This window comes from Salipiger pallidus (assembly GCF_014643635.1).
In the GTDB taxonomy this organism is placed as follows: Bacteria; Pseudomonadota; Alphaproteobacteria; order Rhodobacterales; family Rhodobacteraceae; genus Salipiger; species Salipiger pallidus.
In genome coordinates, this window is the sequence record NZ_BMJV01000006.1 from 115344 (window position 1) to 171206 (window position 55863).

At 62.4% G+C, this 55863-nt stretch carries 56 protein-coding genes (1 of these 56 cut by a window edge); 31 read left to right on the plus strand and 25 right to left on the minus strand.

Going from position 1 to position 55863, the window contains the following annotated elements:
• The 5 genes from IEX41_RS14705 to IEX41_RS14725 all read right to left on the minus strand — a co-directional run.
• Positions 1 to 172: the beginning of a flagellar basal body P-ring protein FlgI gene (locus IEX41_RS14705; RefSeq protein WP_188791015.1), read on the minus strand. It extends 938 nt beyond the left edge of the window; the window shows 172 of its 1110 coding nt (coding positions 1-172); its start codon is at positions 170 to 172; its stop codon lies beyond the left edge, outside the window.
• Complete coding sequence (locus IEX41_RS14710) at positions 172 to 1173, minus strand: flagellin (RefSeq protein ID WP_188791016.1); 1002 nt, start codon at positions 1171 to 1173, stop codon at positions 172 to 174. Before IEX41_RS14710 ends, IEX41_RS14705 begins: the two co-directional genes overlap by 1 nt.
• Before the next feature lie 10 nt (positions 1174 to 1183).
• Positions 1184 to 2638: a flagellar hook-associated protein FlgK gene (flgK, locus tag IEX41_RS14715; RefSeq protein ID WP_188791017.1), complete on the minus strand. Its 1455-nt coding sequence runs from the start codon at positions 2636 to 2638 to the stop codon at positions 1184 to 1186.
• 37 nt (positions 2639 to 2675) lie between these two features.
• Positions 2676 to 3974, minus strand: a complete 1299-nt coding sequence (locus IEX41_RS14720; protein ID WP_188791018.1) for a flagellar hook protein FlgE — start codon at positions 3972 to 3974, stop codon at positions 2676 to 2678.
• Between the two features lie 104 nt (positions 3975 to 4078).
• Entirely contained in the window at positions 4079 to 4948 is an 870-nt protein-coding gene (locus IEX41_RS14725; RefSeq protein ID WP_188791019.1) for a flagellar motor protein MotB, read from the minus strand.
• 220 nt (positions 4949 to 5168) lie between these two features.
• Between IEX41_RS14725 and IEX41_RS14730 the strand changes: the two genes are divergently transcribed.
• On the plus strand, positions 5169 to 7316 hold the full coding sequence (locus IEX41_RS14730) for a YjbH domain-containing protein (RefSeq protein ID WP_188791020.1): 2148 nt from the start codon (positions 5169 to 5171) through the stop codon (positions 7314 to 7316).
• Positions 7313 to 7993, plus strand: coding sequence for a YjbF family lipoprotein (locus IEX41_RS14735; RefSeq protein WP_188791021.1), 681 nt, complete (start codon positions 7313 to 7315; stop codon positions 7991 to 7993). The genes IEX41_RS14730 and IEX41_RS14735 overlap by 4 nt, the downstream gene beginning before the upstream one ends.
• Before the next feature lie 49 nt (positions 7994 to 8042).
• Here IEX41_RS14735 and IEX41_RS14740 read toward each other — a convergent pair whose 3' ends face one another.
• On the minus strand, positions 8043 to 8654 hold the full coding sequence (locus tag IEX41_RS14740; protein WP_188791022.1) for a sugar transferase: 612 nt from the start codon (positions 8652 to 8654) through the stop codon (positions 8043 to 8045).
• A gap of 280 nt (positions 8655 to 8934) precedes the next feature.
• Here IEX41_RS14740 and IEX41_RS14745 point away from each other — a divergent pair, with 280 nt between their 5' ends.
• Positions 8935 to 9969 carry a polysaccharide biosynthesis/export family protein gene (locus IEX41_RS14745; RefSeq protein ID WP_308421510.1) on the plus strand — a complete coding sequence of 345 codons (1035 nt, stop codon included), beginning with the start codon at positions 8935 to 8937 and terminating at the stop codon, positions 9967 to 9969.
• 98 nt (positions 9970 to 10067) lie between these two features.
• On the opposite strand, the gene IEX41_RS14750 is transcribed toward IEX41_RS14745, so the two are convergent.
• Positions 10068 to 10502 (minus strand): c-type cytochrome, encoded by a 435-nt coding sequence (locus IEX41_RS14750; protein WP_188791023.1) that lies wholly within the window; start codon positions 10500 to 10502, stop codon positions 10068 to 10070.
• Positions 10503 to 10639: 137 nt separating this feature from the next.
• On the opposite strand from IEX41_RS14750, the gene idi reads away from it, so the two are divergent.
• Positions 10640 to 11161, plus strand: coding sequence for an isopentenyl-diphosphate Delta-isomerase (idi, locus tag IEX41_RS14755; RefSeq protein ID WP_188791024.1), 522 nt, complete (start codon positions 10640 to 10642; stop codon positions 11159 to 11161).
• 6 nt (positions 11162 to 11167) lie between these two features.
• On the opposite strand, the gene IEX41_RS14760 is transcribed toward idi, so the two are convergent.
• Genes IEX41_RS14760 through IEX41_RS14770 form a run of 3 tightly spaced genes read right to left on the minus strand, consistent with a single transcriptional unit; the run spans position 11168 to position 13491 of the window.
• A complete protein-coding gene (locus IEX41_RS14760) occupies positions 11168 to 11776 on the minus strand; it encodes a Smr/MutS family protein (RefSeq protein WP_188791025.1) in 609 nt (202 codons plus the stop codon).
• Positions 11773 to 12819 carry a murein transglycosylase A gene (gene mltA, locus IEX41_RS14765; RefSeq protein WP_188791276.1) on the minus strand — a complete coding sequence of 349 codons (1047 nt, stop codon included), beginning with the start codon at positions 12817 to 12819 and terminating at the stop codon, positions 11773 to 11775. Before mltA ends, IEX41_RS14760 begins: the two co-directional genes overlap by 4 nt.
• Before the next feature lie 6 nt (positions 12820 to 12825).
• Entirely contained in the window at positions 12826 to 13491 is a 666-nt protein-coding gene (locus IEX41_RS14770; protein ID WP_188791026.1) for a Tim44/TimA family putative adaptor protein, read from the minus strand.
• A gap of 103 nt (positions 13492 to 13594) precedes the next feature.
• Here IEX41_RS14770 and IEX41_RS14775 point away from each other — a divergent pair, with 103 nt between their 5' ends.
• Together IEX41_RS14775 and secB are read left to right on the plus strand one after the other, a co-directional pair.
• Positions 13595 to 14104 (plus strand): FxsA family protein, encoded by a 510-nt coding sequence (locus tag IEX41_RS14775; RefSeq protein WP_188791027.1) that lies wholly within the window; start codon positions 13595 to 13597, stop codon positions 14102 to 14104.
• 55 nt (positions 14105 to 14159) lie between these two features.
• Positions 14160 to 14672 (plus strand): protein-export chaperone SecB, encoded by a 513-nt coding sequence (gene secB / locus IEX41_RS14780; RefSeq protein WP_188791028.1) that lies wholly within the window; start codon positions 14160 to 14162, stop codon positions 14670 to 14672.
• 7 nt (positions 14673 to 14679) lie between these two features.
• On the opposite strand, the gene dnaQ is transcribed toward secB, so the two are convergent.
• Genes dnaQ through IEX41_RS14800 form a run of 4 tightly spaced genes read right to left on the minus strand, consistent with a single transcriptional unit; the run spans position 14680 to position 17423 of the window.
• Positions 14680 to 15411 (minus strand): DNA polymerase III subunit epsilon, encoded by a 732-nt coding sequence (dnaQ, locus tag IEX41_RS14785; protein ID WP_188791029.1) that lies wholly within the window; start codon positions 15409 to 15411, stop codon positions 14680 to 14682.
• Complete coding sequence (coaE, locus tag IEX41_RS14790; RefSeq protein ID WP_188791030.1) at positions 15404 to 15997, minus strand: dephospho-CoA kinase; 594 nt, start codon at positions 15995 to 15997, stop codon at positions 15404 to 15406. Before coaE ends, dnaQ begins: the two co-directional genes overlap by 8 nt.
• The gene (locus tag IEX41_RS14795; RefSeq protein WP_188791031.1) at positions 15994 to 16827 is read right to left on the minus strand and encodes a shikimate dehydrogenase; all 834 of its coding nucleotides are present in this window, start codon (positions 16825 to 16827) and stop codon (positions 15994 to 15996) included. Before IEX41_RS14795 ends, coaE begins: the two co-directional genes overlap by 4 nt.
• A complete protein-coding gene (locus tag IEX41_RS14800; RefSeq protein WP_188791032.1) occupies positions 16824 to 17423 on the minus strand; it encodes a Maf family protein in 600 nt (199 codons plus the stop codon). The genes IEX41_RS14795 and IEX41_RS14800 overlap by 4 nt, the downstream gene beginning before the upstream one ends.
• 543 nt (positions 17424 to 17966) lie before the next feature.
• Here IEX41_RS14800 and rho point away from each other — a divergent pair.
• Genes rho through IEX41_RS14830 form a run of 6 tightly spaced genes read left to right on the plus strand, consistent with a single transcriptional unit; the run spans position 17967 to position 24800 of the window.
• The gene (gene rho, locus IEX41_RS14805; protein WP_188791033.1) at positions 17967 to 19238 is read left to right on the plus strand and encodes a transcription termination factor Rho; all 1272 of its coding nucleotides are present in this window, start codon (positions 17967 to 17969) and stop codon (positions 19236 to 19238) included.
• A 20-nt stretch (positions 19239 to 19258) separates the two neighbouring features.
• On the plus strand, positions 19259 to 20542 hold the full coding sequence (gene mnmE / locus IEX41_RS14810) for a tRNA uridine-5-carboxymethylaminomethyl(34) synthesis GTPase MnmE (protein WP_188791034.1): 1284 nt from the start codon (positions 19259 to 19261) through the stop codon (positions 20540 to 20542).
• A gap of 12 nt (positions 20543 to 20554) precedes the next feature.
• Positions 20555 to 22423 carry a tRNA uridine-5-carboxymethylaminomethyl(34) synthesis enzyme MnmG gene (mnmG, locus tag IEX41_RS14815; RefSeq protein ID WP_188791035.1) on the plus strand — a complete coding sequence of 623 codons (1869 nt, stop codon included), beginning with the start codon at positions 20555 to 20557 and terminating at the stop codon, positions 22421 to 22423.
• Positions 22420 to 23043 (plus strand): 16S rRNA (guanine(527)-N(7))-methyltransferase RsmG, encoded by a 624-nt coding sequence (gene rsmG / locus IEX41_RS14820; protein WP_188791036.1) that lies wholly within the window; start codon positions 22420 to 22422, stop codon positions 23041 to 23043. Before mnmG ends, rsmG begins: the two co-directional genes overlap by 4 nt.
• Positions 23036 to 23845 (plus strand): ParA family protein, encoded by an 810-nt coding sequence (locus IEX41_RS14825; protein WP_188791037.1) that lies wholly within the window; start codon positions 23036 to 23038, stop codon positions 23843 to 23845. The genes rsmG and IEX41_RS14825 overlap by 8 nt, the downstream gene beginning before the upstream one ends.
• Before the next feature lie 37 nt (positions 23846 to 23882).
• Complete coding sequence (locus IEX41_RS14830; protein ID WP_188791038.1) at positions 23883 to 24800, plus strand: ParB/RepB/Spo0J family partition protein; 918 nt, start codon at positions 23883 to 23885, stop codon at positions 24798 to 24800.
• A 76-nt stretch (positions 24801 to 24876) separates the two neighbouring features.
• Here the strand turns inward: IEX41_RS14830 and hemW are convergent, their stop codons facing one another.
• The 3 genes from hemW to rph are packed head-to-tail and all read right to left on the minus strand — an operon-like array spanning position 24877 to position 27357.
• The gene (hemW, locus tag IEX41_RS14835) at positions 24877 to 26043 is read right to left on the minus strand and encodes a radical SAM family heme chaperone HemW (protein ID WP_188791039.1); all 1167 of its coding nucleotides are present in this window, start codon (positions 26041 to 26043) and stop codon (positions 24877 to 24879) included.
• Positions 26036 to 26647: an RdgB/HAM1 family non-canonical purine NTP pyrophosphatase gene (gene rdgB, locus IEX41_RS14840; protein ID WP_188791040.1), complete on the minus strand. Its 612-nt coding sequence runs from the start codon at positions 26645 to 26647 to the stop codon at positions 26036 to 26038. Before rdgB ends, hemW begins: the two co-directional genes overlap by 8 nt.
• Entirely contained in the window at positions 26644 to 27357 is a 714-nt protein-coding gene (gene rph / locus IEX41_RS14845) for a ribonuclease PH (protein WP_188791041.1), read from the minus strand. The genes rdgB and rph overlap by 4 nt, the downstream gene beginning before the upstream one ends.
• A 114-nt stretch (positions 27358 to 27471) precedes the next feature.
• Here rph and hrcA point away from each other — a divergent pair, with 114 nt between their 5' ends.
• Positions 27472 to 28536, plus strand: coding sequence for a heat-inducible transcriptional repressor HrcA (gene hrcA / locus IEX41_RS14850; RefSeq protein WP_188791042.1), 1065 nt, complete (start codon positions 27472 to 27474; stop codon positions 28534 to 28536).
• A 9-nt stretch (positions 28537 to 28545) separates the two neighbouring features.
• Positions 28546 to 29100 carry a nucleotide exchange factor GrpE gene (locus IEX41_RS14855; RefSeq protein ID WP_188791043.1) on the plus strand — a complete coding sequence of 185 codons (555 nt, stop codon included), beginning with the start codon at positions 28546 to 28548 and terminating at the stop codon, positions 29098 to 29100.
• A 109-nt stretch (positions 29101 to 29209) separates the two neighbouring features.
• Here IEX41_RS14855 and mutS read toward each other — a convergent pair whose 3' ends face one another.
• The gene (mutS, locus tag IEX41_RS14860; RefSeq protein WP_188791044.1) at positions 29210 to 31858 is read right to left on the minus strand and encodes a DNA mismatch repair protein MutS; all 2649 of its coding nucleotides are present in this window, start codon (positions 31856 to 31858) and stop codon (positions 29210 to 29212) included.
• A 135-nt stretch (positions 31859 to 31993) separates the two neighbouring features.
• Between mutS and IEX41_RS14865 the strand changes: the two genes are divergently transcribed.
• Together IEX41_RS14865 and IEX41_RS14870 are read left to right on the plus strand one after the other, a co-directional pair.
• Complete coding sequence (locus tag IEX41_RS14865; RefSeq protein ID WP_188791045.1) at positions 31994 to 34249, plus strand: NADP-dependent malic enzyme; 2256 nt, start codon at positions 31994 to 31996, stop codon at positions 34247 to 34249.
• Between the two features lie 33 nt (positions 34250 to 34282).
• The gene (locus IEX41_RS14870) at positions 34283 to 35158 is read left to right on the plus strand and encodes a ribokinase (protein WP_188791046.1); all 876 of its coding nucleotides are present in this window, start codon (positions 34283 to 34285) and stop codon (positions 35156 to 35158) included.
• 13 nt (positions 35159 to 35171) lie between these two features.
• On the opposite strand, the gene msrA is transcribed toward IEX41_RS14870, so the two are convergent.
• Positions 35172 to 35825 carry a peptide-methionine (S)-S-oxide reductase MsrA gene (gene msrA / locus IEX41_RS14875; RefSeq protein ID WP_188791047.1) on the minus strand — a complete coding sequence of 218 codons (654 nt, stop codon included), beginning with the start codon at positions 35823 to 35825 and terminating at the stop codon, positions 35172 to 35174.
• A gap of 151 nt (positions 35826 to 35976) precedes the next feature.
• Between msrA and IEX41_RS14880 the strand changes: the two genes are divergently transcribed.
• On the plus strand, positions 35977 to 36690 hold the full coding sequence (locus IEX41_RS14880) for a sulfotransferase-like domain-containing protein (protein ID WP_188791048.1): 714 nt from the start codon (positions 35977 to 35979) through the stop codon (positions 36688 to 36690).
• Between the two features lie 133 nt (positions 36691 to 36823).
• On the plus strand, positions 36824 to 37234 hold the full coding sequence (locus IEX41_RS14885; protein ID WP_188791049.1) for a DUF7282 domain-containing protein: 411 nt from the start codon (positions 36824 to 36826) through the stop codon (positions 37232 to 37234).
• Positions 37235 to 37464: 230 nt separating this feature from the next.
• Here IEX41_RS14885 and IEX41_RS14890 read toward each other — a convergent pair whose 3' ends face one another.
• A complete protein-coding gene (locus tag IEX41_RS14890) occupies positions 37465 to 38685 on the minus strand; it encodes an argininosuccinate synthase (protein ID WP_188791050.1) in 1221 nt (406 codons plus the stop codon).
• 150 nt (positions 38686 to 38835) lie between these two features.
• On the opposite strand from IEX41_RS14890, the gene IEX41_RS14895 reads away from it, so the two are divergent.
• Positions 38836 to 39579, plus strand: coding sequence for a hypothetical protein (locus IEX41_RS14895; protein ID WP_188791051.1), 744 nt, complete (start codon positions 38836 to 38838; stop codon positions 39577 to 39579).
• Between the two features lie 38 nt (positions 39580 to 39617).
• Positions 39618 to 40844 (plus strand): threonine ammonia-lyase IlvA, encoded by a 1227-nt coding sequence (gene ilvA, locus IEX41_RS14900; RefSeq protein ID WP_188791052.1) that lies wholly within the window; start codon positions 39618 to 39620, stop codon positions 40842 to 40844.
• Between the two features lie 12 nt (positions 40845 to 40856).
• Here the strand turns inward: ilvA and IEX41_RS14905 are convergent, their stop codons facing one another.
• The gene (locus tag IEX41_RS14905) at positions 40857 to 41192 is read right to left on the minus strand and encodes an Hpt domain-containing protein (protein ID WP_188791053.1); all 336 of its coding nucleotides are present in this window, start codon (positions 41190 to 41192) and stop codon (positions 40857 to 40859) included.
• 145 nt (positions 41193 to 41337) lie between these two features.
• Here IEX41_RS14905 and IEX41_RS14910 point away from each other — a divergent pair, with 145 nt between their 5' ends.
• Positions 41338 to 42591 carry a PP2C family protein-serine/threonine phosphatase gene (locus tag IEX41_RS14910; RefSeq protein ID WP_229673255.1) on the plus strand — a complete coding sequence of 418 codons (1254 nt, stop codon included), beginning with the start codon at positions 41338 to 41340 and terminating at the stop codon, positions 42589 to 42591.
• A gap of 9 nt (positions 42592 to 42600) precedes the next feature.
• On the opposite strand, the gene IEX41_RS14915 is transcribed toward IEX41_RS14910, so the two are convergent.
• The gene (locus tag IEX41_RS14915; RefSeq protein ID WP_188791054.1) at positions 42601 to 43038 is read right to left on the minus strand and encodes an NUDIX domain-containing protein; all 438 of its coding nucleotides are present in this window, start codon (positions 43036 to 43038) and stop codon (positions 42601 to 42603) included.
• A 78-nt stretch (positions 43039 to 43116) separates the two neighbouring features.
• On the opposite strand from IEX41_RS14915, the gene hslO reads away from it, so the two are divergent.
• The 8 genes from hslO to IEX41_RS14955 all read left to right on the plus strand — a co-directional run bounded on the left by hslO (position 43117) and on the right by IEX41_RS14955 (position 52071).
• A complete protein-coding gene (gene hslO, locus IEX41_RS14920; protein WP_188791055.1) occupies positions 43117 to 44094 on the plus strand; it encodes an Hsp33 family molecular chaperone HslO in 978 nt (325 codons plus the stop codon).
• On the plus strand, positions 44091 to 44708 hold the full coding sequence (locus IEX41_RS14925; RefSeq protein ID WP_373285642.1) for a CoA pyrophosphatase: 618 nt from the start codon (positions 44091 to 44093) through the stop codon (positions 44706 to 44708). Before hslO ends, IEX41_RS14925 begins: the two co-directional genes overlap by 4 nt.
• Entirely contained in the window at positions 44705 to 45853 is a 1149-nt protein-coding gene (locus tag IEX41_RS14930; RefSeq protein WP_188791056.1) for a CCA tRNA nucleotidyltransferase, read from the plus strand. Before IEX41_RS14925 ends, IEX41_RS14930 begins: the two co-directional genes overlap by 4 nt.
• Positions 45850 to 46434, plus strand: coding sequence for a LysE family translocator (locus IEX41_RS14935; protein ID WP_188791057.1), 585 nt, complete (start codon positions 45850 to 45852; stop codon positions 46432 to 46434). Before IEX41_RS14930 ends, IEX41_RS14935 begins: the two co-directional genes overlap by 4 nt.
• Before the next feature lie 42 nt (positions 46435 to 46476).
• Positions 46477 to 48351 carry an ABC transporter ATP-binding protein gene (locus tag IEX41_RS14940; protein WP_188791058.1) on the plus strand — a complete coding sequence of 625 codons (1875 nt, stop codon included), beginning with the start codon at positions 46477 to 46479 and terminating at the stop codon, positions 48349 to 48351.
• A complete protein-coding gene (locus IEX41_RS14945) occupies positions 48348 to 50186 on the plus strand; it encodes an ABC transporter ATP-binding protein (RefSeq protein ID WP_188791059.1) in 1839 nt (612 codons plus the stop codon). Before IEX41_RS14940 ends, IEX41_RS14945 begins: the two co-directional genes overlap by 4 nt.
• A 41-nt stretch (positions 50187 to 50227) precedes the next feature.
• On the plus strand, positions 50228 to 51454 hold the full coding sequence (locus IEX41_RS14950; protein ID WP_188791060.1) for a class I SAM-dependent RNA methyltransferase: 1227 nt from the start codon (positions 50228 to 50230) through the stop codon (positions 51452 to 51454).
• A 113-nt stretch (positions 51455 to 51567) separates the two neighbouring features.
• Positions 51568 to 52071, plus strand: a complete 504-nt coding sequence (locus IEX41_RS14955; protein ID WP_188791061.1) for a L,D-transpeptidase family protein — start codon at positions 51568 to 51570, stop codon at positions 52069 to 52071.
• Between the two features lie 74 nt (positions 52072 to 52145).
• On the opposite strand, the gene dalA is transcribed toward IEX41_RS14955, so the two are convergent.
• Positions 52146 to 52691 (minus strand): divisome-associated lipoprotein DalA, encoded by a 546-nt coding sequence (dalA, locus tag IEX41_RS14960; protein WP_188791062.1) that lies wholly within the window; start codon positions 52689 to 52691, stop codon positions 52146 to 52148.
• Between the two features lie 204 nt (positions 52692 to 52895).
• On the opposite strand from dalA, the gene IEX41_RS14965 reads away from it, so the two are divergent.
• Positions 52896 to 53480: a L,D-transpeptidase gene (locus tag IEX41_RS14965; protein ID WP_188791063.1), complete on the plus strand. Its 585-nt coding sequence runs from the start codon at positions 52896 to 52898 to the stop codon at positions 53478 to 53480.
• A gap of 145 nt (positions 53481 to 53625) precedes the next feature.
• Entirely contained in the window at positions 53626 to 53820 is a 195-nt protein-coding gene (locus tag IEX41_RS14970; protein WP_188791064.1) for a ferrochelatase, read from the plus strand.
• 103 nt (positions 53821 to 53923) lie between these two features.
• Here the strand turns inward: IEX41_RS14970 and hemH are convergent, their stop codons facing one another.
• Together hemH and IEX41_RS14980 are read right to left on the minus strand one after the other, a co-directional pair.
• Positions 53924 to 54976, minus strand: coding sequence for a ferrochelatase (gene hemH, locus IEX41_RS14975; protein WP_188791279.1), 1053 nt, complete (start codon positions 54974 to 54976; stop codon positions 53924 to 53926).
• A 54-nt stretch (positions 54977 to 55030) separates the two neighbouring features.
• Positions 55031 to 55861: a methyltransferase domain-containing protein gene (locus tag IEX41_RS14980; protein WP_188791065.1), complete on the minus strand. Its 831-nt coding sequence runs from the start codon at positions 55859 to 55861 to the stop codon at positions 55031 to 55033.
• Positions 55862 to 55863 lie beyond the last annotated feature (2 nt).

Below are 55863 nucleotides of genomic sequence, written 5' to 3' on the forward strand. Positions count from 1 at the left end.
GCAGCCCGTCCCCTGTGCCATTCAAGCCCACGACAAGCCCATACCCGACAAGATCATTCGACCGAACGCCGTCGACTTCGACTAGATCCTTGATGCGAACTGACTGGGCCTCGGCCGGGGCAAGCAGCCCAGAGAGCAGAATAAGGCAGATATTCAGCAACCACCCCCTCATTAGAGATACCCCACCAGAGACATCCTCGAAGACCGAACCGTGATCGCGTACAAACTTTCAAGCTGTGATCTAGTGTTCTCGTACCGGGTCGCCGTTTCGAACTCATCAATGCCAACAAGATCCAGACGTGCGATTGAAGTCGCCGTGCGTTCAGCAGCATTCCTTGTAGTCGCCTCTTCGATTCTCTGCTCCAGAACTCCCAGACCAGCACGGACTTCGACCATCGAGCCCTGCGCCGACTGAAGCTCAATCGCCGCGCCGAACAGCAGATTCACCTTCTCGTCAGTGGAGATTGCCAGACCTTCGTCACTTGCCAGCGACGCCTTTGCGAAAGCTTTCAGTGTATCTCTGAACACCATGTCATCTGCTCTGATGTCGATGCTCGCACGCTCGGAGGTGCTGAGTTGCATGGGCGCCAGAGAGGTGGTCGATCCATTGTAGGCAGTGGTTTCGAACCCCCCTCCCGCTGTCTCGAACCATGCATCAATCTGGGCACCAATACCCGAGGCAGTGGTCTCACCCGACACGAGGGTCCTCAGCTCGGACATCATTGTCTCCGCGTCAATTAGCGGAGGACTATTCGTGGCCGTCCCTGAGAACAGGAAACGGCCGGCGACCGAACGATTCAGGCCATTCAACGTCTGTGCGAGCGCATTCTCACTCTCTTCGGACATTGTCCGGATCATTTCATCGTTGGGGATCAGTTCGGCTGATACGAGCACACCAGAGACATGCTCCATACGATCTTGTATCTCCCCAAGCGTATTCTGCATCGTGCTGGTCAGGAAGCTTGCCTCTGAGGTATTGAGCCGAAAGGCGTCCAGCTTTGCCAAGGATCTGTCGATTGACAGCAGGCTGGTGATATCGCCGCCAAGATGCTCTGCGGAATCCCGTACAAAACCAGTCGCGATCTCGACCCCGAGTTTGTCCAGTTCGGAGTTCAGACGGGTCTGGTGAGTACGAAGGACCAGTGTCCTTGCGAGGTCTCCTACGGTATCCATGATGTCCTCCTCAGATATTCATTAGCGTTTGCATGAGCTCATCCACTGCGCTCATCACGCGCGCATTGGCAGCGTATTGCTGCTCGATGCGCAGAAGGGTCTGGAGTTCGGCATCTGTATCGACACCTTTCGAGAGCTCGAGTTCCTTCAGGGCAGTGTTCTGAGCGCTGCTAAAACTTTGCTCACCGTCAGCGCGCACCCTTGCTGCGGCGACAGCGGAAACAAAATCCGAAACATGCTCCGAGAAGCTCGTCGCGCTTGTTCCAAGATTGGCCGAGCTTGGGGGAACGAGACTTTCCAGCGCGTCCGTGTAGCCTTGCATGAGGGTGGCATCACCGACGGCCCCCTGAGAGGCCGCGCCAAGCCCGTCCCGAATGCGCCACGCCCCGGTACCGGAGGGATCGACAAGACTATTGAGCGAGATCCTGCCCGCAAGGCCGACTTCGTCAGTGGTTGCGAAAGCGGATCCGGCATCAGTGAATAGCCCTGGATCACCGGCCCCAACCGTGCTGTCTGGGCCACCGGCAGCGAAGCGCTCGAGGAAGTCCCTGGCGAGGCCATCCAGCACTGCCTGCATGTCGACTGCAGCCACGTCACGGACCTGAAGCTGCGCACCAAGAGTGCCGCCACCGAGCGGACCTTCATTGCTACTGTTGATCGGCCTGCCGTTTATGGTGAGGCCGGACAGATCACCACCAATCATGGTCAGATCTGCAGTAACGGCATTGGCGGCGGTGAAGCCAATGACCGCCGGTTCGCTGTTGATCATGGAATCCAGTAGCGGAACACCGGAGGCTGTGTGCACTGCGACTTCACCGAACTCACGTGAGATGGTCCTGACCGGTACGATTCCAGATATGCTGTCGATCACCTTCTGCCGCTCATCCATGAGTGACGAGGGGTCACCGTCGCGAACGGAGCTGTCCTTGATCGCCTCGTTGAGCTGGCGAATGCGGCCCAGCGCAGTGTTCACGGTCTCGACTTGGGACGCGATGGAACGATCCGCAGAGCCTCGTTCGGCCTGAATGTGGTCACTGACCACGTTGAGCTTGTCCGTGAAGTCCTGAGCCTTGAAGGCCACTTGCTGCAGACGCTGCATGGAGGAGGGATCTGACGCCGCTGTCAGAAGCGCATTCTCGAAGGCTGCGAAGTGGGTTGTCAGGGACCCGGGCTCTCCGCTTGCACCAAGCAGCTTTTCAACACGGCTGGAGAATGCCTGCATGTCGTTCGCGTAGCCGGTATGCGAATCTGACAGGCGACGGTCCGCAAGCACCGCCTGATCAACATTTCGGGACACACCGATCACCTGTACGCCCCCGGACCCGCCGCGGGCGCCGAGGACGAGTGACCGCTGACCGTAACCTTCGGTTGTGGCGTTCGAGATGTTGGACGCAATGAGAGCGGCGGCGCGGCTGTTTGCTGTGAGGCCGCTCAACGCGTTGGATAGTGCTCCAGACAGTGCCATTCAGCGGCCTCCTTTCAGGGCGCCGATCCTGATTGGATCAACGCTTCATATTGGTGGTTTCCTGCAGCATCTCGTCGACGGTCTGGATGACCTTCGCGTTCGACGAGTACGCTCTCTGGGTGCGGATCATGTCCGTCAGTTCCTGCGCAATATCAGTGGCGGATTCCTGGCGCGCGTAGGACTTCACGCTGCCGGTGGGACCATCCCCCGCATCCCAGAGAAAGAACGAACCGCTGTCCGGCGACGGGCGGAACGTCGAGCCGTCGACGGCGATCATACCGTTGTAGTTCGGTAGGTCGGCAAGCGGGATCTGGTAGAGAACCTGGCTCTGCCCGCTGTCATAGAGCGCGCTCACGAACCCGTTTTCATCGACTTCCACCGACACCATGTTGCCCACGGAAGAGCCATCTTTGGTGATCGAGATCGGAGCAAAGCTGTCCCCCAGCTGAGACAGGCCGCCAGTGGTACCGGCTGCTCCGAGATCGAACTCGATCGGACCACCAGCCACGTTGACCGTGAACAGCCCCGTTGCCGGGTCGTAGGCGCCTCCAGTCGCACCGACAGCGACTGAACCGATAGTACCACCGCTGCCGCTCGTTGTGTCAAAGGTGATCGTGTATTCCCCGATCGGCGTGGCCGGATCCGCCGAGTCAGTCATCACCATCGTCCATTCGTTGGACGTACCGGTGGCCGGCACCGTAGGAGTAAACGTGATGGAGATGCTCTGTGAGATCCCCACGTTGTCGAAGTACTCGATTTCGAGATACTCAGGGTCCCCGGCGCTTTCGGACTGGGTCGCGGTGGCGGGGAGATTAAGTGCCATATTGATCGACGTGGTTGGGTCACCGGTGAGGCTCAGGCTGAACTGGACCGGCTCAAGCCCGTTGATTGTGTCGCGCGGATAGTTCGGAATCGAACCGTCAAGGTTCGCAGGCCATCCCATCAGATAATAGCCGGACTCGCTGGCAAGATAGCCATTTTCGTCGATACGGAACGACCCGGTCGAGGTCAGGAGCATCTCGGGCTCGCCCGTTGCGTCGAATTGCGACGACGACACGACCGGCAGCATACCGATTCCATCGACGGCAAGGTCGGTGGCGTTGCTGGTCGATACCAGCGCACCGCCCTGATCGATCAGGCGCAGATTGTCGACCGAAGTACCGCCTGCGGTGTAGGTCTGCGCCCCGCTGGACATGACAAGTGCGGTGAAATCCGTCTCGACCCGCCGGTAGCCGTAGGTCGAGGAGTTCGCAATGTTGTCGGAAATGGCGGCAAGCCGCGTGGCATTGCCTGAAAGTCCCGATACCCCTGCGTTGAGCGATGAGGAGATGGTCATGTACGCGCCTTTCTGCTGTCACGATCTGGAATCTCATGACCAGCCTTAGGCACTCGGCCTTAACACTGCGCTAACAGGTAAAATGCGACCGATAAGGTACGTCCTCAGATGTCACGAAGGAAGACGATCTCGAGCCGCTGGTTGCGTTCATCCATGGGATTTTCGACCGATGGTTCACGGTCCGCGTGCGCGGTCACGCGGGCAATCCGCTCATCGGGCATCCCGTCCCGCAATAGCATCTGGCGAAAACCGTCAGCCATCCGGCTTGAAATGTCCCAAGAAGGATTCCGAGCCAGGACAAGTGGGTAGGCTCCGGTGTGCCCCTCGATGGCGACGGCATTCGTCACGATCGACGAGGTACGTGCAATCACCCCGGAAAGCGCCCTGAGAAGCTCGGTCGGCTGATCGTCTTCGTCGTAGAGTGGCACGTCCCGCGTGGCGAAAAGCTCGACCACGAGCCCCTCGTCGGTCACCTTGGTCACGATATGACGCATCAGCTCGTCGGCAACGTTGCTTTCGCCTCCGAGGCCCATGAGGATTTCCTCGACCTCCTTGAGCTGCTGGTCCCCTGCCCCCTCCTGTGACTGAGCGTCCAAGTTCCCGGATTGGGCGCCCGCGTCTTCGCTGCCGCGCATGGCACCCGAGGCGGCCCGCTCTGCCGTGGGCCGCAGGCTCGTGGCGCCGCGCCCCATCTTGGGAAGGGTGTTCTCAGAGAACATGCTCTCGCCGTTCAGGCTGCCATCCCCCCCACCAGAAACGCGCGAGATCGCGACCGTCGGACTGAAGTAATCCGCAAGCCCCTTGCGCTGCTTTTCGGTCGTGGCATTGAGCAGCCACATCAGAAGAAAGAACGCCATCATCGCAGTCACGAAATCGGCATAGGCTACCTTCCAGGCACCACCATGGTGACCGTCCCCGCCGGATACCTTCTTCCGCTTGATGATGATCGGCGCAACATCACTGTCGACAGCCATCTCACCCACCTTTCAATTCACCCGTCTTCGGTTTTAGGCGGTCGGCATTACCCGGCCCTTAACGTTTCAAAATGTCGACGTAGTGATCCAACCGGTCCATGACCTTTCGGAACCGTGCCTTCCCTCCCACAGGTGACGGCCTCGGAACGCAGCTACGTAGACACAAAGCCCAATTCCGACTAGCTGTTGCCAAAGCGATTTTCATGACGAGGTCGATTGCATGTCTGAGTGGGCAGTCCATCGTGCGACAAGGCGCGGTGCCATCACGGTTCTTCTGGTACTGTGCGGTACCACAGCCGGAGCCCAGTCCGTTCCGGGTACCAACAGCTATGGTCTTCCCGGCCTCATCGACATGCCGAACGCGCGGGCCATGCCGGACGGGACAATCAGCCTGACTTACGGGCGGATCGGTGAAACCGCGCGCAACACCCTGACCTTCCAGATCACACCGCGCCTCACCGGCGCCTTCCGTTACAGCGGCATCGGTGATTTCAACCACCCGGATTCGGTCGACGGTGTTTATTTTGACCGTAGTTTCGACTTGCGGTTCCTGCTTTGGGGAGAAGGCCGCATCCGCCCGGCGGTGGCGATCGGGCTTCAGGATTTCATCGGTACCGGCATCTACGCCGGTGAGTACATCGTCGCTACCAAGACCATAACCCCCGAGATTACCGTCACCGGCGGCCTTGGCTGGGGCCGTCTTGGCAGCTACAACACGCTGTCAACGATCTCCACACGCCCTTCCTTCAATCCCGACAACGACGAGGGCGGCAATCTTGGCTACGACCAGTGGTTCCGTGGCGAGGTTGCTCCCTTTGCCGGCATCTCGTGGAGACCGACCGAAAAGCTGAGCTTCTCGCTGGAATATTCCTCGGACGACTATCAGCAGGAAATCGACCGCGGCGGGTTCGAGCATAACTCACCCATCAATATCGGCGCGACCTACCGCGTGAACGATGATCTGCAGGTTTCGGCCGCCTACGTCTACGGCAGCACCTTCGGATTGACTGCCACCTACACGCTCAATCCCAAGACCATCGGGGTTCCCGGCGGCCTGGAAACCGGCGGCCTGCCCGTATCGCCGCGCGAGCCGGAGAACCTGCGGGATCTCGGCTGGGCGAACGATCTCGAAAGCGCCGAGGCAAGCGTCCGGCAGCGGCTCGTCACCAACCTCGAACGCGAGGATCTCCGGGTCGAGGGCTTCAGCCTGAGACCGCGTAGCGCCACCCTGCGCATGAGCAACCCGACCTATCCGGCGACTGCCCAGGCCCTTGGCCGCGCCGCGCGGGTCATGACCCGCGTGCTGCCGGCCTCGGTCGAGGAATTTGTCATCATCCCGACGGGCAACGGCGTGCCCATGTCCGCCGTGACCATGCGCCGATCCGATCTCGAAGCGCTCGAGAACGATGCCGCGGTCGAGATGCTGGCGCGCACCAGCATCACCGACGCTTACGGCAAGGCGCCTGCGGATGACACGGGGATCTACCCGCGGTTCATCTGGTCGCTGACCCCGTACTACGATTACTCGACCTTCGACCCCGAAAGCCCGCTGCGGCTCGATCTTGGTGGCAAGCTGGAAGGCACGCTGGAGCTTGCGTCGAACCTGTCGGTGACCGGCTCGATCAAGAAGAGGGTCATCGGCAACGTGGGCGACATCGAGCGGGTCGACCCGTCAGAGCTGCCACGCGTGCGCACCGACTTCCCGAGCTATGCCAGGGAAGGTGACCCCTCCATCGACCGGCTGACCCTTGACTACTTCGGGCGTCCGGGCACCAACCTCTACAGCCGTCTGTCGGTCGGCTATCTCGAACAGATGTACGCGGGGGCTTCGGCCGAAGTCCTGTGGAAGCCCGTCGACAGCCGCCTTGCCATCGGAGCCGAGCTGAACTTTGTCCGCCGCCGCGAATTCGACGGCCTGCTTGGCGTGACCGACAACGTCACCACCGACCCGGTAACCGGCATCGAACGGGCGTTCCCCGATTTCAACGGCCATGTGTCCGCTTATTACGACATCGGGAACGGCTTCCACGGTCAGCTGGACGTGGGCCGCTATCTTGCCGGCGACAACGGGGCAACGCTGACCGTGCACCGCGAATTCGTCAATGGCTGGCGCGTGGGCGCCTTCGCGACGATGACCGACGTGAGCAGCGAGGAATTCGGTGAAGGGTCCTTCGACAAGGGCATTATGATCACCCTGCCCCTGACCGTCGGCCTCGGGACACCGACCAAGACCACAACCACCACCATGTTGCGCCCTGTCCTTCGTGACGGCGGCGCACGCCTCAACGTGTCCAACCGTCTTTATGATGAAATCCGCGAATGGCACGAGCCCAGCGTTTCGGCGTCCTGGGGGAGATTCTGGAGATGAGCGGTCTTATGAGCACCCTGCCCCGCATCGCCGTCGCGACGGCTCTTGCCCTCGGTCTTGCAGCCTGCAGCAACGACCCGGATTTTGAAAGCCCGGTCAACATTGTCGGCAACGTCTACGACTCGCTGTTCAGCGAGGACAGCGGCCCCTCACCGGTGACCCAGGAGGCCATCGTCGCGACTCTGAGCGCGACCCCCCTGCCCGTGGTGTTCGTCAATCTCGAGGACCGCTCATCGCAGTCGCTGTTCACCCGGATCGAGAGTAACCAAGGGTATGATACCTTCGCGAGCCTGTCGCGCCAGTCCATCATCATGCGCAACGGCAAGATCACGGGCACCCGAGGCATCGGTGGTGATCTGATGTCCTCCGAGGTCGGGCCCCTGATGCAGGCGGTGACCTCTGGTGCGACCACCGAGGTCACCCTCGTACAACGGTTCCTGACGCCGGAGTTCATTACCCGGACAATCACCTACCGTTGCGGCATCGAACCCGACGGCGTGGCGCAGATCTCCATGGGTCTGCTTCGGGGCACCGGACGCGAGATGATCGCCGCCTGCGAAAGCCCGGACGGTCCGCCCTTCGTGGACTACTACGTGGTGGCAGGTGACCGTATCGTTGCTTCCCGGCAATGGGTCGGCGAAGCCAATGGTTACCTCGCAACGCATCTGCTGCGCTGAACACATACCGTTCCGAAGGGTGCCCCATGCCGTCGTGAGGGCCTAGTGATCAGTGAAGGCCGACGCGGCGCAGCACCGTTGCGGCAATCAGCCTCAGATCGTAGCAGATGGTGCGGTTGCGCGCGTAGATCAGGTCAAGCCGCGCCTTCTGGGGCACGCAGCGCCGGCAATAGATCTCTTCGGTCTCGTCGACATCCCGGCAGCGTGCCAGCAGCCGCTCCTCGGTACGATGAAAGGCCAGGGTGGCAAGGCCGGTCACCCCCGGACGCGAGGCAAGCACCCGCTCGTAAAGCGCTGGAAATTTCTTGGTGTACTGGCGCAGAGGCGGGCGCGGCCCGACAAAGCTGATGTCCCCGCGCAGGATGTTCCAAAGCTGGGGCAACTCATCGAGACGGTAGCGCCGCAGCACGGCTCCGGTCCGGGTGATCCGTGCTGACTTGTCCCCTCCGGACACGCCGCGGTCTGCCGCGTCAGGCTTCATGGTCCTGAACTTCCACAGGCAGAACCCCTCGGTCGGGGTGCGCATACGCTCGGAAAAATAACACACCGGGCGCCCGTCCAGCAGAAGAATCGCCAAGGCCACCCCGATGACAAGGGGGGACAGGACGATCAGCAGAACAAGCGCCAGAACCACATCAAGCAACCGCTTGCCCGCTGTCATGATGCCTTTTCCTTCACTTTTTCCGGTCTCATCCCCGATGCCTTAGCCGGATCCCGCCGAGAGTGCACTTTACACAACTATAAGACGGTCAAAACTTTCTTCTGAAACCGTCTCGGCCCTGTCTATCATTGGCATGTCAGGCTAAGAAGGGCGTAGTTGAGAGAACGAATTTTCCGGGGGAACCGAGTTGCTTCGACCACATTCATTTCTGAGCGCGCTTTGCGCGGCCCTGCTGCTTGCCTCCTGTACCATTCCCAGGGGAGCAGCTCTGCAATCCGAAGTGCTGGAGGAAAGCAATTCCGAGGTGCCGACCTTCCAGGTCGTTTCGGTGACCCGCGCCAACATGCCGGCAATCGCCTCATGGCCCAAGACGGGCGATCGGAACACCACCGGCTGGCCTGCCACCTCGAGCGGCTACGACAGCAACGTGATCCACACAGGTGACAAACTCAACATCACCATCTGGGACAGCGAAGAGAATTCACTGCTGACCAACACCGCCGAGAAATCGACCAACCTCAATGGTGTCGAGGTAGGTCCCAACGGATCGATCTTCGTGCCTTACATCAACATGGTGCAGGTGCGTGGCCTGACACCGCAGATGGCCCGTGGCCGTATCCAGGACCGGCTGGTGCAGATCGCGCCTTCGGCCCAGGTGCAGGTCAGCCTCGAACAGGGGCGTGGCAGCTCGGTCGATCTGGTGGGTGGCGTGTCCAGACCCGGCGCATTCACCATGCCGTCGCGCAACTACAAGGTACTGGGCCTGATCGCCGACGGTGGTGGCATCTCGCCAGCCATCCGCAACCCCCAGGTCCGCCTGATCCGCGGCGGGACGACCTACGAGACCTCTGCCTCGCTGCTTCTGCGTGATGGTCAGCGCAACGCGCTTCTGCAACCCGGCGACACGGTCATCATCGAGCAGGACGACAAGAGCTTCACCGCTATCGGCGCTTCGGGCAGCGAAGACTTGGTCTATTTCCCCAAGGACGACCTGAGCGCCATGGAAGCCATCGCTCTCATGGGCGGGCTGTCGGATGGGCGCGCCGATCCCAAGGGCGTTCTTGTGTTGCGCGAGTATCCCGTGCGTCACCTGCGTTCGGACGGCACGGCCCCTGAGATGCAGCAGGTGGTCTTCACCTTTGACCTGACCAGCGCCGACGGTCTCTTCGCCGCGCGCAATTTCCACGTGAACCCCGACGACACGGTCTATGCGACCGAAGCCTCGCTGACCCGCACGCAGGCGGTCATGGGCATCATCGGCAGCGCCTTCGGCCTTGGCCAGTCGGCCATCAGAACCACGAACGTCCTGAACTGACCGGGGCGGTCGCACGCCCTTACATCCTCATAACTTAAAAGGGCGCATCCGAGGATGCGCCCTTTTTCATATCGTGGCCCGCGATCGAACCGGGGCGGTCACCCCGCTGCGTCGGCGCTCACATCGCGCAGGTACTCGTAGACCGCAACACCGCCGTCGCGCAGCTTGAAGGTCATGCCCGACCGCGCACCGCTGTCATCGAGGTATTCCTTGAGGAACCCTGTCGGGTCCTGAACGTAGGCTACAAAGCTCTCCTCATCCCAGACGAGGCCTTGCTCGCCAGCGGCGACGATATCGTCGCGGTAGCGGTAATCCTCTTCGCTGCCGGCAGTCCGACCGATCACGCCATAGAGGTTCGGACCGGTGCGCCCCCCCTTGAACAGGACCGTGCCGTCATCCGCAGCAACCGTGTGGCAGGCCCGGCACCGCTTCTTGAAGACGTCGTAGCCTTCGGTATCGCTGAGCGGATCCTCGGCCTGCGCGGCCCCAGCAGCGGTCATCGCTGCAAGGACGAGTGCAATCTTTGCTATCATTTGGCTATCTCCCTTTGCGCGCTCCGGGGCCGACATTAACCCTTTGACGGAAATCGCAACAATAGGCCAAAGGTCACATGCGACCATATGGCATCGGGCGCTTGACGAACGGTACCAGGCCCGCGAAAGAAAGCGCCATGCATGATCTCATTCCCGCCTGGGTCGACGGCACGCTGCAGCCGGTCGACAAACTGGACACCCACCTGCGCGGCCTGCGGCACAAGGCCGTGTCGGTCTTTGTGCTGCAGGAGGACCGCATGCTGATCCAGCGCAGGGCCCTGGGCAAGTACCACACGCCCGGCCTCTGGGCGAACAGCTGCTGCACCCATCCGCATTGGGACGAGACGCCCAAGGTCTGCGCTGGCCGCCGCCTGTCCGAAGAGCTGGGGATCGAGGGGCTGCCCCTCACCCCACGAGGACAGGTCGAATACCGCGCCGAGGTGGGCGGGGGCATGGTCGAGCACGAGGTGGTCGACATCTTCACCGCCGAGGCACCAGCCGATCTTGCCGTACGCCCGAACCCCGCCGAGGTCATGGGCACCGACTGGCTCACCCGGCCCGAGCTTGAACGGCTGATCGCGGACGAGCCGCAGCGCTTCACGCCATGGATGCGCATCTACCTTGCCGAACACGCTGCTCAGATCCTGCCGGATCTTTAAGCCGCGCTAGCGCCGTTTCCGCAGATAGACGTAATAGGCACCACCGCCGCCATGGCGGTTGTGTGCCTCGGTGATCTGAAGCACCGCCTGCGCCACGCCCGGCAGGCGAAGCCATTGCGGCACCTGGGTTTTGAGGACCCCGCGCCGGCGGGGCATGGGATCATGCGGATCTTCGCGCAGGCCTTTGCCGGTGATCACCAGCACCAGCCGCATGCCGCGCATCTGCGAGGTGAGGATGAAACGCACCAGCTGCGGATGCGCCTGATCCAGCGTCATGCCGTGCAGGTCAAGCCGCGCCTCGGGGACCAGCTTGCCCCGCTTCATGCGGGTGAACGCCTTGGAATCCATCCGCACCGGTTCACGTGACAACTGGTCAGAGGTGGTGCCACGGAAATCATGATGCTCGGGGGCAGGGCGCGCGCCTGCGCCCAGATCGAAAGACGCAAGCCGGTCGGGTGGCGGCATACGCTCGGGCTGGCGACCGGATGCGCGATCCGGGGCAGGGGTCTTGGCCTTGGGCGGGGCGGGCGCATGGTGGCCGGGCAGGGGCTCTGCCGATTTCGCGACGAGGTGCCACAGCTCGATCTCATCGGGGCGCAGCCGGCGGCGGCTCATAGCACCGACTCCGGCAAAAGAGCATAGGCGCGCTGGATCGGCAGCAGCACCACGAGCCGCCCCGGATCCATGACCTTACCCGCCTCGAGCCCGGCCATGTCGCCGGTGCCGAAGAAGATGTCCGCCCGCTGCGCGCCCTTGATGGCAGATCCGGTGTCCTGCGCGATCATCAGCCGCCTTAGCGGTGCGTTGCCGTCCTTTTCAATCCAGACCGGCGCCCCCAAGGGAGTATAGGCCGGGTCCACGGCGATAGACCGCATCGAGGTGATAGAGCGGTTCATCGCCCCCAATGGGCCACGGTCGGCAGGCACTTCACTGACCTCACGGAAAAAGACATAGGACGGGTTGTGGAACAGTAGTTCCGGCCCGTCGAAGGGGTTGCCGCGCACCCAGTCCTTGATGCGCTCTGCAGACGCCTGATGCGCCTCCATCGACCCGCGGCGGATCAGCTCTTGCCCGATGGACCGGTAGGGCTGGCCATTGGCACCGCCATACCCCACGCGGATATGCCGTCCGTCCGGCAGACGGATACGACCAGACCCTTGAATTTGCAAAAAGAACAGCTCTACCGGGTCATCGACCCAGGCAATCTCGAGACCGCGCCCCTCCATCACGCCCGAGGTCAGGATCTCGCGTCGTGGCAGCCACGGGCTGACATCGCGGGCCTCGGTCGGCATGCGGTAAAGCGGGTAGCGAAAGCGCTGGGACGGGGCGAGGGAGCCTTCCAGCTCCGGCTCGAAGTAGCCGGTGAAGAGGCCGTCGCCGCCATCCGAAATGACGACAGGACGAAAGAACAGCTCGAAGAAATCGCGTGCATCGGTGGTTTCACGAGCTACCGCGCACAGACTTTTCCAGTCGGGATCGTTCAGGTCACCGCAAGTGTTCAGGAAAACGGAAAGGGCCGCGGAATGGTCATCCGCGGCCCAGCCGTCGAGGCTGTCGAAATCTAGGATCTCGTATGTGGTGTCGAGATCGTCCGCCGAACCCATGGTTCCTGCCATTGCCACTGCCGCCACGAGGGCGGCCCGGATCGCCCTCAGCATCATTGTTTACTCGTCAGTTGCCACGAGCTGCCAGTTCGGATCGTCGCTGCCCATGCGGCGGGCGTATGTCCACACGTCCTTCTGACGCTTGATCGCGGTGGGGCTGCCTTCGATCACCTCGCCGTTGGCGTTTTTCACCACCGAGGTCAGCTCGCCCACGTACTTGATCGTCACTTCACCAATGCGGGTTGCCTCGTCGAAGGTGGCATCCATAAGGCTCAGCTCGCGCACGCCGACGAACTCGGCCTCAATGGTCAGGCCCTGCTCGGCGCGCGAGCGGATGCCTTCGGCAAATGTCTCGTAAAGCTCGTCCGACAGGAACGGGCGCAGCTCGTCCATATCGCCTTTCTCGTAGCCCATGAGGATCATCTCGTAGGCGCCGCGCGCGCCACCAAGGAATTCACCCACGCTGAACGACGGCTCGGCGCGCTTCATCTGTGCCAGCGCCTCGGCGGCGGGGCTACCTTCGGGGACATGGTCGATGATGTCGTGATCGGGACCGCCTTCGATCACCTCGAAGTCGGGACGTTGCGCATCACGGGCGCTGGTGTCCTGAGCGGGAGCCTTGGGTTTCTCGAACCCGTCGCGTGTTCCAAGGACGCTGCGCAGGCGCAGGATCAGGAAAATCGCGATCCCGGCAAGGACCAGCAGCTGGATGATCGGCGTGTTCATCGGCACCTCATGCGCGCAAACGTGGAATTCTTAATGCGTCATCCCTATGTAGGTGCTGGGTCCCGGCAAGTCTACCGGCCCCCGGACGCAAGGGAGACCGCATATGTGGCTTTTTCTGGCATTTGTTGCAGTGCCACTGATCGAAATCGCGCTTTTTATCCAGGTGGGTGGGCTTATCGGCCTGTTGCCGACGCTGGCCGTCGTTTTGATAACGGCGATCATCGGCACCATGCTGGTACGCAGCCAGGGGGCTCAGGCCCTCGGGAATTTGCAGAATTCCTTTTCCCGGCTCGAAGATCCCACCGCGCCACTGGCGCATGGTGCGATGATCCTTCTGGCCGGTGCTCTGCTGCTGACGCCGGGCTTTTTCACCGATGCATTCGGCTTCGCGCTTCTGGCGCCCCCGTTCCGCGAGGCGGTGCTGCGCTACGCCTCCAAGCGGGTGACCGTCACCCGCTTCAACATGGGCGGCATGCCCCCCGATGGGGATGTCCGGCGCGAACCGCACCCGCGGGGGCCGCACGGCCGTGAAGACGTCATCGAAGGTGAATACTCGGAAGTTCAGCAGGACAAGCGCCCCAATCACCCCGGTTCCGGCTGGACGAAGCATTGAGGCGCTGCGCGCTGCCTGCTATTGCATGGCAAACCTTCAGAGGAGCAAGGCCACAATGGCAGAAGAAGCCCAGACCGGCGCCGAGAACGGCGCAGCACCCGCACCCGTAAAAATGAACGTGCTCGCGCAGTTCGTGCGCGACCTGTCGTTCGAAAACATCCTCGCCCAGAAGGGCGCGGGTGGTGACGTCCAGCCCGACGTTCAGGTTCAGGTCAACCTCGACGCCAAGAAGCGCACCGCCGAGAACCAGTACGAAGTCGTGCTGAAGCTCAAGGTGACCTCCAAGGCCAAGACCTCGGGCGAGACGCTGTTCATCATCGAGATGGACTACGTCGGCGTCTTCAACATCGAGAACGTGCCGAACGAGCAGATGCACCCGTTCCTGCTCATCGAATGCCCTCGGATGATTTTCCCGTTCGCGCGCCGGATCATTTCCGATTTGACCCGCGACGGTGGTTTCCCGCCGCTGAACCTCGAGATGATCGACTTCGTTGCGCTGTACCGCAACGAACTGGCACGCCGCGCCCAGGCGCAGGCCCCGGGCGGCGAGCAGAAACTGGACGCCTGATAAAGGCTCAGGCGCGCTTCCAAAGCGCGCCGTCTCCCATCTTATCAACGAAGGCGGCGTGAGCCGCCTTTTCCTCGTCGGTCAGACGGGGCGGCAGCGGCTCGGGACGACGGGTCGGCCGCCAGTCCTCGTCCACCTCGGCACCGCCACTGCTCTGGCGCACCGGGCTGAGGACGAGGTCGGGCTGCTTGCCGCCAATGAGCTCGAGGTAGACCTCGGCAAGGATCTCGGAGTCGAGAAGCGCCCCGTGCAGGGTCCGGCTGGAGTTGTCGATGCCGAAGCGGCGGCACAGCGCGTCGAGCGACGCGGGCGAACCGGGGAACCGCCGCCGCGCGATCTCGAGCGTGTCGATGGCGCAATCCTTTGGCAGCAGGGGTTTGCCGGCCCAGTTCAGCTCCGCGTTGAGGAATTTGACGTCAAAGGTGGCATTGTGGATCACCAGCTTCGCGTCATTTCCCACGAATTCGATGAAGTCATCGACGATCTGTGCGAACAGCGGCTTGTCCCGCAGCGTGACCTCGCCCGGTTCGGCGGGACGCGGCGGTGACAGCAGGTCAGGACCAAGCCCGTGCACCCCGAAGGCCCCCTCCGGCATCCCCCGTTCGGGGTTGATATACTGGTGATAGGTGCGCCCGGTCGGCATGTGGTTGTAAAGCTCGACCGCGCCGATTTCGACGATGCGGTCACCCTGTTCGGGCTCAAACCCCGTCGTTTCGGTGTCGAGAACGATCTCACGCATGATCCATCCGCCTTTCGATATCCTGAAGCACCCTGTGCACCTGTTCGCGCGCGTGCTCAACCGTGTCGGTGATGATCACATAGTCGGACCGCGCCACCTTTTCCGCATTCGGCATCTGCCGGGCAAGGATGCGGTCCAGATCCTCGGCACTCATGGTGCCGCGCGCCAGCACGCGGCGTCGCTGCTCATCTCGGGGGATAGACACGCAGGCGACCGCATCCATCTCGGCTTCACCGCCGGTCTCGAACAGAAGCGGGATGTCGAAGACGCAGATGCGGCCCTCGTTGGCAGCACGGAACGCCTCACGGTCGGCGCGCACCAGCGGATGCACGATGGCTTCGATGCGGGGCAGGGCAGTGGCGTCGCTTGCGATTACATCGCGCAGGGCATCGCGGGACACGGCGCCATCACGGATCGCATGGGGGAAGACATCTTCGATAGGGGCGACCGCCGAGCCTCCGGCACTATAAAGCCGGTGCACCGCCGCGTCCGCATCCCAGACTGCACAGCCCGCATCGGCGAAGAGGGCCGCCGTGGTCGACTTACCCATACCAATCGAGCCGGTGAGGCCCAGCCGGAAGCTCATCCCAAGATCGCGGCACGCGTCGCCTCGTCGACGACGGGACGCTTCCCGAACCAGCGTTCGAAGCCGGGCACGGCCTGGTGGATCAGCATGCCGAGGCCATCGACACAGGTGCATCCCACTTCGGCCGCCTCACGCAGCAGCCTCGTCTGAAGCGGCGTGTAGACGATGTCCGTCACCACCGTGCCCTTGCGCAGACCGTCCAGCGGCACGCGCAGCTCGGGCTTGCCCACCATACCCAGCGAAGTGGAGTTCACCACCAGCGCCGCGTCATCCATCATATTGCCAATCTGCACCCACTCGACGACCTTCACGCGTGTTCCGAATTCCTCGCGCAGCGCCTCGGCGCGGTTACGAGTGCGGTTCGAGATGCGCACCTCGGGCACTCCCACTTCAAGAAGCGATGCAAGAACTGCCCGCGCCGCGCCGCCAGCGCCCAGCAGGACCGCGGGGCCCGACGTCGGCTCCCACTGTGGAGCGTTTTGGCGCAGGTTCTCCATAAAGCCGTAGCCGTCAGTATTGTCGGCGTGGATCTTTCCGTCCTTGTGGAAAATTATAGTGTTCGCCGCCCCGATCAGCGTCGCGCGGTCAGAAACGAAATCCGCGATCTCCATCACCCGCTCCTTGAACGGGATGGTGACGTTGACACCGACGAACCCAAGATCCGGCAACATGCGCAGCGCCTCCGCCAACCGGTCAGACGTCACCTCCATTGGGATGTAGTGCCCGGCAAGGCCATAGGTGCGCAGCCAATGGCCATGCAGCAATGGAGAGCGGGAATGAGCGATGGGCGAGCCGATCACCCCTGCGAGCGGAATCCTACTGTCAGTCATTCTGGAATGATCCCCCGGAGCGTCAGAAACGCAAGAAGTTCAAGAAGAGGCAGGCCAAGGATGGTGAAGTGGTCGCCTTCGACGCGGGAGAAGAGGCGCACGCCCTCCTCCTCCATCTTATAGCCGCCCACGGAGGTGCGGATGCTGTCCCAGTTCCGCTCCACGTAATCATCGAGATAGGCGTCGGAGAACTTGCGCATCACCAGCCGGGCCACACCCACATGGCGCCAGATCGGTTCTCCCCCATGGTAAATCACCGCGGCCGAATAAAGGTGATGCCGTTCCCCACGCAGAAGACGCAGCTGATCGCGGGCTTCGTCAGGCGTTTCAGGTTTAGAGATTATATTTTTCCCCAGGCCAAGCACCTGATCGCAGCCCAGCGTGAAGTCATCCGGCGCTTTACGGGCGACGCTGCGCGCCTTGTACTCTGCAAGAGTGTCCGCAACGTCCCTGGGCCCGGCTTCATCCAGCGAAAGTGAGTCGCGGATGGCAGTTTCGTCAACTTTTGCGGGTTCGATTCGATGAGGAACGCCCGCATTGCGCAACATGTCGGCGCGGATCTGCGAACCGGAAGCGAGGATGAGCGCCGGATTCATGTGGAAAACTCTGTTGGACTCTTCGTGGGCCGTTCTGGGGATGGTTCTGGGGAAAAACCTGCGGACATGCAAGCAGGTGGACAACCCCGATGTTTCACGGAGCGACTCAGTGATTCCTGAGTCTGTGGGAAAGGATAACTTCCACATGTGGATGACCCCGGCCAGTGGGGAGTCTTCCCGATTTACTCCCAAGCTTTGCTTAAACCTTCAAACCCCTTATTTTTAAGGGGCATAATGCAGGTTTTGGCCGCCTTACCCTGACTCCTCCCACAATCTTATCCACAGGCTGATCCCATCGGGACAAGCGGTGCAAAAACAAATAATCCACCGGTGGACAGGGTCCCAACGAACAAAATCATCCTTAATCTTAATTCTTAAAATTGGGTTACCCGGTCCCCGAGTCCTCGGCCTCCAGCGCTCACCGGAAAAGATTGACTCACCACCCCCTGAGAAGTACCCCACTAGCCGACCCCCGTTCGGGACAGTCGTTTTCCGAAAGACACCATTTGCGAGGCCGCTTGCGCGGCCCGGAAGGACGCATGCATGAGTGAAGAAAAGCTCAATCTCGCGGATCTGAAGGCTCAGAGCCCCAAGGATCTGCTTGCCATGGCCGAAGAGCTCGAGATCGAGAACGCATCGACCATGCGCAAAGGCGAGATGATGTTCCAGATCCTGCGCGAGCGGGCTGATGAGGACTGGCAGATCTTCGGTGATGGCGTGCTTGAGGTTCTCCAGGACGGCTTTGGCTTCCTGCGCTCGCCCGAGGCGAACTATCTGCCCGGCCCCGACGACATCTATGTGTCGCCCGAGATGATCCGGAAGTATTCGCTTCGCACGGGCGACACCGTGGAAGGTGAGATCAAGGCGCCTGACAACGAAGAACGCTACTTCGCCCTTACCGATGTCTCGAAGATCAACTTCGAAGAACCGGAACGTGCGCGTCACAAGATCGCCTTCGACAACCTCACGCCGCTCTACCCGGACCAGCGCCTGAAAATGGAGATCGAAGATCCCACCATCAAGGACCGGTCCGCTCGGATCATCGACCTGGTCGCTCCTATCGGCAAAGGCCAGCGGTCGCTGATCGTGGCGCCGCCGCGTACGGGTAAAACCGTTCTGCTCCAGAACATCGCGTCCTCGATCGAAAAGAACCACCCCGAGTGCTACCTCATCGTTCTGCTGATCGACGAGCGCCCCGAAGAGGTGACCGACATGCAGCGGTCCGTGAAGGGCGAGGTGATCTCCTCGACTTTCGACGAACCCGCCACACGGCACGTTGCAGTGTCTGAGATGGTCATTGAAAAAGCCAAACGCCTGGTCGAACACAAGCGAGATGTGGTCATCCTTCTTGATTCGATCACAAGACTTGGTAGGGCGTTCAACACCGTGGTGCCGTCGTCGGGCAAAGTTCTGACCGGTGGCGTCGACGCCAACGCGCTGCAGCGTCCGAAGCGTTTCTTTGGTGCCGCACGGAACATTGAAGAGGGTGGTTCGCTGACCATCATCGCCACCGCGCTGATCGATACCGGTTCGCGCATGGACGAAGTGATCTTCGAAGAATTCAAAGGTACAGGCAACTCCGAGATCGTGCTCGACCGCAAGGTGGCCGACAAGCGCGTGTTCCCGGCGATGGACATCCTCAAGTCCGGTACTCGGAAAGAGGAACTTCTGACCGACAAGATCGACCTTCAGAAGACATTCGTTCTGCGGCGGATCCTCAACCCGATGGGCACCACAGATGCCATCGAGTTCCTGATCTCGAAACTGAAGCAGACCAAGACAAATTCTGAATTCTTTGACTCGATGAACAGCTAAGGACCGGCCGGGAGGCAGTCTTGGACACCATCTTTGCTCTTGCAAGCGCGCCGGGTAAGGCCGGCGTGTCGGTCATCCGACTCTCGGGTCCATTGGCATGGGACGCGGCCAGCCGACTTGCAGGTCGGTTGCCGCACCCCCGACATTCTGCACTGCGGAAATTACGCGATCAGCAGGGTCAGGTGCTTGATGAAGCGCTTGTCTTGACCTTCGAAGAGGGCGCGAGCTTTACCGGTGAGAAGGTTGTAGAACTTCACCTTCATGGAAGTATCGCGATTCAGCGCGCAGTGATGCGTGAACTGGATGCCGTCGATTCTTTGCGTATCGCAGAACCAGGAGAGTTCACGCGTCGCGCCCTTGAAAACGACCGCTTGGACCTGACCCAGGTTGAAGCGCTTTCTGATCTAATTGAAGCAGAAACTGAAAGTCAGCGCATCCAGGCACTGCGCGTATTTTCCGGAGCTCTGGGCGAAAAGGTTGAGGCGTGGCGAAAGGATCTGATAGCGGCTGCGTCCCTGATAGAAGTCACGATCGACTTTGCTGATGAAGACGTGCCGGTCGATGTCACTGAGCCGGTTTGCGAGCTTTTGGACAAAGTCGCTGCCGCGCTAAACGCACAACTGTCTGGGCTGGACGCAGCAGAGCGTATCAGGACCGGTTTCGAGATTGCCATTCTTGGGGCGCCCAATGTCGGTAAATCTACACTACTGAACGCTCTCGCAGGTCGTGATGCGGCCATAACCTCTGATATTGCTGGTACGACCCGCGATGTCATCGAGGTCCGTATGGAAATTGCTGGTTTGCCTGTCACTCTCCTAGACACTGCTGGACTGCGCGAGACGGAAGATCCGGTTGAAAAGCTTGGGATTGAGCGTGCAAGGCTGCGCGGCGAAAGCTCTGATCTTCGTGTCATCCTAACCGATGATCGTGGGATGCCTGACGTTGATCTCCGCGAAGGTGACATTGTCGTCCGCTCCAAAGCCGATGAGACGTCTGATAAGGTTGGGATTTCAGCCAAGACTGGGCTCGGCATAGATGCGTTGATCAAGGAAATTGGCGAACATCTCGAAGGTTTGACTGCAGGAGCCGGGCTCGCGACGCGAGAACGCCACCGGGTGGCTTTTCTTGAAGGTTACCATGCGATAAGACAGGCAAAAGAGCTGCTTCTTCGCGGTTCGGACTGGTATGATTTGGCGGCTGAAGAGCTGCGTGGCGCGATTCGATCACTGGAACTGCTCATCGGGCGCGTGGATGTCGAGAATTTGCTCGACGAGATCTTCTCGAATTTTTGCCTCGGCAAGTAAGGAGTGTTTCACGTGAAACATCGCGACTTCGACGTTATCGTTGTGGGTGGTGGCCATGCGGGTACTGAAGCGGCATCAGCCTCCGCTAGGATGGGGGCGAAAACGGCGCTGGTGACCCTGAACCTCGATGGCATCGGCGCAATGTCCTGTAATCCGGCCATTGGTGGATTGGGAAAGGGGCATCTTGTCCGCGAGATTGATGCGATGGATGGCATCATGGGCCGCGTCGCTGATCAGGCAGGTATTCAGTTTCGGCTACTGAACCGTCGTAAAGGTCCGGCTGTACAGGGGCCGCGTGCACAAGCGGACCGCAAGCTCTATCGCCGCGCAATGCAAGCTGAGATGACCAGACAATCCGGGATCCGCCTGGTGTTCGGAGAGGCAGTCGACCTCATTATTGACGGCGGTCAGGCTAGGGGAGTCATCCTCGGGGATGGGTCAACCATCAATGCTGGTGCGGTGATTCTGACAACTGGAACGTTCCTTCGTGGCGTTATCCATATTGGTGACGTGTCGCGTCCTGGTGGTCGAATGGGGGAAAAGCCATCGGAAAAGCTGGCAGAGCGCATCGACGATCTCGGTTTACCGCTTGGCCGTTTAAAAACAGGCACGCCGCCTCGGCTTGATGGCCGCACCGTTGCTTGGGCCGAGCTTGAGGGGCAGCCGGGTGATGAAGAACCCGTCGTGTTCAGTTTCCTATCCAAGAAGCCCTTTGTCCGCCAAGTTTCTTGCGGCATCACTCACACAAATGAGCGAACTCACGACATCATTCGTGAGAACTTGGGCAGGTCTGCGATGTATGGTGGTCATATTGAGGGGATAGGCCCTCGATACTGTCCGTCTATCGAGGACAAGGTGGTGCGTTTCTCGGACAAGACCTCCCATCAGATCTTCCTTGAGCCGGAAGGCCTGGATGATCCCACTATTTACCCCAATGGGATCTCAACCTCGCTCCCTGAGGACGTGCAGCTAGAGTATGTGCGGTCGATCAAAGGGCTTGAGAATGTTGAAATCATGCAGCCGGGCTACGCGATCGAATATGATTTTGTCGATCCGCGATCGCTTGATTTGCGGCTTGGGATCAAGGATGTGAGTGGCCTCTATTTGGCTGGTCAGATTAATGGCACGACTGGATATGAAGAGGCAGCAGCACAAGGATTGGTAGCGGGGTTGAACGCTGCATCTGAAGCGTTGGGGCGCGACGAGGTGCTGTTTGGCCGCTCAGATTCCTACATCGGCGTTATGATCGATGATTTGACCTCCCGTGGAGTGACCGAACCGTACCGGATGTTTACATCTCGCGCGGAGTTCAGGTTGTCATTGCGAGCGGACAACGCCGATCAACGTCTCACTCCAAAGGCAATTTCGCTTGGATGTGTGGCCTCAGAGCGCCGTCGCGCTTTTGAAGACAAGATGGAACGTTGGAGCGAGGTTAAGACCTCTCTGGAATCTAAACTCTTTGGTCAAAAAGATCTCGCCCAAGCCGGTGTCCAACTTTCTGCGGACGGGCAGAAGCGTAACGGTTTCCAGCTATTGGCGCTGCCCGATGTTTCGGTAAAAACGCTTTCCAGAATTGACCCGGATCTTGAGTATGTCGACCATGAGATCGCAATTCAGTTGGAGCGGGACGCTCTTTATGCGAACTATATCGCGCGACAACAACGCGATGTAGATGCGCTTCGTCGAGATGAGAACCTTTCAATTCCGACAGATTTCAGCTTCCTTCAGCTCGAAGGCCTCTCAAATGAGCTGAAGCAGAAGCTAGAGAAGGCTCGCCCATCTAACCTGTCTCAGGCAGGTAAAGTGGATGGCATGACACCGGCAGCGCTCTCTCTTTTGCTGCTTCGCATCCGTCGCGATACTCAGGCACGCACTGCATGACCGTGTTGCACGAAAATCTGACTGGACTAGATGTTTCACGTGAAACAACGGAGCGTCTGCAACACTTAGACGTTCTGCTGCGAAAATGGACACCGAAGATAAACCTGATCTCCAAGAACTCCGTCAACGAAAGCTGGTCCCGGCATATTCTAGATTCGGCCCAAGTCTTTGAAGTTAACTTAATGGATGTGGATAAGTGGGTGGATATCGGATCTGGGGGAGGGTTTCCCGGGCTCGTCGTGGCGATCCTGTCAAAGGAATTGAGGCCTGATTTAAAGGTAGTAATGATCGAAAGCGATCAAAGGAAGTGTGCATTCCTGCGCTCTGTATTGCGGGAAACTGGCGTAAAGGCTGATGTTATCACAGCCCGCATCGAAGAGGTTGAGTCACAGAAGGCTGATGTTCTTAGCGCTCGTGCATTGGCTGACTTGACCACTCTCTTGGGTTTCGCGGAACATCATCTTGCACCGTCCGGCCACTGCGTCTTTTTAAAAGGCGCTAGTTGGGAAAAAGAAATCGCGGACGCAGAGAAAACGTGGAAGTTCACCTACAGTCAGCGTAAAAGTATTACAGATCCAAACGCAGTCGTCCTGACCATCGGAGCGCCGACCCATGTCTGATCCGTCGCGGCCCAGCAGCGCCAAAATCATAGCAATCGCGAACCAGAAGGGCGGTGTCGGCAAGACCACTACGACCATCAACCTTGGGGCGGCCCTGGCAGAGAGGGGACTTCGTGTTCTCGTGGTCGATCTTGACCCACAGGGCAATTCGTCGACCGGCTTGGGGATCGAGCCTGGCGAGCGGGAATACACGAGTTATGAGCTACTCTTGGATGATGTACCACTAAATGAAGTTGTTCAGAGCACAGCGCAGGAAAATCTGTCGCTCATCCCAGCGACGGTGGACCTGAGCTCCGCAGATGTTGAGTTGGTGTCTAACGAAAAACGCAGCTTCCTGCTGCATGACGCCCTGCGCCAGCCGGACATCGATTTTTTCCGGTTCGATTACATTCTGATAGACTGCCCTCCGTCTTTGAACCTGCTCACGGTCAACGCGATGGTCGCGGCTCATTCGGTCCTCGTGCCGTTGCAGAGCGAGTTCTTCGCGCTCGAGGGCCTGTCGCAGCTGATGCTAACGATCCGCGAAGTACGGCAGAGCGCGAACCCTGATTTGCGCATCGAGGGCGTTCTTCTTACCATGTTCGACGCTCGCAACAATCTGTCGCGCCAAGTCGAGGATGATGCGCGGGACAACCTCGGAGACCTGGTCTTTTCGACCGTCATTCCCCGCAACGTTCGGGTCAGTGAAGCGCCGTCCTACGCGATTCCCGTCCTGACATATGACAGCCAGTCCAAGGGGGCCGTGGCCTACCGGGCGCTGGCGGATGAACTTCTTCGCAAGAACGCGAAGCTGGCCGCCTGACAGGATAAAGAAAAGATAAATTGAGAGAGCAGCAGTCATGGCAGAGAAAAAAGAGCAACGCAGGGGTCTTGGCCGAGGGCTCTCTGCGCTGATGTCCGACGTCGATATTGCGCCGTCGCGCACCGAAGAGCCCAGCACTCCGAAGTCCCCCGATCGGATGGTGCCGATCGAGAATGTGATTCCGAACAAGGATCAGCCGCGACGTAGTTTTACCGATGAACAGCTGAAAGAACTTTCGGACTCGATCCGTGCAAAGGGTATTCTTCAGCCGATCATCGTCCGACCTGCGCCGGGTGATGAGACGAAGTTTGAAATCGTCGCTGGTGAACGCCGCTGGCGCGCTGCGCAGCTCGCCAAACAGCACGAAGTTCCGGTCCTTGTCCGCGACCTGAATGATCAGGAAACACTTGAGATTGCGATCATCGAGAACATCCAGCGGGCTGACCTGAACGCGATCGAAGAAGCTGCCGGCTACAAGCAGCTCATGTTCAAGTTTGGACACACGCAGGAGAAGATTGCAGAAGCGCTAGGGAAGAGCCGGAGCCATATTGCGAACCTTCTGCGTCTTCTGAACCTCCCGGAGGGCGTTCAGGAATTCGTACGCAATGGTGAACTGAGCGCTGGACATGCCCGTACGCTGGTGACCGCCAAGGACCCTGACGCCATGGCGCAGGAAATCATCCGCAAGAAGCTGACGGTCCGCCAGGCCGAAGCGCTTCTGCGCGCGGAAACCCAGCCGGCGCGGCCAAAGGTTTCGTCGACGCCCAAGGCGGCTAGTGAAGAAGGCGAGAAGGATGCCGACACCCGAGCGCTCGAAGGCGATCTGTCAGCCGCTCTTGGCATGAAGGTGACCGTGTCACACAAGCCGGGAACCACGCAGGGTAGGGTTACGATCGCTTACGAGGATCTGGACGAACTCGACACCCTTTGCATGATCCTCAGCTCAGGTCGTTGATCCGGTCGAAAGTTGATAGATTGAGAAGAGGCCCCGGCGATCTGGGCCGGGGCCTTTTCGTTTTCAAGCCGTGGACTCAGACACTGAGAAGTTCTGAGGTTAGCGTGTTGAGCACCAAGCGCCCTTGCGGCGTTGCACCGAACCGATCATCTTCCCGCCAGATTAGCCCGAGGTCTTGGTAATAAGCCAGCGGAAGCGCGTCGGCCCAGGTGCCGCCGATCTTGCGGGCGCGGGTCATGCTGACGCCTTCGGTCAGGCGAAGGCCCATGAGCAAAAACTCATTCCAGACATCAGCACGGGGCAGGGGCTCAAGCTCGGCATCTGCGGATCCTGTTTCTGCGGCCCTGATCCAGTCGCCGGGCATCTTACGAGCGACGGTGGCGTGCCGCGTGCCGTTCATGGTGACGCGGCCATGGGCACCGGGGCCGATGCCCACGTAGTCACCGCTGCGCCAGTAGACGAGATTATGCCGCGACATGGCGTCGGGTAGGGCGTAATTAGACACTTCGTAGGCTGAAAAGCCCTTGGCAGCGGCGATTTCGGCAGTCGCTTCGTACATGTCGGCGCCGAGGTCTTCGTCCGGAAGGCCGCGCAACTTCCCCGCCTGAGCCCGATCCCAGAAGGCGGTGCCTTGCTCGACCGTGAGCTGGTAAAGCGAAAGATGATCTCCCGCGAGATCCAGCGCTTCGTTAAGTTCTGTTTCCCACTCCGGCAGGCTCTGACCTTGGCGTCCGTAGATCAGGTCAAAGCTCACGCGGTCGAAGCAGGACCGCGCCACGTCGAGCGCCTTCAGCGCATCGTCGACCCCATGCAAACGTCCGAGCCGGCGCAGATCATCCGGGCGCAGCGCTTGCACGCCAAGGGATACCCGGTTCACGCCGGCATGAGCGAAGCCTTCGAACTTGGAGATCTCGACTGAGCGGGGATTGGCCTCAAGCGTGATTTCGATGTCATTCGACCACGCCCAGTGGGCCCGGCTGGCGTCGATCACGGCGCGGACGGTGTCTGGAGCCATCAAGGACGGGGTCCCGCCACCGAAATAAATGCTGTCGAGCTTGCGCCCCTCGGTGAGGGCGCCGTAGCGGTGAAGCTCGGACACCAGCGCCTCCGCCCATCTCGACTGATCGACATGGGCGGTGACATGGCTGTTGAAGTCGCAATAGGGGCACTTGGCCTCGCAGAAGGGCCAATGCACGTAAAGGCCGAAGCCCCCCTCGCGCCAGCTGGTGTACGGTTCAGCCAAAGCAGCCCGTCACGAACTTGGCGAAGGCATCGGCGCGGTGGCTGATCTTGTTCTTCTCCCAGCGGTCCATCTCGCCGAAGGTGATGTCGTAGCCCTGCGGCTGGAACACCGGGTCGTAACCATGGCCTTGCTCGCCGCGCATGGGCCAGACGACAGCGCCTTCCATGGTGCCGGGGAAGACCTCGTCATGTCCATCGGGCCATGCAAGGACCAGCGTGCAGCAGAAACGCGCGGTCCAAGGCTGTTCGGCATCGCTGGCGACCAGCTCGTCATGAGCGCGAGTCATGGCCATGAGAAAGTCGCGACCCGTCTCTGTTTCGGCCCAATCGGCAGTGTAGACACCAGGAGCACCGTTCAGGGCGTCAATCTCGATACCGCTGTCGTCAGACAGGGCCGGCAGCCCAGTCGCCTTGGCGGCGGCATGGGCCTTGATGCGGGCGTTTTCCACGAAGGTGGTGCCGTCTTCGACCGGTTCGGGCAGATCCATCTCGGCGGCGCCGACGACGCTGACGCCGTAAGGGGCCAGAAGGTCGCGGATCTCATCCAGCTTGCCCTTGTTGTGGGTGGCGACAAGCAGCTTGTCACCCGTGAAACGCCGGGTCATGCGCAGGCCGCCTTCTGGGCTGCAACCAGTTCGGACACGCCCTTTTCGGCAAGGTCCATCAGCTGGGTCATCTGATCGCGCGAGAACACAGACCCCTCGGCCGAGGTCTGCACCTCGATCAGGGCACCGTCGCCGCGCAGGATGAAGTTGCCGTCGACGCCTGCTTCGCTGTCCTCGGCATAGTCGAGGTCGAGGATCGCCTGGCCGGCATATATCCCGCAGGAGACGGCTGCCACCGGCGACACCAGCGGATCGGTGACGATGTCGCGGGCCTTGAGCAGCTTGTTGACCGCAAGACGCAGGGCGACCCAGCCGCCGGTGATCGCGGCGCAACGGGTGCCGCCGTCAGCCTGGATCACGTCGCAGTCTACGGTGATCTGACGTTCGCCAAGCGCGTTGCGGTCGACCCCGGCGCGCAGGGCGCGGCCAATGAGGCGCTGGATCTCGACGGTGCGGCCCCCTTGCTTGCCGGTGGTCGCCTCGCGGCGCATGCGCGATCCGGTCGAACGGGGCAGCATGCCGTATTCCGCCGTCACCCAGCCAAGGCCCGAGCCTTTGATGAAGGGGGGCACGCGGGGCTCCAGAGAGGCGGTGCAAATCACGTGGGTGCCGCCAATCTTGATGAGGCACGAGCCTTCAGCATGTTTCGTGACGCCGGTCTCGATTGAAACCTCACGCATTTCACTTAGATCTCGTCCAGACGGTCTCATTGGTGCCCCTTTCGTCAGTTGCGTTCGGGGATAATCTTGCCCGACAATCCCCGCAACCCCGATTGACCTCGCCAGAGGCCCGCTTTTAATGGTCATGAGGACCCGGAGAGAGTGATGACAGAGGGAAGCAGAATTCTTGACGAGATGAACGATCGCTCGCGCGAAGTGTTTCGCCGCGTGGTCGAAAGCTATCTTGAACTCGGCGAACCCGTCGGGTCGCGCACGCTGACCCGGACGCTGTCCGAGAAGGTGTCGGCGGCGACGATCCGGAACGTGATGCAGGATCTCGAATACCTCGGTCTGCTCGACAGTCCGCATGTGAGCGCCGGACGCATCCCCACGCAGCTTGGTCTGCGGATGTTCGTGGATGGTTTGCTCGAGGTGCGGGATCTCGACCAGTCGGACCGGCAGATGCTCGACGCCACGCGCGGGAAGGGCGCCGATGACGTGGGTGGTTTCCTCGACCGGGTCGGGGCAGCGCTGTCTGGGGTGACGCAGGGTGCGAGCCTTGTGATGACCCCCAAGCACGAAGCGCCGATCCGGCATATCGAGTTCGTCAGCCTTGGCCATGACCGGGCGCTGGTGGTGCTCGTATTCGCCGATGGCCATGTGGAGAACCGGCTCTTCACCCCGCCGCCAGGGCAGACTCCGAGTTCCATGCGCGAGGCCGCCAACTTCCTCAACGCGCTGATCGAAGGACGGACCCTGTCCGAGCTGCGCGGCATCATGGCCGAGGAGATCGCCAAGCGCCGGCAAGAGATCGACGGCCTTGCCGCCGAGATGATCGAGGCCGGGCTGGCCAGCTGGGAAGGCGAGGGCGACAATTCCGCCCGGCTGATCGTGCGCGGCCGGTCACACCTTCTGGCAAGCGAATCCGAAAGCACTGAACTGGACCGCATCCGCACGCTTTTCGACGACCTCGAGCGCAAGCGGGACATTGCCGAGTTCCTCGATCTGGCCGAGAGCGGCGATGGCGTGCGCATTTTTATCGGCTCCGAGAACAAACTTTTCTCACTTTCGGGTTCCTCTCTGGTGGTGTCTCCTTATATGAACGCGGACCGTAAGATCATCGGCGCGGTGGGCGTGATCGGCCCCACGCGCCTCAACTATGGCCGGATCGTACCGATTGTGGATTACACGGCCCAGCTGGTCGGCAAGCTGATTGCCGAGCGGAGCTAGAGGTTAAACATGGCAGACCCGAAGAACGACGAGTTTCTGGACGATATCGAAGCGGCAGAGGCCGAGGCCTACGCTGAGGACGAAGCCGAGATCGACGACGCTGCGCTGGAGCTTGATTCGCTCCGGGCCGAGCGGGACGATTTCAAGGATCGCTACATGCGGGCCCTGGCCGATGCCGACAACGCCCGCAAGCGCGCCGACAAGGATCGCCGCGAGGCGCAGCAGTACGGCGGCTCCAAGCTGGCCCGCGATCTGCTGCCGGTCTACGACAACCTGCACCGTGCGCTTGGCGTGGCCAAGGAAGAGAACGCGGCGGCGCCGCTCGTCGAAGGCATCGAGCTGACCCTGCGCGAGCTGGTGAACGTCTTCTCCAAGCACGGCATGACAACGATCTCGCCGCAGGTGGGTGACAAGTTCGACCCGCAGCATCACGAGGCGATGTTCGAGGCGCCGGTGCCGGGCACCAAGGCGGGCGAGATCATTCAGGTGTCTGCCGAGGGCTTCATGCTCTACGACCGTCTGCTGCGTCCGGCGCAGGTGGGTGTGAGCTCCATGCAGGGCTGATTGCCTGGCGGTGAGCGGGAATGGGGGCGCTGCCCCCTCGGCCTGCGACCTCACCCCCGGCGTATTTTGAAAGAGAAGAAGATGGGGGCGGTGCCGTGTGGCGCCGCCCTTACTGTTTCACGGGAAGCAGGGCCTTGAGATCGTATAGCGCCTGCAGCGCTTCGCGCGGGGTGAGGTCGTCCGGGTTGATCGTGCTCAGGCTCTGTTCGAGCTGCGACGGCTCCGTGCTGGCCTTCGGACTGGGGGGCGGCGCCGCGGCGGCGGAAAAGAGGGGCAGGTCGTCGATCAGGGCCTTGGGCGCGGCGCTGTCGCGTTCGCCCTTTTCCAGCGCTTCGAGGACCGTGCGGGCACGGGCGATCACCGGCTTGGGAAGTCCGGCGAGCTGTGCCACTTGTACCCCGTAGGAGCGGTCGGCGGCGCCGTCCTTGACCTCGTGCAGAAAGATCACCTCGCCGTCCCATTCCTTGACTGCAACGGTGGCGTTTTTCACGCCGGCAAGTTTCCCCGCAAGTTGGGTGAGTTCGTGGTAGTGGGTGGCGAAAAGGCCGCGGACCCTGTTGCTGGCGTGCAGATGCTCCAGTGTCGCCCAGGCGATTGAGAGGCCGTCGTAGGTGGCGGTGCCGCGGCCGATCTCGTCGAGGATCACCAGCGCACGGTCGTCCGCCTGATTGAGGATGGCGGCGGTTTCCACCATTTCGACCATAAAGGTCGAGCGGCCACGAGCCAGATCGTCCGACGCGCCCACGCGGCTGAAGATCTGGCTGACGAGGCCGATATGGGCACTTTGTGCGGGGACGTGGCAGCCCATCTGAGCAAGCAATGCAATAAGGGCGTTCTGCCGCAGGTAGGTCGATTTACCCGCCATGTTCGGGCCGGTGAGCAGGTTAACGGCGGCGGCGTCCCCTTCGGCGTTCAGGGCACAGTCATTGGCAATGAACGGCCCGGCCCCCTGCTGTTGCAGGGCACGCTCCACCACCGGGTGGCGGCCACCGCGAATGTCGAAAGCGCGGCTGTCATCCACCTTGGGGCGGGTCCAGTCCTGCGCTTTCGACAGGTCCGCAAGGCCGAGGGCAAGATCGAACTCCGACAGGGCAAGGCCGGTTTCCGCGAGGGCGGGAGCCTCGGCCAAAATGGCATCTTTCAAGGCAGCATAGAGACGCTTTTCGATCTCGAGCGCCTCGTTGCCGGCATTGAGAATGCGGGTTTCGAGCTCGGTCAGTTCCACCGTGGTGAATCGCACCTGGTTTGCGGTGGTCTGGCGATGGATGAAGGTCTCGTTCAGGGGGGCGGACATCATCTTTTCGGCGTGGGTGGCCGTGGTTTCGATGAAGTAGCCCAGCACGTTGTTATGCTTGATCTTGAGCGCGTTGACGCCCGCCTGTTCGGCGTAGCGCCCCTGCATGGCAGCGATCACGCTCCGCCCTTCGTCGCGCAGTTCGCGCGCCTCGTCGAGGGCGGCATCGTAGCCAGGTGCGATGAAGCCGCCGTCACGGGTGAGCAAGGGTGGTTCGGCCACCAAGGCGGCGTCGAGCAGGTCCAGCAGCTCGTCCTGTCCTGCGAGGGAGGCCTTGGCGTCGTCAAGCAGCGGGGGCAGAGCGGCCTGGTCGAGCCGCTGGCTCAGTTCCTGTGCCTGGGTGAGGGCACCGCGTACTGCCGTGAGGTCACGCGGGCCGCCCCGGTCGAGGCCAAGCCGCGAAAGGGCACGGTCGATGTCGGGCACCTTGCGAAGCATGTCGCGCAAGGCTTGGGCGTCGGCGGTCTGCATGGCCCAATCGACTGCATCAAGCCGTCCGTGGATCACCGACAGATCGCGCGACGGCGACGACACTCGCCGTTCCAGAAGCCGCCCGCCGCCGGGGGTGACCGTGCGGTCGATCACCGACAGAAGCGAACCCTGCCGCCCCCCATTCATTGAATGCGTCAGTTCGAGGTTGCGACGTGTGGCCGCATCGATCTGCAGCAAGCGCGAGATGGCGTCGCGCTGCGGTACGCGCAGCAGCGGCAGTTTGCCCTTTTGTGTGATGTCGAGGTAGTCGACTAGTGCACCCATGGCGGCAAGCTCGGCCCGCTCGAAATTTCCGAAACCTGAAAGAGTCTGCACGCCGAAGAGGGTGCACAGCCGCGTCTCGGCCCCGGCGCTGTCGAAGGACGCGCGGCCAAGCACCGTGGGATCGATTCCCAGATCAGAGAAAACTTCCCGAAGCACTTCGTCGGTGCCGTCAGACACCAGCAGCTCGGAGGGCGCCAGCCGCGCCAGTTCCGCGCCAATGCGGCTCTGACCAAGGGGCATGACATGAAAGGCGCCGGTCGAAATGTCAGCCCAGGACAGGGCCCATTCGTCGCGAACCTTGCCCAAAGCGGCAAGGTAGTTGTGGCGCCGCGCCTCGAGCAGGGAATCCTCGGTCAGGGTGCCGGGGGTCACAAGGCGCACCACGTCGCGGCGCACCACGGACTTGTGCCCACGCTTCTTGGCCTCGGCTGGGCTTTCCATCTGCTCGCAGACTGCGACACGGAACCCCTTGCGGATCAGTGTCAGAAGATAGCCTTCGGCGGCATGGACCGGCACACCGCACATGGGGATGTCGTCGCCATCATGCTTGCCGCGCTTGGTCAGCGCGATGTCGAGAGCCTCGGCCGCGGCGGCGGCATCGTCGAAGAACAGCTCGTAGAAATCGCCCATGCGGTAGAACAGCAGCGCGTCCGGATGCCCTGCCTTGATCTCGAGATATTGCGCCATCATCGGCGTGACTGCCGTCATGTTCTTCCCCGTCTGCCTGCTGTGATTTGCATATCAAAGGCCCGGACCGAGACGAAAGGCGAAAACCACGCAGTTGAGCGGAGGTGCGCCCTGCGGTATGAGCAACGACGCCGGATTGCCAGGAGAGTAAACGACATGGCCAAGATGAAGTTCACGCGGGAAGAGGCGCTCGCCTTTCACCTTGAGCCCACGCCGGGCAAATGGGAGGTGCAGGCGACGGTGCCGATGACCACGCAGCGGGACCTGTCGTTGGCCTATTCGCCGGGCGTCGCCGTGCCTTGTGAAGATATCGCCCAGAACCCCGAGCTGGCCTATGATTACACCAACAAGGGCAACCTCGTCGCGGTGATCTCGAACGGGACGGCTGTTCTGGGTCTTGGCAACCTTGGCGCGCTGGGGTCAAAGCCGGTGATGGAAGGCAAGTCGGTTCTGTTCAAGCGGTTCGCCGATGTGAACTCCATCGACATCGAGCTGGATACCGAAGACCCGGATGAATTCATCAAGGCAGTGAAGCTGATGGCTCCCACCTTCGGGGGCATCAACCTCGAGGACATCAAGGCGCCCGAGTGCTTCATCATTGAACAGCAGCTGAAAGAGCTATGCGATATTCCGGTGTTCCACGACGACCAGCATGGCACCGCCGTGATCTGCGCCGCCGGCCTCATCAACGCGCTGCATCTGTCGGGCAAGAAGATCGAGGACGTTAAAATCGTGCTCAACGGCGCCGGGGCGGCGGGCATCGCCTGCCTCGAGCTGGTCAAGGCCATGGGCGCCAAGCATGACAACTGCATCATGTGCGACACCAAGGGCGTGATCTATCAGGGCCGGACCGAGGGCATGAACCAGTGGAAGTCGGCCCATGCCGCGACCACCTCGGCCCGCACGCTTGAGGATGCGATGAAGGATGCGGACGTGTTCCTTGGCGTGTCGGCCAAGGGCGCGGTAACGCCGGCCATGGTGGAAAGCATGGCCGAGAACCCGGTTATCTTCGCCATGGCCAATCCCGACCCCGAGATCACCCCCGAAGAGGCCCACGAGGTGCGCCCCGACGCCATCGTCGCCACCGGGCGGTCGGACTACCCGAACCAGGTGAACAACGTGCTGGGCTTCCCGTATCTCTTCCGCGGCGCGCTCGACATTCACGCGCGGGCCATCAACGACGAGATGAAGATCGCCTGCGCCGAGGCGCTTGCCGCCATCGCCCGCGAGGATGTGCCGGACGAGGTGGGGCTGGCCTATGGCAAGCAGCTGAGCTTCGGGCGCGATTACATCATCCCGACGCCGTTCGATCCGCGCCTCATACACCGCATTCCCACCGCTGTGGCCAAGGCGGGCATGGATACCGGCGTGGCGCGGCGGCCCATCATCGACATGGACGCCTACGAGGAAACGCTCAAGGGCCGCATGGACAGCACCGCGCCGATGCTGCGGTCGATCAACAACCGCGCCCGTCAGGCGCAGGCCCGGATGCTGTTCGCGGAAGGCGACGATCCGCGCGTGCTGCGCGCCGCGGTCATGTACCAGCGCAACGGCTTCGGCAAATCCATCGTCGTGGGCCGCGACGAAGACGTAAAGCGCAAGCTCGAAGAGCTGGGGCTTGGCGATGCGATCCGCGAGATCGAGGTGGTGAACGCCGCCAACACCCGGCATCTCGAGACCTACAAGGATTTCCTCTACGAGCGTCTTCAGCGCCGGGGCCGCGACCTCAAGGACATCCACCGTCTTGCGGCGCGGGACCGTCACGTCTTTGCCTCGCTGATGCTCGCGCACGGGCATGCGGACGGCCTTGTCACCGGCGCGACCCGCAAGTCAGCGCATGTGATGGAGCGGATCAACACCGTCTTCGACGCCGATGCGCAGCATGGCGCGGTCGGGGTGACGGCGCTTCTGCTCAACGGGCGGATCGTTCTGATTTCCGACACGCTGGTGCATGAATGGCCGGACGAGAACGACCTTGCCACCATCGCTGAACGTGCCGCCGGTGTGGCGCGGCATCTGGGCCTTGAACCGCGGGTGGCCTTCGTGTCCTTCTCGACCTTCGGATACCCGGTGTCGGAACGTGCCACCAAGATGCATGTGGCGCCGCAGGTGCTGGATCAGCGTGGCGTTGATTTCGAGTACGAGGGAGAGATGGCCGTGGACGTGGCGCTGAACGTCAAGGCGCAGGAGGCTTATCCCTTCCAGCGTCTCACCGGCCCGGCCAATATCCTCGTGGTGCCTGCGCGGCACTCGGCGTCGATCTCGGTCAAGCTCATGCAGGAGATGGCAGGGGCCACGGTGATCGGGCCGATCCTTGCCGGTGTCGACAACTCGATCCAGATCTGCTCGACGGGCATGACTGCGAACGACATCCTCAACATGGCGGTTCTGGCGGCCTGCAAGGTCGGCTGAGCCCGCCTGTACTCAAAGAGAAAGGACAGGATCGTGACGATCTACAACCTTGGATCCATCAACGCGGACCTGTCCTATGCGCTGCCGCATCTGGTCGCGCCCGGTGAAACCCTCGCCGCCACAGACCTGCGGCGCGGGCTGGGCGGCAAGGGGGCCAACATGTCCGTCGCCGCCGCGCGGGCCGCGGGCCGGGTGCTGCACATCGGGGCCGTCGGAGCGGATGGCGGCTGGGCCGTCGAGCGGATGATGGAATACGGCGTCGACACGCGGCATATCGCGACGGTGGATGCACCCACCGGCCACGCCATCATCATGGTGGATTCCCACGGCGAGAACAGCATCATCATTCATCGGGGCGCCAACTATGCGATCCCCAAGGATATCGTCGCGCAGGCGCTGTCCGATGCCTCGACCGGGGACATCCTGTTGCTGCAGAACGAAACCCTGATGCAGGCCGAGGCTGCCCGCATGGCGCATGACATGGGGCTGCGCGTGATCTATGCCGCCGCGCCCTTCGACGCCGAGGCCGCGCGCGAGGTCATTCCCCACACCGACATCCTCGTGCTCAACGCCATCGAAATGGAACAGCTTCTGGCCACGACCGGGATGGATCTGCCCAAGCTTGGCGTGGGCTGTGTCATCGTCACCGAAGGTAGATACGGTGGGCGCCTGCACCGGGCCGAGAATGGCTGGGCCGCTGAACGGTTCGAAACGCCCAAGGTCGAGCCTGTCGACACGACCGGCGCGGGCGACACCTTTACCGGCTACCTTGCGGCGGGGCTCGACCGGGGGATGCCGCTGCAGCAGGCGATCCGGCTGGCAAGCCGGGCCGGAGCGCTGATGGTCACCCGGCACGGTGCGGCGGACGCGATCCCCGACCTCAAGGACCTGCAGGACTCGGGGCTGTGATCGGCCCCTCGGGTCAGCCGCCCACGAAGGGCGCATCGCTGCCCCAAAGCTCGCGCACGCGCTGATCGCGGCCGCAGGCCTCGCGGTAGCGATCATATGCGTTGGACTGGCGGATCGGGCCGAACCGGCTCAGGATGAGATTGTCGCCCTTGTAATAATCCTGGTGCTCGGCCTCGGCGGGCCAGAATGTCTGTTCGGGCAGGATCGGGGTCACCACCTTTGCACCAAGGGCGGACTGGGCATTGGCCTTGGCCTGCTGCGCCGCGGCCTTGTCGGAGCCCGAGGCAAAGATCGCAGTGCGGTAGCTTTCGCCCCGGTCGCAGAACTGACCACCGGCATCAAGCGGATCGACGGACCGGAAAAACAGCGAATACAGCTGGTCCCGGCTGACCTTGCTGTCGTCATACCGGATTTGCACCGCCTCATAATGGCCAGTGCCGCCGCGGCTGACCTGTTTGTAGCTTGGATTGTCGGTGGACCCGCCGGTATAACCGGACACCGCCTCGATGACGCCGGGGACCTTCTCGAAGTCGGCCTCCACGCACCAGAAGCAGCCACCGGCGACGGTAATCTTCTGTTCTGCGGCAAAAGTAGGGGCCGTCAGCAGTGGGATGGCGGCTAGGCTGGCAAGGGCAAGACGGGTGGCTCTGCGAAAAATATGGGGCATGGCGGTTCTCCTCTGTCCGTAATGCTGGTGCAGGGTGGCGGGCGGATCAATCCCGTGGGCGTCGCTTCACCGGAAGGTGAGCGAGGCGGAGGGTTACGAAAGACCTGCGCGGGGAAACCATCTGTCAACTTTCCTGCCTCAGGGTGTCCACATGAGAATCGCGATGTGGTCCGTGCCGCGAAGTCTTTCGACGGCGATGATGTATGCCTTCGGCAACAGGCCCGACTTCCATGTCGTGGATGAGCCGTTCTATGGCCCTTACCTGCGGCGCACCTGGTTGCCGCATCCAATGTCCTACGAGATCCGGCGCGACCGGGTCCGTACTGCCAAGGAGGTGGCTAGGTCTCTTTCTGGGCCCATCCCCGACGGCAAGGCGCATGCGCTACACAAGCATATGTGTCCGCACATGATCCGTGGAATCCCGCGGGAATTCATGAAGGATTGCACGCATGTCTTCCTTATCCGCGACCCGGCGCGCGTGATATCGAGTTTTGCCCAAGGGCTCGAGACACCCACAGAACACGACCTCGGGTACGAGGTGCAGGCAGAGCTGTTCGACCATGTAGTGAAAATTGGTCTGCAGCCTCATGTCATATGCATGGGGGACATTCTCGAAGACCCTGAGGGACGGTTGACGGACCTGTGCGATGCCATCGGCCTCGATTTCCTTCCGGACATGATATCATGGCCCAGTGGCGGCCACCCGGGAGAGGGCATCTGGGCGTCTTACTGGTACGAGGATGCGCACCGCTGGACCGGCTTCCCCGATCCCGAAGGCGCGGTGCCAGCGCTCGAGGGGCGCAACGCTGATCTGTGCCGGAAGGTCATGCCTCACTACGAAAAGCTTCTCGAACGGGCGATGTGACAGACGCTGCGCCAAGGCAAAAACCTGCAAAAAAATCGGATTTTCTGAAACCAGTCACTCCCGTCCTCCGTGTATTCGCCAGAACCGAGGTCGAACTGGCCATCGGAAGACCGAAAACACGACAGGAGAGACCATGAAAATCCTCGCACTGACCGCCGCTTTTGGACTGACCGCCACCGCCGCATTCGCTGACGACCACATGAGCAACGCCGTTGAAGCCATGGATCAGGATGTGTCCAATGGCGTGGTAAGCGCCGATAAGGTCACCGCCGAGCAGAACGGCTGGCTCGTCGTGCACCGTACCGACTCCGAGATGGCACCGGGCCCCGTTGTCGGCCACGCACCGCTCCGCGCCGGCGAGACCATGGATGTCGCCGCCATCCTCACCGAAGACGTCGCATCGGGCGACATGCTGATGCTGATGGTCCACGGTGAAGACGGTGGCTCGGAAACCGGCATCTTCGAATACACCCTCGGCGCATCTGAAGACGGCCCTATCCGTGTCAACGATGAGCTGGTGATGACGGTCATCACCGCCGAGTGACCCCAGATCCCCGCAAGCGTTCCATCCCAATGTGGAACGCTTGCACGAAAGGCCGTCTCAACCCCTGACGCGCCTTTCAAGGTCGTCTCCATCCCTTCACTCGGAGGCGGCTTCAGTGCCAGTAGGGGCATCGTTCCAAACCGGTGCCTCGTGTTTTCTTACGCACGAAAGCAGACCCCCGCCGGATGCGTATCCGGCGGGGGTCACTTGTTTCAGCGATGTGGCGAGGGTCAGCCCTTGAGACGACGGTTTCGTGCAGCCAGCAGCTTCAGGCGCAGCGCGTTCAGCTGGATGAAGCCCTTTGCGTCTTCCTGGTTGTAAGCGCCAGCGTCCTCTTCGAAGGTCACGTGCGCCTCGGAATACAGCGAATGCTCGGACCAGCGGGCGACAGTGCGTGCCGAGCCCTTGTAGAGCTTCAGACGGACGGTGCCGGTGACATGCTCCTGGCTCTTGTCGATCAGGGCCTGCAGCATCTCGCGCTCGGGCGAGAACCAGAAGCCGTTGTAGATCAGCTCGGCGTACCGCGGCATGATCGAGTCCTTGAGGTGGCCGGCGCCGCTGTCGAGCGTGATCTGCTCGATGCCGCGGTGCGCTTCCAGCAGGACGGTGCCGCCGGGGGTCTCGTAGATGCCGCGAGACTTCATGCCCACGAAGCGGTTTTCCACGAGGTCCAGAACGCCGATGCCGTGCTTGCCGCCCAGCTCGTTAAGCTTGGTGAGGATCGTCGCGGGCGACATCGCCTCACCGTCGATCGACACCGCGTCGCCCTTTTCGAAGCCGACTTCGATGTACTCGGGCTCGTTCGGGGCCTGCTCCACGGGAACGGTGCGCTGCAGCACGTAATCAGGCGCTTCGTCTGCGGGGTTCTCGAGAACCTTGCCCTCGGAGGAGGTGTGCAAGAGGTTCGCATCAACCGAGAAGGGAGCCTCGCCGCGCTTGTCCTTGGCGATCGGGATCTGGTTCTTCTCGGCGAAGTCGATGAGCTTCGTGCGCGAGGTCAGGTCCCACAGGCGCCACGGCGCGATCACCTTGATGTCGGGGTTGAGCGCGTAGGCCGCCAGCTCGAACCGTACCTGGTCATTGCCCTTGCCGGTCGCACCATGCGCCACGGCATCGGCGCCTTCGGCGGCGGCGATCTCGACGAGGCGCTTGGAAATCAGCGGACGCGCGATCGAGGTGCCCAGAAGGTACAGCCCCTCGTACAGCGCGTTGGCCCGGAACATCGGGAAGACGAAGTCGCGCACGAACTCTTCGCGCAGGTCTTCGATGTAGACCTTGGAGACGCCCAGCATCTCGGCCTTGGCGCGGGCGGGCTCGAGCTCTTCACCCTGTCCTAGGTCGGCGGTGAAGGTCACCACCTCACAGCCGTACTCGGTCTGCAACCATTTGAGGATGATCGAGGTGTCGAGGCCACCGGAATAGGCCAGGACGACTTTCTTGGGCGCGGACATGCGGGCTTCCTTCCGTGACTTCCGTGAAATCTGCCGCGCGGGTTATAGCCTTTTGATGCCGGGAGCAAGGTTGCCACGTTGACCACGGGGGCTGCTGTGCTAGCCATGCGCAGACATTGCGGTAAAAAACGTGCAAAGGCAGGCGAGCGAATGGGCTGGAAGATCTTTCTACACTCGGTGCGGATGGTTCTCGACAACCTCGACGTCGCGCTGCGAATCTCGCTAGGGCTGTACCTCGTGCAGGTCGCCATGCAGGTCGTCGTGTTCAACGCCACATCAAGCCTGCCCGCAGACCCGGTGGACATGCCCGAGGGTGGAGGCATGCCGTTCGAGGCGCTGGTGCTGGCCGTGCTTGCGTTGGTCACCAGCCTCTGGATCGCGGTGGGCTGGCATCGCTACGCGCTCGAGGGCGAAGAGCCCGCGGCCTTCCTGCCGCGCTGGCGTGGATCCGAGCTTGGCAGCTATGTGTGGAAGTCCATCGTGATTGCCTTCGCGCTCGGGGTGGTGCTGGCAGTGGTCGGCGGCATCGCGGTATCGGCGGCCATGGCGGTGCCGGGGCTTCTCGGCATAGTGTCCTTCGGCCTCGTGGGGCTGATCAGCTACCTGTTCTTCCGGGTCGGCCTCGTGCTGCCCGCCGCTGCGGTGGGCCGCCCGCTGACCATGCGTGAAAGCTGGCAGGCGACGGGCGACGGCGACAAGGCCGTGCTTATGCTGGCGCTGATCGTCATCGGCGCGCAGGTTCTGATTTCCGTGCCCGCGATGATCGACGGGAACACCAGCTCGGTCGTCTCGCTGATCTATTCGGTGGTGGTGAACTGGTTCGTGACGATGATCGGCGTGTCGATCCTGACGACGCTTTACGGTCATTTCATCGAAGGCCGCCCCATCGACTAGCGCTTGCCTTGTGGCTGGCGATGGGTCATTCCACGGGCATGACCAGCTTTCATGACAGGGCCCGCGCCGCAGCCGAGGCGATGCGCGAGGTTTTCCCCGAGACGCCGCTTCAGCGCAACGCCCATCTCAGCGACCGGTTCGGCGCGGATGTCTGGCTCAAGCGCGAGGATCTGAGCCCGGTGCGCAGCTACAAGCTGCGCGGGGCCTTCAACGCCATGCGCAAGCAGGAAGGCACGGAGCTTTTTGTGTGTGCCAGCGCCGGCAACCATGCGCAGGGGGTGGCCTACATGTGCCGCCATTTCGGCGCGCGGGGCGTGATCTTCATGCCGGTCACTACGCCGGACCAGAAGATCCAGAAGACCCGGATCTTTGGCGGTGATGCCATCGAAATCGTCCTGACTGGCGACTATTTCGATGACACGCTGGCTGCGGCCAAGGACTATTGCGCTGAAAAAGGCGGGCAGTTCCTGCCGCCCTTCGATGATGACGACGTGATCGAAGGTCAGGCCAGCGTCGCGTTCGAGATCGAAACCCAGCTTGGCCGTGTGCCTGACCATGTCATCGTTCCCGTGGGCGGTGGCGGCCTCTCGGCCGGGATGCTCAGCTATTTCGGCACCAATACCGGCTATACCTTCGTGGAACCCACCGGGGGCGCCTGCCTGCGGGCAGCGCTCGAGGCGGGGCATCCGGTGACGCTGGACCGGGTGGACACGTTCGCCGACGGGGCGGCGGTGGCGCGTATCGGTGAGCGCACCTTCGAGGCGCTCAAGGGCGTGGGCGTGGCCAGCACCCTGACCATCGACGAGAACCGTCTGTGCATCACCATGCTCGACATGCTCAATGTCGAGGGCGTGGTGCTCGAGCCTGCTGGGGCGCTGTCCGTCGACGCGCTGAAGGATCTCGGACAGGCGATCCGGGGCAAGACGGTGGTGTGCATCACCTCTGGCGGCAATTTCGATTTCGAGCGTCTGCCCGAGGTGAAGGAACGGGCGCAGCGGTACACCGGGGTGAAGAAATACTTCATCCTGCGCCTGCCGCAGCGGCCCGGCGCACTGAAGGATTTCCTCGGGTTCCTCGGGCCGGAGGATGACATCACGCGGTTCGAATACCTCAAGAAATCCGCCCGCAACTTCGGCTCTGTGATGATCGGGATCGAAACCTCGGACCCGGGCAATTTCGCGCGTCTCTACGACATCCTCGACTCGCGCGGGTACAGCTATCGTGACATCACTGAAGATGACGTGCTGGCGCAGTTCCTGATCTGATCGGTCCGGGGATCAGGCGGCCAGCCTGGCCTCAAGTTCCAAGAAGAATTCTGATCGGGATTCGACATAAGCTGTCCTGATGCGCCCGGTGTCTATGGCATCCATCACGCCATTGCGGGCGCCGACCTCTCCGGCCTGGCACAGCGCGGCAAGCTTCTTGAACCCTAGGTTCAGAGCGCTGCCCTTCAGGAAATGCAGCTGCCTCTCGAGATTGGCCGCATCGCACGGGGCGTCAGGCAAGTGGTCCAGCGTATCCTCCACCTCCCGGAGGAATAGGTCGACGACTTCGTGAAAGTCATCGATGCCGATTTCGTCACGCAGTTCGGCGATGCGGTTCCAATCGATCATCGCTCACCTCCTGCCTGCGACACTAATGCGCAAAAGATGAACGGAAGGTTAGAACAGGGAGGTCTGGCAAAAGGTTTAGCCTAAAGGATGCGTTAAATCTGGTGGGATAGACCCGGCCTGAGGGAAATGCCCGTCAGGAACGCCTTTGCACTCGGAAGCCTTCGACATCACCACGGCCGGCAGCCCCGCCTCGGCCCCGCTTCGGCGGGTGCTGATCGTGGATGACAGCCCGGTACAGCTCAAGATCCTCAGCGTCATGATGAAGCGTTGGGGGTTCGATGTCTGGCAGGCCGAAAGCGGGGAAGAGGCGTTGGAGCTTTGTCGTCAGGTCATGCCCGACGCAGTGTTGTCGGACTGGATGATGCCGGGCATGGACGGCTTGGAATTCTGTCGCCAGTTCAGGGCCATGAGCGGCGACAGCTACGGCTATTTCATCCTTCTCACCTCGAAAAGTGAAAAGGGGGAAATCGCACGTGGACTCGATGCGGGGGCAGATGACTTTCTGACCAAGCCGGTGAATGCGGACGAATTGCGCGCGCGGATGAATGCAGGGGGGCGCATCCTGTCGATGCAGCGGGAACTGACCCGAACCCTGGATCAGCTGCGCCAGGCCTATGATGCCATCGACCGCGACCTGCGGCAGGCGCGCACCATTCAAGAGGCGCTGGTTCCTGAACGCAGCAGACAGTTCGGCCCGGCACAGGTCAGCCTGCTGCTCAAGCCCTGCGGGCATGTGGGTGGAGATCTGGTGGGCATGTTCGGCCCTAACCCCAGCGGGCTGGGGGTCTATAGCATCGATGTGTCCGGCCATGGTATCACCTCCGCGCTCATGACCGCGCGGGTGGCGGGCTACCTTGGCAGTGATTTCCCGGACCAGAACATCGCGTTGGCCCGTGACGCCACCGGTCTGCCGGTCTACCGCCCTCCAGAGGAGGTGGCGCTTCGCCTCAACGATCGGCTCTCGGCGGATCCCGGGGTGCTCGAATACCTGACGATGGCTTACCTGACGCTGGATCTTGGCACCGGACGTGTGACCTTGGTGCAGGCCGGACATCCGCCGCCACTGGTCATCCGGGCGGATGGCGCGATGCATTTCATCGGCGATGGCGGATTGCCCATCGGGTTGATCAGCGGGGTGTCCTACGCGCCGATCGAGATCACGCTTCACGACGGGGACCGACTCCTTCTCTATTCCGACGGCATCACTGAAACGGAGCTTCCCGGGGGTGGCATGCTCAACCAGCAGGGGCTGGCCGAGCTTGCGGCGGAATGTCTCGATGCGCGGGGTACCGAGTTCCTTGATGATCTTTACTGGCGGCTGAGCCAGCGCACGCGGCCTGGCAGCGTCCTGTCCGATGACGTCTCTGCCGCGCTGGTCGAATTCGGTACAAGGGCATGACCCCGGCGATCAGAGCAGGCAGCGCCGCACAAAATCCGCGTCGCCAGGATTCCCGAGCACGTCCACCGCGACATCCGGCGGAACCCAGTGGGCCGTGTGCCCCGGCTCGCGCGGGGCTTCGACCGGGCGGACCGGGAAGGCGGCATAGATGATGCACAGCTTCTCGGCCCAGAGATCGTATTCAGGCATGAAGGTGAAGCGCCGGAACGCTCCGAGCCGCCGTGGCCGCGCGATATGCCAGCCGGTTTCCTCGTAGACCTCGCGGTACAGCGCGGCGAGGGGCTGTTCACCGGCATCTATCCCGCCGCCGGGCAGCTGAAATTCCGGCCAGGGCGTTTCCTGATGGGTCAGCAGCAGCGCGCCGTCCCGTTCCAGGATGGCGTAGGCGCCGGGGCGCAGGGTGTAGCGGCGTCCCTCTTCGGGCGCGTCTCCGTAGCGGGCGATCATTGGGTGTCCCCTTTTTTCCGAGCGGATCCTGTCCTATATGGGGCCGATATGCCAAGGCCCGGCACACAAGGAAACCCCATGACCATCGGCAGCAAACTCGCCTGGGATGACAGCGTCCTCCCGTTCCAGCTCGATATTTCCGACATTCGCGGACGCGTCGCACGCCTTGACGGGGTGCTGGACGGTGTCCTGTCCCAGCATGATTACCCCGAGCCGATCGAAACGCTCGTGGCCGAAATGGTGCTGCTGACCGCGCTGATCGGTCCGACCATCAAGCTGCAGTGGAAACTGTCTCTGCAGGTTCAGACCCGCGGTGCCCTGCGCATGATCGCGACCGATTACTACGCCCCCGAGAACGAGGGCGAGCCGGCCCGCATCCGTGCCTACGCCAGCTTTGACCGCGACCAGGTCACCGATGCCCCCGCCTTCGATCAGCTCGAAGAGGGGTATTTTGCGGTCTTGATCGACCAAGGGCCCGGGAACACGCCATACCAGGGCATCAGCCCGCTGGCGGGCGGGTCGCTCGCAGCCAGCGCCGAGGGGTATTTCGCCCAGTCTGAGCAGCTGCCGACTCGGTTCAAGCTGAACTACGGCAAGGCGATGAACGCCGACGGGTCGGGCAGCTGGCGCGCTGGCGGCATCCTTGTGCAGACCATGCCCAAGGCCTCGCCCTTCGTGCAGGACGGCGGCAGCGGTGAAAACGGCCTGCTGCGCCCCGAGGATCTGGTGCAGGGTGACGAGGAAGAGAACTGGCGCCGCGTCAACTTCCACGTGGACACGGTGGATGAGCTCGAGCTTATCGGCCCCGATCTGCCGCCAACCGACCTGCTGTTCCGCCTGTTTCACGAGGAACAGCCGCGGGTCTATGACGCGCAGGCGGTGCGCTTTGGCTGTACCTGCTCTGAGGACAAGGTGCGCCAGTCGCTGTCGATCTACTCGGCCAAGGACATCGAGAAGATGACCACCGAGGACGGCAGGGTCACCGCCGATTGCCAGTTCTGCGGTGCCCATTACGACATGGACCCCGCTTCCGTAGGGTTCGAGGCCAAGAGGTGACGGAGACCGGCGCAGGCATCGACCACCAGATCGCAGCCTTGCGCCGCGCGTTGCAGGCGCCGGGTGCGCCATCTTCGGATTTCGACCTCAACCCCGGCACTGTCCTGCCCGAAGGGCGCAAGCTGCGCGAGGCCGGGGTTCTTGTGACCTTTGTTCCTGGGGCAGGCGGGCTCGATCTTGTCCTGACCAAGCGGTCGTCCCGGCTCAAACACCATCCCGGGCAGATCGCGTTCCCCGGCGGCAAGGTGGAACCCGTCGATGACGGCCCTGTCGCTGCCGCGCTGCGCGAGGCGCATGAAGAGGTTGGCCTGCCTCCTGCATCGGTGGAGATCCTCGGAACGATGCCCGCCCATGAGACGGTGACGGGGTTCCTCGTCACCCCCGTTCTGGGGCTTGTGAAGGACGGTTTCAGCCCGGTCGCCGAACCCGGTGAAGTGGCTGAGATCTTCCGCGTGCCCTTCGACCACGTCACCGATCCCGCCAATTTCCGCATCGAGGGCCGACGTTGGCGTGGTCAGCGGCGGCTCTATTACGTGGCTCCTTTCGGTCCCTATTACATCTGGGGCGCCACGGCGCGAATGCTGAGGGCCCTCGCGGCACGGATGCATCCATGAGCACGGTCGGGGGGGAGTGGCTGAGCCGCGATGAAACGCAATCGGTTCTTAAGATGCTCGAGGCGGGCGGCCATGTGGCGCTTGCCGTGGGCGGCTGCGTGCGCAACGCGCTGATCGGCGCGCCCGTGGCCGATGTGGACATTGCAACAGATGCACCGCCCGAACGGGTGATTGAGCTGGCGCAAGCAGCCGGGCTGAAGCCCGTGCCCACCGGGATTGACCATGGCACCGTCACCGTGGTCGCGAACGGTATTGGCCACGAGGTCACCACCTTCCGCGCCGATGTGGAAACCGATGGCCGCCGCGCGGTGGTGCGGTTTTCGGACAACGTGGCCGAGGATGCAGCCCGGCGCGATTTCACCATGAATGCGCTTTACGCCGATGCGCGCGGCACGCTGCTGGACCCGCTTGGAGGACTGCCGGACCTCGAGGCTCGGCGCGTGCGCTTCATCGGTGACGCGGGCCAGCGCATCCGCGAGGATTACCTGCGCACCCTGCGCTTCTTCCGCTTCAACGCTTGGTACGGCGACCCGGACCTGGGGCTTGATGCCGAGGCGCTCGCGGGGATCGCCGCGAACCTTAAAGGGCTCGAGGCGCTTTCGGCTGAAAGGGTGGGGCAGGAGATGACCCGCCTCATGGCCGCGCCAGACCCCGCGCCCTCGGCCGCCGCGATGGAGCAGGCGGGGGTGCTTTCGCGAGTTCTGCCAGGGGCCAGCGCCCGCGCCCTTGGGCCATTGGTGCATGTCGAAGAAGCGCTGGGCGTCGCGCCCGATCCGCTGTTGCGGCTGGCGGCAACGGGGGAGGCTGATGCCCGGACCCTGAGGCTGTCCAAGGCGCAGAGGCGGCAACTCGAGCTTTATCAGACACTAATGTCCGAGATGACCGACTTGCCCGAGATTGCCTGGCGGCATGGGCCAGACACCGCGCGCAAGCTGGCCGCGCTGCGGGCAGCCACCTTCGAACAGCCCCCCGCGGCGGATACTGAAGCGCAGATCACGAAAGGTGCCGAGGCCGCGTTTCCCGTGAAACCGCGCGACCTCATGCCCGCCTTCGAGGGTCCCGCGCTGGGTGAGGAACTCAAGCGGCTCGAACGTGCGTGGATCGCCTCGGGCTTCACTCTGTCTCGGGATGACCTTCTGCAATGACCATCGACCCGCTTTACGTCTTTGTCTTCCTCGGCCTGTTCTCGCCCGGCCCGAACGTCATCCTTCTGACGTCGTCGGGGGCCCGTTTCGGCCTGAGCGCCAGCCTGCCACACCTCTTCGGCGTGGTGGTGGGCGTTGGTGTGACGGCGGGGCTGACCGGGCTTGGTATCGCGGCGCTACTGGCTCAGGCGCCGATGCTCGAGCTGGTTCTGAAGGTGGCGGCAAGCCTCTGGATGCTGTGGATGGCATGGGGGCTGTGGAACTCACAGGCGCGCAAGGGCAAGGCAGAGCGTGACCGACCCATGACCTTCCTCGAGGCGGCGCTGTTCCAGTGGGTAAATCCGAAGGTCTGGGCGGTGGCGCTGGCCGCAGCCTCCGCCTATCCCGGGGCAGGGGGCGCGTGGGCCGAGGCATTGCGGCTTGGCTCGGCCTTTTCGGGGATCAATCTCATCTGTTGCCTGTTTTGGACCAGCGCTGGCGCGATGCTCACCTACCTGCTGACGACACCGACCGCGTGGAAGGTCTTTACCCGTGTGATGGCCCTTCTGCTGGGCAGCTTTTCCGTCATGGTCTTCCTGTAGGGAATCGGTAACACTCCGCGCTCCAGACACAGGAGAGCACCCTTGTTCCGCTTCTTCGAAAACCTGGTCGATCCCTACACGCCCCACGCCAGTACCGACCGACCCCCGCAGCGTTTGCTGCCTTTCATCATGGAGTACGCCCAGCCGTTCCGGAAGCTGTTCGTGTGTGCGGGGCTCCTGTCCGTCGCGGTGGCCGCGGTCGAGATCTGGCTGATCTGGATCATGGGCTGGGTGGTCGACATCCTCGCCGGCGAGCCTGCGCAGGTCTGGGAGGATCACGGCACCGCGCTGATCCTGCTGGGGCTGTTCCTGCTGTTCATACGGCCGCTCATTCAGGCGCTGGACGTGCTGGTTCTCAACAACGCGATCATGCCGCAGTTCGGCACGCTGATCCGCTGGCGGGCGCATGGGCAGGTGTTGCGCCAGTCCGTCGGCTGGTTCGAGAACGACTTCGCCGGGCGCATCGCCAACCGCATCATGCAGACGCCTCCCGCCGCTGGCGAGGCGGTGTTCCAGGTGTTCGACGCGCTGACCTTCGCCATCGCCTACGTGGCTGGCGCGGCTATCGTGCTGGGGGATGCGGACATTCGGCTGATGCTGCCGCTGGTCTTCTGGCTGCTCGGTTACGCCGCGCTGATGACATGGACGATCCGCCGGGTCGGTCCCGCCTCCGAGGCGGCGTCCGAGGCGCGGAGCATGGTGAATGGCCGGGTGGTGGATGCCTATACCAACATTCACAGCGTCAAGATGTTCGCCCAGTCCGGGCAGGAACTGGACTACGCCCGCGAGGCGATCGACCAGGCCCGCGCCACGTTCCAGCGGGAAATGCGGCTCTATACCATCATGGACGTGGCGCTCGTGGCGCTCAACGGGCTGCTGATCGTCGGGGTGACCGGCTGGGGCATCCTGCTGTGGATGCAAGGCGAGGCCAGCGTTGGCATCGTTGCCGCCGCCACTGCGCTGGCGCTGCGGCTCAACGCCATGACCGGGTGGATCATGTGGGCGCTCACCACTTTCTTCCGCCAGCTCGGCGTGGTGTCCGAAGGGATGAAGACCATCGCCCAACCCATCGAGCTGACCGATGCGCCGGATGCCAAACCGCTGGCGCTGACGCGCGGTGAGATCGTGTTGGACAAGGTGACCCACCATTACGGGCGCGGGCACGGCGGGCTGGATGCCATCGATCTGACCATCGCACCGGGCGAGAAGATCGGCCTCGTGGGACGGTCGGGGGCGGGCAAGTCGACCCTGGTGAAGCTGCTGCTGCGTTTCTACGACACGGAATCGGGGCGCATCCTTCTTGATGGGCAGGCGCTGCCCGACGTCACGCAGGACAGCCTGCGGCGGTCGATTGGCATGGTCCAGCAAGATAGCACGCTGCTGCACCGCTCGGTCCGTGACAACCTGCGCTACGGGCGCCCGGACGCCACCGAAGATCAGGTGATCGAGGCCGCGAAACGTGCGGAAGCGCATGAGTTCATTCTTGGCCTTCAGGACGCTCAGGGGCGCACCGGCTACGACGCCCACGTGGGCGAGCGGGGCGTGAAGCTGTCAGGCGGGCAGAGGCAGCGGATCGCGCTGGCGCGGGTAATCCTGAAGGATGCTCCGATCCTGCTGCTGGATGAGGCCACCAGCGCCCTCGATTCCGAGGTCGAGGCCGCCATTCAGGATACGCTTTACGGCATGATGCAGGGCAAAACGGTGATCGCCATCGCGCACCGCCTGTCGACCATCGCGCAGATGGATCGCATCCTTGTGCTCGACGGTGGGAAGATCGCCGAAGAGGGGACCCATGACGTGCTTTTGGAGAGGGGCGGCCTATATGCATCGTTCTGGGCCCGCCAGTCCGGAGGGTTCATGGACCCGGACAGCCAGGGCGCCCAAGCCAGCAACGATCCCGAGAAGGCCGCGGAATGACCCTTTCCGACATGATAGACCCATTTTCCCGCGCGCAGACCCCGCCGCCGCAGACGCTTGGGCGCTTCGTGCGCTGGGCGCTGAAAGGCGCATGGCCGGTGCTGCTTCCGGCGGCGCTGCTGTCGACGCTGGGTGGCATCACCGAGGTGCTGAGCGCGTGGATGCTGGGCGCGGTGATCGACCGGGCGACAGAAACCGAACCGGGCGCGCTCTGGGCCGAGCAGGGAATGTTCCTGCTGGGCTGCGCAGCGTTCTTCATCCTGCTGCGCCCGGCAGTGCTTGGCCTGTCGGCCTATGCGCAATCGGTCGTCATGCAGCCGAACGTCTTCAACCTGATCCTCAGCCGCGTACACCGCTACACGCTGGGCCATTCGGTGACCTTCTTCGACAATGATTTCGCGGGCCGCATCTCTCAGAAGGAGATGCAGACCGCGCGCGCGCTCAATGAAACCGTGTCCGAGGTGATCCAGGCGATCCTTTTCGCGCTGGCCTCGGTGGTGGGCTCGCTGCTGCTGGTGGGGTCCATTGACTGGCGCATCGCCATCGGGCTGGTGGTCTGGATCGTGGGCTATGCCCTCCTGATCAACTACTTCATGCCGCGCATCCGCGAACGGTCCAAGGCTCGGGCGGCGGCGCGCGCCATGGTCACCGGGCAGCTTGTGGACACGGTAACCAATATCAAGACCGTCAAGCTCTTTGCCCATGACGAGTTCGAGGATCAGGCCGCGCTGGGGGCCATGGCCACCTACCGTGAACGCTTCATCGCCTTCGGGCATGTCTCGGCGCAGTTCCGGTTCTGGCTGATGGCGCTGGCGGGCACGCTTCCCGTGGTGCTCATCGGCTCGGCGCTGATGTTCTGGAGCAGCGGGTTCGTCACTGCGGGCGACATCGCCGCCACCGGCGCCGTGGCGATCCGCCTCAGCCAGATGACTGGCTGGGTCAGCTTCGTGCTCATGGGGATCTACGCCAACGTCGGCGAGCTGGAGGATGGCATCCGGACCATCACGCCGTCGCACACGCTGCTGGATGCGCCCGGTGCGCAGCCGCTGGAGGTGCGCGAGGGCCGGATCGAATTCCGAGACGTGGAGTTTTCGTATGGCCGCGAGGAAGGTGGGATCGAGCGGATCGCGCTGGATATCGCCGCCGGTGAAAAGGTGGGGGTCGTCGGGGCCTCGGGGGCGGGCAAGTCCACCATGGTGGCGCTGATGTTGCGGCTCTACGACGCTGAAAAGGGCGGCATCTACATCGACGGCCAGAACATCTCCGAGGTGACGCAGGAAAGCCTGCGCCGCCAGATCGGCATGGTCACGCAGGAAACCGCGATGTTCAACCGCTCGGCGCTGGACAACATCCGTTACGGTCGGCCAGATGCGACGCTGAACGAGGTCATCGCCGCCGCCGAAAAGGCCGAAGCGCATGAGTTCATCCAGTCCCTGCGCGATCACATGGGCAACACCGGCTATGACGCGCATCTGGGTGAGCGGGGCGTCAAGCTGTCAGGCGGGCAGCGGCAGCGCATCGCGCTCGCCCGCGCCATCCTCAAGGACGCGCCGATCCTCGTGCTCGACGAAGCCACCTCTGCCCTCGATTCAGAGGTCGAGGCGGCGATCCAGTCGGCGCTCGACCGGGTGATGGAGGGCAAGACCGTCATGGCCATTGCCCACCGCCTGTCGACCCTGTCGGAAATGGACCGCATCATCGTGCTTGATCACGGTCGCATCGCCGAGGCCGGCACCCATGACGCACTTCTGGCGCAGAACGGGCTTTATGCCCGCTACTGGAACCGCCAGTCCGGCGGGTTCATCATGGCCGAGGCCGACGAAGCCGCCGAATAGTGGACTGGACGGGCGCGCCGTTGCGGTGCATTTGGGGGGCCATGGAACAGGTCATGATAGAACGGCTCGGGCACCAGGGAGACGGCATCGCGCAGGGCGCGGATGGCACCGTCTTCGTGCCAGGCGCACTCCCCGGCGAAGTGGTGGAAGGCGAGGTCGCAGGCGACCAGATGGCCGCGCCGCGCATCCTCACCCCGTCGTCGATGCGGGTGAAGGCCCCTTGCCGCCACGCCCGCAGCTGCGGTGGCTGCCAGTTGCAGCACGCCCGCGAGGATTTCACCGAAAGCTGGAAACAGCAGGTGGTGCGCAACGCCCTCTCAGCCCATGGGTTGGAATGTGATTTCCGTCCCTGCGCCATCTCGGCCCCGCAGACCCGTCGCCGGGCGGCATTCTCGGCCACCCGCACCAAGAAGGGCGCACTGGCCGGGTTCCACATGAAACGGTCGGACGTGATCATCTCGGTCCCCGATTGCCTGCTGGTCGATCCCGCGCTCGCCGCCGCCCTTCCGCTGGTCGAGGAGCTCGCTGTGCTCGGCGCCAGCCGCAAGGGCGAGATCTCGGTGCTGGTGACGCAAAGCGGCTCGGGCCTCGATGTCGCCGTCACCGGTGGCAAGGAGCTTGATGCGCAGTTGCAATCGGACCTTGCGGCCATCGCCCGCGCCCATGGCTGCGCCCGCATCGCCTGGGGCGACGAGGTGGCGCTGACCCGGATGCCCGCCACGCAGGTCATGGGCCGCGCAGAGGTTGTGCCGCCTCCCGGCGCATTCCTGCAGGCCACCCCGGAAGGTGAGGCCGCGCTTCTGGCGGACGTGCGCGAGATCGTGGGTGATGCCGGGCACGTGGTCGACCTGTTCGCCGGTTGCGGCACCTTTGCGCTGCCTCTGGCGGAAAACGCGCGGGTGCACGCGGTCGAGGGCGACAAGGCCATGACCGCCGCGCTCGACAAGGGCTGGCGCATGGCCAAGGGGCTGCGTCATGTCACCACCGAGGCGCGCGATCTGTTCCGAAATCCGCTGCTGCCGGACGAGCTGCGCCGCTTCGAGGCGGCGGTGATCGACCCGCCACGCGCCGGGGCCGAGGCGCAGATCGCCCAGCTGGTTGAGGCGCGCATTCCGCGAATCGCTCACGTGTCGTGCAACCCGGTAACCTTCGCCCGCGACGCTGCGGCGCTGGTGGGAGCGGGCTACACGCTGGACTGGCTGCGGGTCGTGGACCAGTTCCGCTGGTCGACTCACGTGGAACTGGTGGCCGCCTTCACGCGTCCGTGAGGTTGATGTGAGGCTGACATTTTCGCGCCGACGCTGCGCGCGACGCTAGGCCGTTCGGGAATTTTGCGATATAAGATTCGCAAAAAGAACCCGACAAAAACACGAGCGGACAAATGCGGTTTATCAGGCTTACCCTATTCATTGCCCTTGCGGGGATGCTGGCGGCGTGCGGCACCCCCAGCAAATTCAAGACGTACAATGGCCCCGAGATCACATCGGTGCTGGTCGATAAGAGCGACCGGAAGATGTACTTGATGCACCACCAGAAGGTGCAGGAAAGCTACGATATCGGGCTTGGTTTCCAGCCCGAAGGGCACAAGCAGTTCGAAGGCGACGGCCGTACGCCTGAGGGCATGTATTTCATCGACCGGCGCAACCCGAACTCGAACTTCCATCTCAGCATCGGGCTGTCCTACCCCAATCCCTACGACCGGGCCTTTGCCGCGTCGATGGGCAAGAGCCCGGGTGGCGATATCTTCATTCACGGCGGTCCACCCAAGGACTCAAAGAACCGCAAGCAGGACTGGACCTGGGGCTGCATCGCGCTGACCGACAAACAGATCGAGGATGTCTATGCCATGGTGCAGGACGGCACGCCGATCTACATCCAGCCCTGATGCCGGAACATCGCACCAGATCATGAAAAAAGGGGGCCTCACGGCCCCCTTTGTCATTACCCCATGTCGCGGGGTCACATGCCCGGCGTCGCAGCCATGCCCGGCGCGCCGGTGACCAGTGTCCACCAAATCTTGCCGTTGTCTTCCTGATACCATGCGAAGCCCAGATCGCGGGCGGTGGGGTCGAGGATGACGTCACGGGTCGGCGCATCTTCCATCCAGGCGGCAAGGGTCTCAAGCTCGGTCTCGTAGGTTTCCGAGATGTTCTCGCCGATGAGGCGACCGCTGTAGCCCACGCGCTGCACCCGGTCGATCGGCGACGAGCCGTCCGAGCCAAAATGCCAAGGGCGATTCTGCACTGCCATGTCGCGCGAATGGGTCGCGGCGGCAGCGTTGAGCTGCGCGTTCAGCTGAAGCTGCGGAACCCCGCGCGCCTGGCGCAGCGAGTTCACGGAATCAAGCATGCTGTATTCGATGTCCGCCTCGGATCCGGGCGGGATGCGGTACGCGCGGGGCAGGGGCTTGCCATCGGGGCCAAGGGTGACCGGTGTGGTGACGGCAGGGGCACAGGCCGCGGCAAGCAGGGCGCCGGAGACCGCGAGGAAGGAACGTCGGTTCATAGTACAGCCTTGTTACATTCAAGTTTCGACAGACGAATACAGCCCGCCAGACATCATATCAAACGCACATAGGCGTGATAACGCCGGTGTCGAGCCTCATATCCGCCGACTGAGGCTTTACGGCACTAGCCTCGCGGCAGTAATATGCCGGCAAGTCCCGTTAGCGGGGCATTTACCCTCTCATCGCTGCACGAGGAAATCAACATGGCTAAGAAGAGCTTTGATCGCCGCGCCTTTCTCGCGTCGGGGGCAGCACTTGTTGCCTCCCCGGCGCTGGCTCAAGATTTTACCGGGTCCGTCGAGATCGAGCGCGACATCTCTCCTGTGATCCGCCGCAATGCCTCGAGCTTCCGAACGCTCGACTGGCAGGGGCATTTCAGCAACCTGACCAACGGTGCGATCCTGGTGGACACCACGTCGCGCGCTCTGCACTACTGGCAGGAAAACGGCACGTACCATCTGTACCCCTGCTCGGTTCCGCTGACCGAGGATCTGACTCGTCGTGGCCGGACCAGCATCACGCTGAAGGATCCCGAGCCCGACTGGCGCCCGACCCCGTCGATGAAAGAGCGCAACCCCGAGTGGCCCGATTACGTCGGTCCCGGCCCGGACAACCCCCTTGGCACCCGCTCCATGCACCTGAGCTGGACTTACTACCGTATCCACGGCACCCACGACACGCGCAAGATCGGCCGTAGATCGTCCAATGGCTGCATTGGTTTGTACAACAACCATGTCGAAGAACTTTACGAGATGGCACAGGTTGGCACGCAGGTGTTGCTTATTTGACGACACTGTGTTGCCGGTACGGCGCACCGGGCGAGTAGCGTTGCAATCGCCATGATTTGCTGCTTAGAAATTGATTACGAGGTAAGTCTTAAGATCTTGACGTGGAAAAAATCGTCCTACGTCAAGCAATTATCTGGAGGATATCATGAAGAAACTCGCTCTCGCAACTGTGCTCGCCGCAACTGCATCCACCGCAATGGCTGGCTCCTACGCCAAAGACGACGTGGTCATGGAACCCGTTGTCGTCGTGGAAGAGACCCAGCAGTCGTCCTCTTCGGCCGGCATCCTGATCCCGCTGGTTCTGCTGGCAGTGGTCGCAGCCGCCGTTTCGGCTGACTGATCGCCTCAGGCGTTCGACAGACAAAATAAAAGGCGGTGCTTCGGCACCGCCTTTTTTCATTTCCGGGATGGGGCATCCCGAGAGCGAGAGAGGCAGTGGGTCGTCAGACCCAGCCGCCAAGGTTCTCGGAAATCACGGTGCTGAGCGCGTCGATATGCGCCGCGTCATCGTTGAGGCAGGGGATGTATGTGAAACGCTCACCCCCCGCATGCTCAAAGCTTTCGCGGATCTCTTCGTTGATTTCTTCGAGGGTCTCGATGCAGTCAGCGCTGAAGGCGGGCGCGATGACGGCGATCTTCTTTTTGCCCTGCTTTGCCAGCTCGGCGACGTGATCAACGGTGTAGGGCTTGAGCCATTCCTCGGGGCCAAAGACCGACTGGAAGGTCGTGGTGATCTCGGTCTTGTCCCAGCCCAGCCGTTCGCGCAGCAAGCGCGTCGTCTTCTGGCACTGGCAATGGTAGGGGTCGCCTTGCATCAGGTAGCGTTTCGGCATGCCGTGGTAGCTGACCACGAGGATGTCGGGCTTGTCCTCCATCGCCGCGTAGCCGCGTTCCACCGATTGCGCCAGCGCCTCGATATACTGCGGATGCTCGAAGTAGGGGTCCACGACACGAGCTGTGGGCTGCCAGGTCTGGTCCATCAGCGCACGGAAGAACTGGTCGTTCGCGGTGGCGGAGGTGGCGCCTGCGTATTGCGGATAGAGCGGGAAGAACAGGATCTTGCGGCAGCCAGCCTTGACCATGGCATCGACCTTGGACTGCGTCGACGGATTGCCGTAGCGCATGCAGAAATCGACCATGACGTCGCTGCCATAGGCCTCGCGCATCTTCGCGGCAATGGCAGCGGTCTGGGCCTTGGTGATGGTCATGAGGGGCGATTCATTCAGCTCCTCGTTCCAGATCGACTTGTAGTTCGCGCCCGAGCTGAAGGGCCGCTTGCCAAGGATCACCGTCTGCAGCAGCGGTTGCCACTTCCACGCCGGGTAATCGATGACCCGCTTGTCCGACAGGAATTCGTTCAGGTAGCGGCGCATCGGCCAGTAGCTGTAATGGTCGGGCGTGCCGAGGTTCGCCAGCAGGACGCCCACCTTGGGCGCGGTCACCTCGGGGTGGTCGGTGGGAGCGTGTACCGGGCGGCTGGCGGGGGTGTCGAGCATGGTCCTGACCTTCATACTGGGCGTGTCGTTTAGGTATCGCGACCGCGGGGGTTATCAATCGTTCAAGTTGGTTTCACTGGTGTTCAGGGCATCGGCGAGACGTTGTGCCGCAGAGCCCGGGCGCAGGGGTTTTTGCTGGCTGTCGTCCGGGGTCCAGCCGGTGAGCGTGACGATCTCGAAGCTGGCGGGCACGCGACCATCGGGGCCGGCAAAGCCTTCGGCGTAAAGCTCGGCAGTGCGCAGCATGATCCCGCGCCGGGTGGGGCGGCGCAGGCGGGCCGCAAGGGCATTGGTCTCGCCCATGGCGCGCAGGTCACGCATCAGGTGCAGCGCGGTCTCATAGCTGGCGGTCAGGGTGTAGCTGTCGGCCACCGGCAAGGCGAACCCGGCGCGCTGCAGCAGGCCGCCAAGGTCGCGGATCTCGCCCATGGGAAGCACGCGGGGGGACAGCCCGCCGGTCACCTCGACCTCGGCCTGACCAAGCGCGGCACGCAGTTCGGTCAGGGTCTGACCACCAAAGCACATGCCCAGGAACAGCCCGTCGGCCTTCAGCGCCCGCCGGCATTGCACCAGCTGGCCCACCGGATCATTGGCCCAGTGCAGCGCCATGGCGTGAATCACCAGATCATGAGCGCCTTCGGCAAGGTCCAGCACCTCGGTGTCGGGAATGCAGCGCAGCCCGGGCAGCAGCCCCTCCCAGACTTGCGGAAATGCCGTCACCACCACCGGAGATCTAAACTCTCTGTTAACCACCATGAGGCGATCCTGCACCTCGTCGCGGGCGGCCTCGTGCAGGAATGTTGCGCCGCTGCGCGCAGCACGAGCGCGGTGCCGGTCAAGGGCGGGGCGGTCGATCAGGGGATCTGGCTTGGACGGGCTGGACATGG

Excerpts from the sequence above, each read along its gene's own strand:
- IEX41_RS14730 (WP_188791020.1), top strand. The coding sequence starts at position 5,169 with ATGTCTGAGTGGGCAGTCCATCGTGCGACAAGGCGCGGTGCCATCACG.
- hemH (WP_188791279.1), bottom strand. The coding sequence starts at position 54,976 with ATGCTCGACACCCCCGCCAGCCGCCCGGTACACGCTCCCACCGACCAC.
- IEX41_RS14880 (WP_188791048.1), top strand. The coding sequence starts at position 35,977 with ATGAGAATCGCGATGTGGTCCGTGCCGCGAAGTCTTTCGACGGCGATG.
- msrA (WP_188791047.1), bottom strand. The coding sequence starts at position 35,825 with ATGCCCCATATTTTTCGCAGAGCCACCCGTCTTGCCCTTGCCAGCCTA.
- IEX41_RS14830 (WP_188791038.1), top strand. The coding sequence starts at position 23,883 with ATGGCAGAGAAAAAAGAGCAACGCAGGGGTCTTGGCCGAGGGCTCTCT.
- IEX41_RS14965 (WP_188791063.1), top strand. The coding sequence starts at position 52,896 with ATGGCTAAGAAGAGCTTTGATCGCCGCGCCTTTCTCGCGTCGGGGGCA.
- IEX41_RS14760 (WP_188791025.1), bottom strand. The coding sequence starts at position 11,776 with ATGAGCCGCCGCCGGCTGCGCCCCGATGAGATCGAGCTGTGGCACCTC.
- IEX41_RS14865 (WP_188791045.1), top strand. The coding sequence starts at position 31,994 with ATGGCCAAGATGAAGTTCACGCGGGAAGAGGCGCTCGCCTTTCACCTT.
- IEX41_RS14725 (WP_188791019.1), bottom strand. The coding sequence starts at position 4,948 with ATGGCTGTCGACAGTGATGTTGCGCCGATCATCATCAAGCGGAAGAAG.
- rsmG (WP_188791036.1), top strand. The coding sequence starts at position 22,420 with ATGACCGTGTTGCACGAAAATCTGACTGGACTAGATGTTTCACGTGAA.
- coaE (WP_188791030.1), bottom strand. The coding sequence starts at position 15,997 with ATGAGCTTCCGGCTGGGCCTCACCGGCTCGATTGGTATGGGTAAGTCG.
- IEX41_RS14950 (WP_188791060.1), top strand. The coding sequence starts at position 50,228 with ATGGAACAGGTCATGATAGAACGGCTCGGGCACCAGGGAGACGGCATC.
- IEX41_RS14855 (WP_188791043.1), top strand. The coding sequence starts at position 28,546 with ATGGCAGACCCGAAGAACGACGAGTTTCTGGACGATATCGAAGCGGCA.
- rdgB (WP_188791040.1), bottom strand. The coding sequence starts at position 26,647 with ATGACCCGGCGTTTCACGGGTGACAAGCTGCTTGTCGCCACCCACAAC.
- IEX41_RS14915 (WP_188791054.1), bottom strand. The coding sequence starts at position 43,038 with ATGATCGCCCGCTACGGAGACGCGCCCGAAGAGGGACGCCGCTACACC.
- dnaQ (WP_188791029.1), bottom strand. The coding sequence starts at position 15,411 with ATGCGTGAGATCGTTCTCGACACCGAAACGACGGGGTTTGAGCCCGAA.
- IEX41_RS14905 (WP_188791053.1), bottom strand. The coding sequence starts at position 41,192 with ATGATCGATTGGAACCGCATCGCCGAACTGCGTGACGAAATCGGCATC.
- IEX41_RS14735 (WP_188791021.1), top strand. The coding sequence starts at position 7,313 with ATGAGCGGTCTTATGAGCACCCTGCCCCGCATCGCCGTCGCGACGGCT.
- rph (WP_188791041.1), bottom strand. The coding sequence starts at position 27,357 with ATGAGACCGTCTGGACGAGATCTAAGTGAAATGCGTGAGGTTTCAATC.
- IEX41_RS14930 (WP_188791056.1), top strand. The coding sequence starts at position 44,705 with ATGAGCACGGTCGGGGGGGAGTGGCTGAGCCGCGATGAAACGCAATCG.
- IEX41_RS14770 (WP_188791026.1), bottom strand. The coding sequence starts at position 13,491 with ATGAACACGCCGATCATCCAGCTGCTGGTCCTTGCCGGGATCGCGATT.
- mutS (WP_188791044.1), bottom strand. The coding sequence starts at position 31,858 with ATGACGGCAGTCACGCCGATGATGGCGCAATATCTCGAGATCAAGGCA.
- hslO (WP_188791055.1), top strand. The coding sequence starts at position 43,117 with ATGACCATCGGCAGCAAACTCGCCTGGGATGACAGCGTCCTCCCGTTC.
- IEX41_RS14800 (WP_188791032.1), bottom strand. The coding sequence starts at position 17,423 with ATGAATCCGGCGCTCATCCTCGCTTCCGGTTCGCAGATCCGCGCCGAC.
- rho (WP_188791033.1), top strand. The coding sequence starts at position 17,967 with ATGAGTGAAGAAAAGCTCAATCTCGCGGATCTGAAGGCTCAGAGCCCC.
- IEX41_RS14740 (WP_188791022.1), bottom strand. The coding sequence starts at position 8,654 with ATGACAGCGGGCAAGCGGTTGCTTGATGTGGTTCTGGCGCTTGTTCTG.
- IEX41_RS14775 (WP_188791027.1), top strand. The coding sequence starts at position 13,595 with ATGTGGCTTTTTCTGGCATTTGTTGCAGTGCCACTGATCGAAATCGCG.
- IEX41_RS14750 (WP_188791023.1), bottom strand. The coding sequence starts at position 10,502 with ATGATAGCAAAGATTGCACTCGTCCTTGCAGCGATGACCGCTGCTGGG.
- secB (WP_188791028.1), top strand. The coding sequence starts at position 14,160 with ATGGCAGAAGAAGCCCAGACCGGCGCCGAGAACGGCGCAGCACCCGCA.
- IEX41_RS14885 (WP_188791049.1), top strand. The coding sequence starts at position 36,824 with ATGAAAATCCTCGCACTGACCGCCGCTTTTGGACTGACCGCCACCGCC.
- IEX41_RS14895 (WP_188791051.1), top strand. The coding sequence starts at position 38,836 with ATGGGCTGGAAGATCTTTCTACACTCGGTGCGGATGGTTCTCGACAAC.
- idi (WP_188791024.1), top strand. The coding sequence starts at position 10,640 with ATGCATGATCTCATTCCCGCCTGGGTCGACGGCACGCTGCAGCCGGTC.
- mltA (WP_188791276.1), bottom strand. The coding sequence starts at position 12,819 with ATGCTGAGGGCGATCCGGGCCGCCCTCGTGGCGGCAGTGGCAATGGCA.
- IEX41_RS14935 (WP_188791057.1), top strand. The coding sequence starts at position 45,850 with ATGACCATCGACCCGCTTTACGTCTTTGTCTTCCTCGGCCTGTTCTCG.
- IEX41_RS14825 (WP_188791037.1), top strand. The coding sequence starts at position 23,036 with ATGTCTGATCCGTCGCGGCCCAGCAGCGCCAAAATCATAGCAATCGCG.
- IEX41_RS14980 (WP_188791065.1), bottom strand. The coding sequence starts at position 55,861 with ATGTCCAGCCCGTCCAAGCCAGATCCCCTGATCGACCGCCCCGCCCTT.
- hrcA (WP_188791042.1), top strand. The coding sequence starts at position 27,472 with ATGACAGAGGGAAGCAGAATTCTTGACGAGATGAACGATCGCTCGCGC.
- IEX41_RS14955 (WP_188791061.1), top strand. The coding sequence starts at position 51,568 with ATGCGGTTTATCAGGCTTACCCTATTCATTGCCCTTGCGGGGATGCTG.
- IEX41_RS14720 (WP_188791018.1), bottom strand. The coding sequence starts at position 3,974 with ATGACCATCTCCTCATCGCTCAACGCAGGGGTATCGGGACTTTCAGGC.
- IEX41_RS14890 (WP_188791050.1), bottom strand. The coding sequence starts at position 38,685 with ATGTCCGCGCCCAAGAAAGTCGTCCTGGCCTATTCCGGTGGCCTCGAC.
- IEX41_RS14945 (WP_188791059.1), top strand. The coding sequence starts at position 48,348 with ATGACCCTTTCCGACATGATAGACCCATTTTCCCGCGCGCAGACCCCG.
- dalA (WP_188791062.1), bottom strand. The coding sequence starts at position 52,691 with ATGAACCGACGTTCCTTCCTCGCGGTCTCCGGCGCCCTGCTTGCCGCG.
- flgK (WP_188791017.1), bottom strand. The coding sequence starts at position 2,638 with ATGGCACTGTCTGGAGCACTATCCAACGCGTTGAGCGGCCTCACAGCA.
- ilvA (WP_188791052.1), top strand. The coding sequence starts at position 39,618 with ATGACCAGCTTTCATGACAGGGCCCGCGCCGCAGCCGAGGCGATGCGC.
- IEX41_RS14795 (WP_188791031.1), bottom strand. The coding sequence starts at position 16,827 with ATGACTGACAGTAGGATTCCGCTCGCAGGGGTGATCGGCTCGCCCATC.
- IEX41_RS14970 (WP_188791064.1), top strand. The coding sequence starts at position 53,626 with ATGAAGAAACTCGCTCTCGCAACTGTGCTCGCCGCAACTGCATCCACC.
- IEX41_RS14710 (WP_188791016.1), bottom strand. The coding sequence starts at position 1,173 with ATGGATACCGTAGGAGACCTCGCAAGGACACTGGTCCTTCGTACTCAC.